The sequence below is a fragment of the Herbaspirillum sp. alder98 genome (genome assembly GCF_020179755.1).
Taxonomy (GTDB): domain Bacteria; phylum Pseudomonadota; class Gammaproteobacteria; order Burkholderiales; family Burkholderiaceae_D; genus Herbaspirillum.
Map to the genome: position 1 here is coordinate 57,672 of NZ_JAIUCY010000002.1, position 57,671 is coordinate 115,342.

General features: G+C 61.1%; 45 protein-coding genes and 2 pseudogenes (2 of these 47 cut by a window edge). 35 read left to right on the forward strand and 12 right to left on the reverse strand.

What is annotated here, in order from left to right; genetic code table 11:
- Window positions 1-606 carry the 5' portion of a cyanophycin synthetase gene (gene cphA, locus LBW87_RS05190; RefSeq protein ID WP_225200386.1) on the reverse strand. It extends 1,593 nt beyond the left edge of the window, so the window shows 606 of its 2,199 coding nt (coding positions 1-606); the start codon lies at window positions 604-606; its stop codon lies beyond the left edge, outside the window.
- A gap of 458 nt (window positions 607-1,064) precedes the next feature.
- Between cphA and LBW87_RS05195 the strand changes: the two genes are divergently transcribed.
- Together LBW87_RS05195 and LBW87_RS05200 are read left to right on the forward strand one after the other, a co-directional pair.
- A complete protein-coding gene (locus LBW87_RS05195; protein ID WP_225200387.1) occupies window positions 1,065-3,353 on the forward strand; it encodes an ABC transporter ATP-binding protein in 2,289 nt (762 codons plus the stop codon).
- A gap of 2 nt (window positions 3,354-3,355) precedes the next feature.
- Window positions 3,356-3,844, forward strand: coding sequence for a DUF1854 domain-containing protein (locus LBW87_RS05200; protein WP_225200388.1), 489 nt, complete (start codon window positions 3,356-3,358; stop codon window positions 3,842-3,844).
- Between the two features lie 122 nt (window positions 3,845-3,966).
- On the opposite strand, the gene LBW87_RS05205 is transcribed toward LBW87_RS05200, so the two are convergent.
- The 3 genes from LBW87_RS05205 to map form a co-directional block, all read right to left on the reverse strand.
- Window positions 3,967-4,713, reverse strand: coding sequence for a pseudouridine synthase (locus LBW87_RS05205; RefSeq protein WP_225200389.1), 747 nt, complete (start codon window positions 4,711-4,713; stop codon window positions 3,967-3,969).
- Between the two features lie 87 nt (window positions 4,714-4,800).
- Window positions 4,801-7,353 (reverse strand): [protein-PII] uridylyltransferase, encoded by a 2,553-nt coding sequence (locus LBW87_RS05210; RefSeq protein WP_225200390.1) that lies wholly within the window; start codon window positions 7,351-7,353, stop codon window positions 4,801-4,803.
- Between the two features lie 106 nt (window positions 7,354-7,459).
- Window positions 7,460-8,284, reverse strand: a complete 825-nt coding sequence (gene map / locus LBW87_RS05215) for a type I methionyl aminopeptidase (protein WP_225200391.1) — start codon at window positions 8,282-8,284, stop codon at window positions 7,460-7,462.
- 391 nt (window positions 8,285-8,675) lie between these two features.
- Here map and rpsB point away from each other — a divergent pair, with 391 nt between their 5' ends.
- The 17 genes from rpsB (at window position 8,676) to LBW87_RS05300 (ending at window position 25,468) form a co-directional block, all read left to right on the forward strand.
- The gene (gene rpsB / locus LBW87_RS05220; protein WP_008117655.1) at window positions 8,676-9,419 is read left to right on the forward strand and encodes a 30S ribosomal protein S2; all 744 of its coding nucleotides are present in this window, start codon (window positions 8,676-8,678) and stop codon (window positions 9,417-9,419) included.
- A 129-nt stretch (window positions 9,420-9,548) separates the two neighbouring features.
- A complete protein-coding gene (tsf, locus tag LBW87_RS05225; protein WP_225200392.1) occupies window positions 9,549-10,436 on the forward strand; it encodes a translation elongation factor Ts in 888 nt (295 codons plus the stop codon).
- A gap of 262 nt (window positions 10,437-10,698) precedes the next feature.
- Window positions 10,699-11,415: a UMP kinase gene (gene pyrH / locus LBW87_RS05230; protein WP_225200393.1), complete on the forward strand. Its 717-nt coding sequence runs from the start codon at window positions 10,699-10,701 to the stop codon at window positions 11,413-11,415.
- 152 nt (window positions 11,416-11,567) lie between these two features.
- Window positions 11,568-12,128 carry a ribosome recycling factor gene (gene frr / locus LBW87_RS05235; RefSeq protein ID WP_225200394.1) on the forward strand — a complete coding sequence of 187 codons (561 nt, stop codon included), beginning with the start codon at window positions 11,568-11,570 and terminating at the stop codon, window positions 12,126-12,128.
- Between the two features lie 208 nt (window positions 12,129-12,336).
- Window positions 12,337-13,095 carry a polyprenyl diphosphate synthase gene (gene uppS, locus LBW87_RS05240; RefSeq protein WP_225200395.1) on the forward strand — a complete coding sequence of 253 codons (759 nt, stop codon included), beginning with the start codon at window positions 12,337-12,339 and terminating at the stop codon, window positions 13,093-13,095.
- A complete protein-coding gene (locus LBW87_RS05245; RefSeq protein WP_225200396.1) occupies window positions 13,095-13,922 on the forward strand; it encodes a phosphatidate cytidylyltransferase in 828 nt (275 codons plus the stop codon). Before uppS ends, LBW87_RS05245 begins: the two co-directional genes overlap by 1 nt.
- A 29-nt stretch (window positions 13,923-13,951) precedes the next feature.
- Window positions 13,952-15,124, forward strand: a complete 1,173-nt coding sequence (gene ispC, locus LBW87_RS05250; RefSeq protein WP_225200397.1) for a 1-deoxy-D-xylulose-5-phosphate reductoisomerase — start codon at window positions 13,952-13,954, stop codon at window positions 15,122-15,124.
- The gene (rseP, locus tag LBW87_RS05255; RefSeq protein WP_225200398.1) at window positions 15,121-16,503 is read left to right on the forward strand and encodes an RIP metalloprotease RseP; all 1,383 of its coding nucleotides are present in this window, start codon (window positions 15,121-15,123) and stop codon (window positions 16,501-16,503) included. Before ispC ends, rseP begins: the two co-directional genes overlap by 4 nt.
- A 243-nt stretch (window positions 16,504-16,746) precedes the next feature.
- Entirely contained in the window at window positions 16,747-19,122 is a 2,376-nt protein-coding gene (gene bamA, locus LBW87_RS05260; RefSeq protein WP_225200399.1) for an outer membrane protein assembly factor BamA, read from the forward strand.
- 135 nt (window positions 19,123-19,257) lie between these two features.
- Window positions 19,258-19,731, forward strand: coding sequence for an OmpH family outer membrane protein (locus LBW87_RS05265; protein ID WP_225200872.1), 474 nt, complete (start codon window positions 19,258-19,260; stop codon window positions 19,729-19,731).
- A 156-nt stretch (window positions 19,732-19,887) separates the two neighbouring features.
- Entirely contained in the window at window positions 19,888-20,988 is a 1,101-nt protein-coding gene (gene lpxD / locus LBW87_RS05270; RefSeq protein ID WP_225200400.1) for a UDP-3-O-(3-hydroxymyristoyl)glucosamine N-acyltransferase, read from the forward strand.
- Window positions 20,985-21,449 carry a 3-hydroxyacyl-ACP dehydratase FabZ gene (gene fabZ, locus LBW87_RS05275; RefSeq protein ID WP_225200401.1) on the forward strand — a complete coding sequence of 155 codons (465 nt, stop codon included), beginning with the start codon at window positions 20,985-20,987 and terminating at the stop codon, window positions 21,447-21,449. Before lpxD ends, fabZ begins: the two co-directional genes overlap by 4 nt.
- A 111-nt stretch (window positions 21,450-21,560) precedes the next feature.
- Window positions 21,561-22,349, forward strand: a complete 789-nt coding sequence (gene lpxA, locus LBW87_RS05280) for an acyl-ACP--UDP-N-acetylglucosamine O-acyltransferase (protein WP_225200402.1) — start codon at window positions 21,561-21,563, stop codon at window positions 22,347-22,349.
- Window positions 22,333-23,508: a lipid-A-disaccharide synthase gene (lpxB, locus tag LBW87_RS05285; protein ID WP_225200403.1), complete on the forward strand. Its 1,176-nt coding sequence runs from the start codon at window positions 22,333-22,335 to the stop codon at window positions 23,506-23,508. The genes lpxA and lpxB overlap by 17 nt, the downstream gene beginning before the upstream one ends.
- Before the next feature lie 37 nt (window positions 23,509-23,545).
- Entirely contained in the window at window positions 23,546-24,190 is a 645-nt protein-coding gene (rnhB, locus tag LBW87_RS05290; protein WP_225200404.1) for a ribonuclease HII, read from the forward strand.
- Window positions 24,187-24,996 (forward strand): TrmH family RNA methyltransferase, encoded by an 810-nt coding sequence (locus LBW87_RS05295; protein ID WP_225200405.1) that lies wholly within the window; start codon window positions 24,187-24,189, stop codon window positions 24,994-24,996. The genes rnhB and LBW87_RS05295 overlap by 4 nt, the downstream gene beginning before the upstream one ends.
- 1 nt (window position 24,997) lies before the next feature.
- Window positions 24,998-25,468: a DUF6314 family protein gene (locus tag LBW87_RS05300; RefSeq protein WP_225200406.1), complete on the forward strand. Its 471-nt coding sequence runs from the start codon at window positions 24,998-25,000 to the stop codon at window positions 25,466-25,468.
- On the opposite strand, the gene LBW87_RS05305 is transcribed toward LBW87_RS05300, so the two are convergent.
- Complete coding sequence (locus LBW87_RS05305) at window positions 25,449-26,303, reverse strand: pyruvate, water dikinase regulatory protein (RefSeq protein ID WP_225200407.1); 855 nt, start codon at window positions 26,301-26,303, stop codon at window positions 25,449-25,451. The two genes, LBW87_RS05300 and LBW87_RS05305, sit on opposite strands and share 20 nt — an antisense overlap.
- A gap of 360 nt (window positions 26,304-26,663) precedes the next feature.
- On the opposite strand from LBW87_RS05305, the gene ppsA reads away from it, so the two are divergent.
- From ppsA to LBW87_RS05320, 3 genes are all read left to right on the forward strand, one after another.
- Window positions 26,664-29,021: a phosphoenolpyruvate synthase gene (gene ppsA / locus LBW87_RS05310; RefSeq protein ID WP_265112872.1), complete on the forward strand. Its 2,358-nt coding sequence runs from the start codon at window positions 26,664-26,666 to the stop codon at window positions 29,019-29,021.
- A gap of 198 nt (window positions 29,022-29,219) precedes the next feature.
- Window positions 29,220-29,654, forward strand: coding sequence for an NfeD family protein (locus LBW87_RS05315; RefSeq protein ID WP_225200409.1), 435 nt, complete (start codon window positions 29,220-29,222; stop codon window positions 29,652-29,654).
- A gap of 62 nt (window positions 29,655-29,716) precedes the next feature.
- Window positions 29,717-30,631 (forward strand): SPFH domain-containing protein, encoded by a 915-nt coding sequence (locus tag LBW87_RS05320; RefSeq protein WP_225200410.1) that lies wholly within the window; start codon window positions 29,717-29,719, stop codon window positions 30,629-30,631.
- A gap of 6 nt (window positions 30,632-30,637) precedes the next feature.
- Here the strand turns inward: LBW87_RS05320 and LBW87_RS05325 are convergent, their stop codons facing one another.
- Both LBW87_RS05325 and LBW87_RS05330 read right to left on the reverse strand, forming a co-directional pair.
- Window positions 30,638-32,047: an ATP-binding protein gene (locus LBW87_RS05325; protein ID WP_225200411.1), complete on the reverse strand. Its 1,410-nt coding sequence runs from the start codon at window positions 32,045-32,047 to the stop codon at window positions 30,638-30,640.
- A 1-nt stretch (window position 32,048) separates the two neighbouring features.
- Window positions 32,049-32,738 (reverse strand): response regulator transcription factor, encoded by a 690-nt coding sequence (locus LBW87_RS05330; protein WP_225200412.1) that lies wholly within the window; start codon window positions 32,736-32,738, stop codon window positions 32,049-32,051.
- A 376-nt stretch (window positions 32,739-33,114) separates the two neighbouring features.
- Here LBW87_RS05330 and LBW87_RS05335 point away from each other — a divergent pair, with 376 nt between their 5' ends.
- Together LBW87_RS05335 and LBW87_RS05340 are read left to right on the forward strand one after the other, a co-directional pair.
- Entirely contained in the window at window positions 33,115-33,819 is a 705-nt protein-coding gene (locus tag LBW87_RS05335) for a hypothetical protein (RefSeq protein ID WP_225200413.1), read from the forward strand.
- A 72-nt stretch (window positions 33,820-33,891) separates the two neighbouring features.
- Window positions 33,892-35,454 (forward strand): tetratricopeptide repeat protein, encoded by a 1,563-nt coding sequence (locus LBW87_RS05340; RefSeq protein ID WP_225200414.1) that lies wholly within the window; start codon window positions 33,892-33,894, stop codon window positions 35,452-35,454.
- 65 nt (window positions 35,455-35,519) lie between these two features.
- Here LBW87_RS05340 and smpB read toward each other — a convergent pair whose 3' ends face one another.
- Window positions 35,520-35,969, reverse strand: a complete 450-nt coding sequence (smpB, locus tag LBW87_RS05345) for an SsrA-binding protein SmpB (RefSeq protein ID WP_225200415.1) — start codon at window positions 35,967-35,969, stop codon at window positions 35,520-35,522.
- Window positions 35,970-36,036: 67 nt separating this feature from the next.
- Here smpB and LBW87_RS05350 point away from each other — a divergent pair, with 67 nt between their 5' ends.
- The 11 genes and pseudogenes from LBW87_RS05350 to LBW87_RS05405 all read left to right on the forward strand — a co-directional run bounded on the left by LBW87_RS05350 (window position 36,037) and on the right by LBW87_RS05405 (window position 55,348).
- Window positions 36,037-36,468 carry a type II toxin-antitoxin system RatA family toxin gene (locus LBW87_RS05350; protein WP_225200416.1) on the forward strand — a complete coding sequence of 144 codons (432 nt, stop codon included), beginning with the start codon at window positions 36,037-36,039 and terminating at the stop codon, window positions 36,466-36,468.
- Window positions 36,461-36,766, forward strand: a complete 306-nt coding sequence (locus LBW87_RS05355) for an RnfH family protein (RefSeq protein ID WP_225200417.1) — start codon at window positions 36,461-36,463, stop codon at window positions 36,764-36,766. Before LBW87_RS05350 ends, LBW87_RS05355 begins: the two co-directional genes overlap by 8 nt.
- Window positions 36,767-36,861: 95 nt before the next feature.
- A complete protein-coding gene (gene guaB / locus LBW87_RS05360; protein ID WP_225200418.1) occupies window positions 36,862-38,322 on the forward strand; it encodes an IMP dehydrogenase in 1,461 nt (486 codons plus the stop codon).
- A 114-nt stretch (window positions 38,323-38,436) separates the two neighbouring features.
- Window positions 38,437-40,029, forward strand: coding sequence for a glutamine-hydrolyzing GMP synthase (guaA, locus tag LBW87_RS05365; RefSeq protein WP_225200419.1), 1,593 nt, complete (start codon window positions 38,437-38,439; stop codon window positions 40,027-40,029).
- 300 nt (window positions 40,030-40,329) lie between these two features.
- Complete coding sequence (locus LBW87_RS23975; RefSeq protein WP_320442711.1) at window positions 40,330-41,094, forward strand: integrase arm-type DNA-binding domain-containing protein; 765 nt, start codon at window positions 40,330-40,332, stop codon at window positions 41,092-41,094.
- A 578-nt stretch (window positions 41,095-41,672) separates the two neighbouring features.
- A pseudogene (locus LBW87_RS05380) lies at window positions 41,673-43,364 on the forward strand (ShlB/FhaC/HecB family hemolysin secretion/activation protein).
- A 39-nt stretch (window positions 43,365-43,403) separates the two neighbouring features.
- Complete coding sequence (locus LBW87_RS05385) at window positions 43,404-53,264, forward strand: hemagglutinin repeat-containing protein (RefSeq protein ID WP_225200420.1); 9,861 nt, start codon at window positions 43,404-43,406, stop codon at window positions 53,262-53,264.
- Window positions 53,261-53,776, forward strand: coding sequence for a hypothetical protein (locus LBW87_RS05390; RefSeq protein ID WP_225200421.1), 516 nt, complete (start codon window positions 53,261-53,263; stop codon window positions 53,774-53,776). Before LBW87_RS05385 ends, LBW87_RS05390 begins: the two co-directional genes overlap by 4 nt.
- 42 nt (window positions 53,777-53,818) lie before the next feature.
- A pseudogene (locus LBW87_RS05395) lies at window positions 53,819-54,157 on the forward strand (colicin E5-related ribonuclease); the annotation flags it as partial.
- A complete protein-coding gene (locus LBW87_RS05400) occupies window positions 54,150-55,001 on the forward strand; it encodes a VENN motif pre-toxin domain-containing protein (RefSeq protein ID WP_265112873.1) in 852 nt (283 codons plus the stop codon). The pseudogene LBW87_RS05395 and the gene LBW87_RS05400, both read left to right, overlap by 8 nt.
- Window positions 55,001-55,348, forward strand: a complete 348-nt coding sequence (locus LBW87_RS05405; protein ID WP_225200423.1) for a hypothetical protein — start codon at window positions 55,001-55,003, stop codon at window positions 55,346-55,348. Before LBW87_RS05400 ends, LBW87_RS05405 begins: the two co-directional genes overlap by 1 nt.
- 135 nt (window positions 55,349-55,483) lie before the next feature.
- On the opposite strand, the gene LBW87_RS05410 is transcribed toward LBW87_RS05405, so the two are convergent.
- The 4 genes in view from LBW87_RS05410 to LBW87_RS05425 are tightly spaced (at most 19 nt apart) and all read right to left on the reverse strand, a layout consistent with a single transcriptional unit that may run on beyond the window.
- Window positions 55,484-55,954 carry a DoxX family protein gene (locus LBW87_RS05410; protein WP_225200424.1) on the reverse strand — a complete coding sequence of 157 codons (471 nt, stop codon included), beginning with the start codon at window positions 55,952-55,954 and terminating at the stop codon, window positions 55,484-55,486.
- Window positions 55,955-55,966: 12 nt separating this feature from the next.
- Window positions 55,967-56,722, reverse strand: a complete 756-nt coding sequence (locus tag LBW87_RS05415; protein ID WP_225200425.1) for a DNA-binding domain-containing protein — start codon at window positions 56,720-56,722, stop codon at window positions 55,967-55,969.
- Window positions 56,719-57,570 (reverse strand): DUF692 domain-containing protein, encoded by an 852-nt coding sequence (locus LBW87_RS05420; RefSeq protein WP_225200426.1) that lies wholly within the window; start codon window positions 57,568-57,570, stop codon window positions 56,719-56,721. Before LBW87_RS05420 ends, LBW87_RS05415 begins: the two co-directional genes overlap by 4 nt.
- Before the next feature lie 19 nt (window positions 57,571-57,589).
- Window positions 57,590-57,671, reverse strand: the end of a protein-coding gene (locus tag LBW87_RS05425) for a DUF2282 domain-containing protein (RefSeq protein ID WP_225200427.1). It continues 197 nt past the right edge of the window; only the last 82 of its 279 coding nucleotides appear in the window; its start codon lies off the right edge, out of view; the stop codon is at window positions 57,590-57,592.

The window sequence follows — 57,671 nt, forward strand, 5'->3', positions numbered from 1 at the left end:
TGCCGTCCAGATGCGGCGCTGGCGGCAGCCATGGCCGAGCTGCACCAGGTTGCCTTCGGACAGGCGGATGGTCGGAATGCGGCGTTCTTCGGCGGCGTCGACGATGCAGGCGGTGCTGGGTCCCAGGCACAGCTTGTCGACCATGCCGCGCAGTTTCTCGAGTGCGGCATCGACGCTGAAGGGGCGGTTCTCGATGGCGGCCATGACCAGGTCGCGGGCGGCGTATAGCGCGGCGCGGGTCACCGTTTCGTGGCGTGCGCGCACCACCACCTTGTAGACGCCGCGCACATTGGTTTCACGGGCCTTGCCGAAGCCGCCCGGCAGGCCGGCCAGGTTCTGCAGCTCCAGCGTGACGTGTTCCAGGATATGGCCGGGCCAGGTGCCTTCGTGCAGGCGCTGCACGAAGCCGCCACGCACTTCATAGCTGCAGCGATGCTCGATCAGCGTGGGCAGCCAGGTAGTCAGGCGGTCGGTGAAGCCGGGAATGGTATTGGACGGGAAATCTTCCAGTTCGCCGATGTCGATCCACACCTCGAGCGCCGAACGATAGGTCCAGATATTGGGACCTTGCAGGGGCAGGAAACGGAGGAATTCTATGTTTTTCATATCTGGACGTGGGCCGATTGTTGCGTGTCGATGGGTCTTGTTACCGCTCAGCTGGGTTTTCTATTATTAGGTCGGACAGAATTATTCGGTCAGGATTCCGTCAGAATAACGCATGCTCCTGTAACGTGCCGGGACACATTTGGTTTACTGCCGTGATCAAAAAGCCAAGTCAGCAGCACGCTTTGGTGAAAAACGGCAACATTGTGGCAGAGCCCCGGCCCGGCGTGCGAGGCTGGCCGCAAAAAAAGTCGCGGTGCACCGATCAGGTGTCTGTCGCGTTATGTCCTCTGCGCCGCTTCGACCGACTGCCCCGCAGGGGGGCCGTTCGAATGGCGTCGGCGCTGCGCTATAATCGCGCGCTGCTCGCAGTCGGTTGTCGGGGGGACGCCAGACAGACCTGGCGCATTGACCATCTGTAGAAGTAATACCGCTCACATCGGGCGCAACTCTGCCTTTAAATGACTACTGACACTATTTATTCCGCCCATGCCAGCCTGCCCGAACGCTGGAAGACGGAAACCCAGGCCCGCCTGGCCGCCGGCGAAAGCATCGTCGCCTGGCTTGAGCTGGACCTTGATACGCACCTGCAATTCAAGCCGTCGCTGCTGGTGGCGACCGAAACGCGCCTGCTGGCCAATAGCCCCGGTGGGCGCGATGGCCAACTGTGGCAGGAGTGGGATTACCGCGCCGATCTGTCGCTCAAGCATATCGACCACGCCGGCGTGGGCACGCTCGAGCTGTGCGACACCCACGGCCGCCTGGCCGTCTGGCGCTATACGCTGGCGCACAACCCGCAATCGCTGCGGTTGATCAAGCTGTTCGAGCAACAGCGCGACCTGGCCGCGTCCGGCATCACGCCAGCCGATGAGGGCGGCGATCTCTGCCCGCAATGCAAGGCACCCATTCCCGAGGGGCAGGAAAGCTGCGCCATCTGCCCGGAAGCCAAGGAAGCGCCGCCGTCGACCTGGGCGCTGTTTCGCCTGTCGCGCTTTGCCAAGCCCTACAAGGGCTCGCTGCTGCTGGGCTTCCTGCTGACGCTGGCGTCGACCGCCGCCACGCTGGTGCCGCCCTACATGACCATGCCGCTGATGGACAACGTGCTGATCCCGTTCCAGAACGGGGCGCCGATCAATGTCGAGCTGGCCACCAAGTACCTGAGCGGCCTGCTGGCGGCGGCGCTGCTGGCCTGGGGGCTGGGCTGGGCCCGCACTTATATCCTGGCGCTGGTGTCGGAGCGCATCGGCGCCGATCTGCGTACCAGCACCTATGAACATCTGTTGCGGTTGTCGCAGGAGTATTTCGGCGGCAAGCGCACCGGCGACCTGATGGCCCGCATCGGCTCCGAGACCGATCGCATCTGCGTGTTCCTGTCGCTGCACCTGCTCGACTTCGCCATCGATGTGCTGATGATCATCATGACGGCGGCGATCCTGATCTCGATCAATCCCTGGCTGGCGCTGGTCACGTTGCTGCCGTTGCCGTTCATCGCCTGGATGATCCACGTGGTGCGCGATCGCCTGCGGCACGGCTTTGAAAAGATCGACCGCATCTGGTCCGAGGTGACCAACGTGCTGGCCGACACCATCCCCGGCATTCGCGTGGTCAAGGCCTTTGCCCAGGAAAAGCGCGAGGTGGATCGCTTCCGCGAGGCCAACCGCCACAACCTGCTGGTCAATGACCGGGTCAACAAGATCTGGTCGTTATTTACGCCCACCGTCACGCTGCTGACCGAGATCGGGCTGCTGGTGGTGTGGGTGTTCGGTATCTGGCAGGTGTCGGGCAACCAGATCACGGTCGGTGTGCTGACCGCTTTCCTGGCCTATATCAGCCGTTTCTACACGCGCCTGGATTCGATGAGCCGTATCGTGTCGGTCACGCAGAAGGCGGCCGCCGGCGCCAAGCGCATCTTCGACATCCTGGACCACGTCTCGAGCGTGCCGGAGCCAGCCAACCCGGTGCATATCGAGAAGGTGCAGGGCGCCATCGAAGTGCGCAACATCGGCTTCCGCTACGGTAACCGGGCGGTGATCCGCGACATGAGCCTGACGATTGCGCCGGGCGAGATGATCGGCCTGGTCGGTCATAGCGGCTCCGGCAAGAGCACCATGGTCAACCTGATCTGCCGCTTCTATGACGTGTCGGAGGGTGCGATCCGGGTCGATGGTGTCGATATCCGTTCGCTGCCGATCTCGGAATATCGCCGCAACATCGGGCTGGTGCTGCAGGAGCCTTTCCTGTTCTTCGGCACGATTGCCGAGAATATCGCCTACGGCAAGCCGGACGCGACCCGTGAAGAAATCGTCGCCGCCGCCCGTGCCGCGCATGCCCACGAATTCATCCTGCGTCTGCCGCAGGGCTACGATTCGCTGGTGGGCGAGCGCGGCCAGGCGCTGTCGGGCGGCGAGCGCCAGCGCATCTCGATTGCGCGGGCGCTGCTGATCGACCCGCGTATCCTGATTCTCGATGAAGCGACTTCATCGGTCGATACCACCACCGAGAAAGAAATCCAGAAGGCGCTCGACAACCTGGTCAAGGGCCGCACCACGATCGCCATCGCCCACCGCCTGTCGACCCTGCGCAAGGCCGATCGTCTGGTGGTGCTGGATCGCGGCCAGGTGGTGGAAGTGGGCAACCACGAAGAACTGATGGCGCGCGAAGGGCATTACTACAAGTTGTATCAGGCGCAGGCGCGCAATCCGGATGGCGAAGCCGACGTATCGGTGAGCCAGGCCGAGGGAGGGGTTTGAGCATGACTACCAACGTTGAACAGGCGCTGCTGGCGCTACAGTTGCGGCGCAACAACTTCGGGCGCCTGGTATTGGTCGACGCCGATGGCGTGACCCATGAGAACGTGATTCCGGTGCGGGCGTTTCCGATTGGCGCACCTGATCACGGTATTTCCATCGTCAGCAGCGATGGCCATGAACTGGCCTGGATCGACCGCCTGCAGCAGGTCACGCCGGAAGTGCGGGGGCTGGTCGAGGAAGAGCTGGCGAGTCGCGAATTCATGCCGGAGATCGTGCGCATCGATAGCGTTTCGACCTACGCGACACCGAGCGAGTGGACGGTGCAGACCAGTCGGGGCGCCACCACGTTCACGTTGCGCGGCGAGGAGGATATCCGTCGCCTGCCGCAGTCGGCCTTGCTGGTGGCGGACAGTCACGGTATCCAGTTCCTGGTGCGTGACCTGAAGGCGCTGGACAAGCACAGCCGGAAGATCCTGGACCGCTTCCTTTGATGCCGTCGTCCTGACGAAAGTCAGGACCCAGCGTCTTTCGGGCGTCCGCGTGATGCTACCGAAGCCACTGGGTCCCGGCCTTCGCCGGGACGACAGGTTGCTTATATTTCCACCACCGTCGCCTAGAACGTCTCGTCAGGCCGCAGATACCGCCATTGCCCGGTGGGCAGTTCGCCCAGCTTGACGCCGCCGATCCGCACCCGTTTCAGGCCAATCACTTTCAAGCCCACCATGTCGCACATGCGGCGGATCTGGCGCTTCTTGCCTTCGCGCAGGGTAAAGCTCAACTGATCTTCGTTCTGCCACACCACCTTGGCGTGGCGCAGCGGCTTGCCGTCCATGATCAGGCCGTGGTTGAGGCGCTTCAGGTCGTGCTCCGGCAGGCGGCCCGGGCGGGTGTATTGCACCCGGACCAGGTATTCCTTGTCGACCGACGAATCCTCGCCGATCAGGTGCTTGGCGATGCGGCCATCCTGGGTCAGCACCAAGAGGCCCACCGAATCGATATCCAGGCGTCCCGCCGGCACCAGGCTGCGCAGCTGGCGCGGGTGATATTGCATGTCGCAATCGTCTTCGGCCCAGCGCGACTCGCCATTGACCAGCGTCACGGCCGGCTTGTAGCCGTCCTCGGCCTGGCCGCTGACGAAGCCCATCGGCTTGTTGATCAGGATCGTCACGCGCTGCGCCTGTTCGGCGCTGGCCTGGCGTTCGACCGTCACCTTCTGGTGCGGCAGCACCTTGCTGCCCAATACCGACACCACCGCGCCATCGACGCGCACCCAGCCTTTTTCTATCCACTCGTCGGCTTCGCGGCGCGAGCACAGGCCGAGTTCGGACATGCGTTTGGAGAGACGGACGGGTTCGGTCATGGCTTGCCTTGCTTGAAACGGGTGTGAATGGGGGTGAAAACGCCGGCAACAACGCCGGCGCCCGAGATTGTAAATCCTTTGAGTCGATCAAATGCGCAGCGTCTTGAGCAGATCGGTTTCGAGCATGATCTGGATCCGCGCCTGGGACAGGCCCGGGCCATCGATCAGGAACACGTCCTCGACCCGCTCGCCCAGCGTCATCACCTTGGCGGTATGCAGGTTGATGCGGTACTTGGCCAGCACATTGGAAATCGAATACAGCAGCCCGGCGCGGTCGTTGGCCGAGACCGACAGCAGGTAGTATTGCCCGCGCTCGTCGGGCCGCAGGTCGACCGCCGGATTGACCGGGAAGGTGCGCGACAGTCGCGACAGGCGCGCCTTGGACGGCGGCGGCAATTCGGTGGTCGATTGCAGCAGCTGCGCCAGTTCGTGCTCGATCAGGTTGATGATGTCGCGGTAGTTCTTGGCAAACACGGGCGCATTGATCAGGAACGCATCGAGGGCATAGTTCTTCTGCGTGGTGTGGATCTTGGCGTCGAAGATGCTGAAGTTCTTCTGGTCGAAATAACTGCAGATGCGGGCAAACAGGTCGGGCTGGTCGGGCGTGTAGACCGCCACCTGCACGCCTTCGCCGATCGGCGCCAGGCGACAGCGCACCAGCGGCACGGCGCTGTCGATCTTGTCGTGGAAGCAGCGCGTCTGCCAGGCGATGTCGGAGGCGTCGTGGCGCAGGAAGTAAGCCACGTCGAGCTGCTTCCAGAACTGGACATGGGCGTCCGCCGGCAAGCCGTACAGGCGCAGCGTCTTGATCGCTTCCTGCTGGGTATTCTTGAGTTCGCGGTCGGCCGACGGCGCCTCGCCGCCCAGTGCCCGCAGCGTCATGCGATAGAGGTCTTCCAGCAGCTTGCCCTTCCAGGCATTCCATACCTTGGGGCTGGTGCCACGGATGTCGGCCACCGTCAGCAGGTAGAGCGCCGTCAGGTGCCGCTCGTCGCCGACCAGGCGCGCAAACTGGGCGATCACCTCGGGGTCCGACAGATCCTGCTTTTGCGCCACGTGCGACATGGCCAGGTGGCGTTCGACCAGGAACACGATCAGTTCGGTGTTTTCTTCCGAGATGCCATGCTGCTGGCAGAACTGGCGCGCATCCACCATGCCCAGCGTGGAATGGTCGCCGCCCCGGCCCTTGGCGATGTCGTGGAACAGTGCCGCCACGTACAGCACCCAGGGCTGGCCGAAGTTGGCCATCAGCTGGCTGCAAAACGGATATTCGTGGGCGTGCTCGCTCATGGTGAAGCGGCGCACGTTGCGCACCACCATCAGGATGTGCTGGTCGACCGTATAGACGTGGAACAGGTCGTGCTGCATCTGGCCCACGATATGGCGGAAGTTCGGCAGGTAGCGGCCCAGCACGCTGGAGGCATTCATCCCGCGCAAGGCATGGATGATGCCGCGCTTGCCCTGCATGATCTGCATGAACAGCCGATGGTTCTCGGGGTCGTTGCGAAACGCGTTGTCGATCTTGAAGCGCGCATGCCACAGCGCGCGCATGGTGCGCGCCGACAGGTCCTTGAGTTCGGGGTGCTGGGAGCGCACCAGGAACACCTCGAGCATGGCCGACGGCGTCTGTTCGAACACGTCGTCATGGGCGATATCGACGAAGCCGTTGACTTCGTTGAAGCGGTCGTTGATGCGCTTGGGCACGATCTGCTGCGGAAACAGATGGGCCTCGATGTTCTGCAGCAGGATGGTGTTGAGCTGCACCACCGCCTTGGCCGCCCAGTAGTAGCGCTGCATCAGGTATTCGCTGGCGCGGCGGGTGTCGGTGGTCTTGAAGCCGAAGGTCTCGGCGATCTGGGTCTGGATGTCAAATACCAGCCGGTCTTCGCGGCGGCCGGTATAGATATGCAGGCGGATCCGGATATCCTTGAAGGCGCGCTCCTTCTGGCGCAACTGGCGCGCCTCGGTGGCGGTGAGCATGCCGTGCTCGGCCAGCTTGGTCCATGAATCGCCCAGTCCGGCCGCCTTGGCCACCCACAGGATCACCTGCAGGTCGCGCATGCCGCCCGGGCTTTCCTTGCAGTTCGGCTCCAGGCTGTAGGGAGTGTCTTCGTACTTGATGTGGCGCTGGCGCATTTCGAGCGTCTTGGCCTGGAAGAAAGCCAGCGGGTCGAGCGCTGCCTGATAGCGTTCCTGCAGTTGCTTGAACAGGCCGCGGTTGCCACTGACCAGGCGCGCCTCCAGCAGGCTGGTCTGGACCGTGATGTCGGCCGCCGATTCGTTCATGCACTCATCGATGGTGCGAATGCTGTGGCCGATCTCGAGGCCGATGTCCCAGAACAGCTGCACCAGGGTTTCGAGCTTTTCCTTTTCGTCCGCGGTCGGCGCGTGTGCCAGCAGCACCAGCACATCGACATCCGAATGCGGAAACAGCTCGCCGCGCCCATAGCCGCCCACCGCCACCAGCGCCGCCTCGGCCGGCATGGCCAGCGCGCGCCAGGCTTCGGTGAGCGCTTCGTCGACGCTGCGTCGCAACTGGATGAGCAGTTGCTCCGGCTTGTGGTTGGACTGGAATGTGTCGATGACTTGCTGGCGAGCCAGCTTCAGTTGCTTCTTGAGCGTGACGGCGAGGTTCGGCATCGGCTTTGAGATGAGTGAATGCGGCAGGGAGGGGGCATGAATCGTTTTAGCAGGTTTCATGCCCAGGCGCCTGTCGCGTGCCCCCGCACGGCGACTGGCGCCAGGTTCAGGCGGTGACAGCGGCCGGCTGCGTGATGAAGGCCGGCGGCGCCGGCATGTTGGGCGAGACGGTCAGTATCTCGTAGCCGGTTTCGGTGACCAGCACGGTATGTTCCCATTGGGCCGACAGGCTGCGATCCTTGGTCTTGATGGTCCAGCCGTCGGGCATTTCCTTGATTTCACGGCGACCGGCGTTGATCATCGGTTCGACCGTGAAGATCATGCCGGCCTGCAACACATCCAGGGTGCCGGGGCGCCCGTAGTGCAGCACCTGCGGCTCTTCGTGGAATACCTGGCCGATACCGTGGCCGCAGAATTCGCGGACCACGCTGTAGCCGGCCTTTTCGGCATGCTGCTGGATCACGTGGCCGATGTCGCCCAGATGGGCGCCGGGCTTGATCTTGCTGATGCCCAGCCACATGCATTCGTAGGTGATCTCGGTGAGGCGGCGTGCCAGGATCGACGGCGGGCCGACAAAGAACATGCGGCTGGTGTCGCCGTGGTAACCATCCTTGATGATGGTGACGTCGATGTTGAGGGCGTCGCCGCTCTTGAGGGCCTTGTCGCCCGGGATGCCGTGGCAGATCACGTCATTGAGCGAGGTGCAGATGGCCTTGGGGTAGGGCGTGTAGCCCGGCGGGCAGTAGTTCAGCGGGGCCGGGACGCTGCCTTGCACATTGGTCATGTACTCGTGGCAGAGGCGGTCGAGTTCGCCCGTGGTGACGCCGGGTTTGACAAAGGGCGTGATGTAATCGAGTACTTCGGCGGCCAGGCGACCGGCTACGCGCATGCCTTCGATGTCGGCGGCGGTCTTGATGATGATGTTGCTCATGGTCAGTCGCTATTTCGTTGTAAATCGTCAAAGTCGAATTATAGTCGAGACCACCTGTGCTTGTCGGGCGCTACGGCACGCGCCGGCTGCGGATGAGACGATGCGAGCACATTGCGGCCAGTTTTTCAGGTGCGCATACCCCTTGAACAAAATGGTGCACTTGAGTACAATGCCGGGCTAACCTGAAATCGGGTTGGCGAGGCCCCGGCCGGATGCGAAGTTGTTGTCGAAGCAATGCGGACAGCAGCACGTGCAGGCAGGGCCCGCGAAGCAGTAGTAATTGGTAGTATCCATAGAGCAATATCACTTGAAACGCGAATCCGTTCGCCAAAGGGTGTCCGGCATATGTCGGATGACCGAGCGGATTCCAGACCAAACCCTGGAGAAATTCATGTCTGTCACAATGCGCGAAATGCTGGAAGCCGGTGTCCACTTCGGTCACCAAACCCGTTTCTGGAACCCAAAGATGGCGCCGTTCATCTTCGGTCACCGCAACAAGATTCACATCGTCAACCTGGAAAAGACCCTGGGTCTGTTCCAAGAGGCGACCAAGTACGTTCGTCAACTGTCGTCCAACCGCGGCACCATCCTGTTCGTTGGCACCAAGCGTCAAGCACGTGAAATCCTGGCTGGCGAAGCCCAGCGCGCAGGCGTGCCTTTCGTTGACCAGCGCTGGCTGGGCGGCATGCTGACCAACTTCAAGACCATCAAGACCTCGATCAAGCGCCTGAAGGACATGGAAGCGTCGATCGAAGACGGTTCGGTCGAGAAGCTGTCGAAGAAGGAAGGCCTGCTGTTCCGTCGCGAACTGGAAAAGCTGCAAAAGTCCATCGGCGGCATCAAGGACATGGGCGGCATTCCTGACGCAATCTTCGTCATCGACGTCGGCTACCACAAGGGCGCCATCACCGAAGCCGCCAAGCTGGGTATCCCGGTCATCGGCGTGGTCGATACCAACCACTCGCCAGAAGGCGTGAACTACATCATCCCTGGTAACGATGACTCGGCCAAGGCAATCGCACTGTACGCACGCGGTATCGCCGACGCAGTCCTGGAAGGCCGTGCCAACGCCGTCAACGACGTGGTTGAAGCAGTCAAGGGCGACGAATTCGTCGAGGTCAGCGAACAGGCCTAATCCGCTTTTCGCTGAAGGCAACAAAAAGGGGTGACAGCGGAACACGCGGTGGCCCCTTTTTTTTGAGTCAATTTTCTAGTTTCAAGCGTGTCGCCAACGGCGGCGCGCCCCCCAGTCAGGAGAATGAATATGGCGGCAATTACCGCAGCAATGGTAGGCGAACTGCGCGCAAAGACCGATGCGCCGATGATGGAATGCAAGAAGGCCCTGACCGAAGCCGATGGCGACATGGTCAAGGCTGAAGAACTGCTGCGCGTCAAGCTGGGCAGCAAGGCCTCCAAGGCATCTTCGCGCATCACCGCCGAAGGCGTGGTGGCAACCTACATCGCCGGCAACGTCGGCGCGCTGGTCGAAGTCAACTGTGAAACCGACTTCGTGACCAAGAACGATGAATTCATCGCCCTGGTCGACGCTGCCGCCAAGCTGGTGGTCGAAGCCAATCCGGCTGACCTGGCTGCACTGGCTGCTGCCAAGCTGCCTGACGGTCGTACCCTGGAAGAAGTGCGCACCGAACTGATCGGTCGTATCGGCGAGAACATGGCGATCCGTCGCTTCCAGCGTTTCGAAACCTCGGCCAAGCTGGCGTCGTACCTGCACGGTACCCGCATCGGCGTGGTCGTCGAATTCGACGGCGCCGACGAGCAGGTGGGCAAGGATGTCGCCATGCACATCGCCGCCATGAAGCCGGTTGCATTGTCGTCCGAGCAAGTGCCGGCCGACCTGATCGCCAAGGAACGCTCGGTGGCAACACTGAAGGCGGCCGAATCGGGCAAGCCTGCCGATATCGCCACCAAGATGGTCGAGGGTTCGGTCCAGAAGTACCTGAAGGAAGTCTCGCTGTTCAACCAGGCCTTCGTGAAGAACGACAAGCAAACCGTCGAGCAGATGCTCAAGGCGGCCAACTCGAGCGTGAAGGCATTCGTCATGTACGTGGTGGGTGAAGGCATCGAGAAGAAGCAGGACGACTTTGCTGCCGAAGTGGCAGCGCAAGTGGCTGCAGCAAAGCAGGCACAGTAAGCGTTACAAGAAAGCGGGCCGAGAGGCCCGTTTTTTTAAGCCCGTCCGGAACTTTCGGGCTGGGCCGTATCTATTGTCAGGGTTTGTCTGATCCACTCGGTCAGGCCGTGGCAAGTGATGTGAACGAGTACCATTGGCGCAGCAGTACAATCAAGCAAGTGTCCGCTGACTTTTCGCGGCGAACCGCGCCGTTCGCCATCGCGATCAAAGCCAAGTGGACCATTCAAAGCATTTCAAATCGGATAGAACACGGAGCCCTGCAATGACAACACCTGCCTATAAGCGCGTACTCCTCAAACTCTCCGGCGAAGCACTGATGGGCGACGACGCCTACGGTATCAATCGCGCGACCATCGAACGCATGGTCGCGGATGTGGCAGAAATCAGCAATCTGGGTATCGAACTGGCCATCGTGATCGGCGGCGGCAACATCTTCCGTGGCGTCGCGCCTGGCGCCCAGGGCATGGATCGCGCCACGGCCGACTACATGGGCATGCTGGCCACCGTCATGAATTCGCTGGCACTGGCCGATGCCATGCGCCAGGCCGGCCTGACCGCACGCGTGATGTCGGCCATCGGCATCGAACAGGTGGTCGAGCCTTACGTCCGCCCCAAGGCCCTGCAATACCTCGAAGAAGGCAAGGTCGTGGTGTTCGCCGCCGGTACCGGCAACCCGTTCTTCACCACCGATACCGCAGCGGCACTGCGCGGTTCGGAGATCGGCGCCCAGATCGTGCTCAAGGCCACCAAGGTCGATGGCGTCTACACGGCCGACCCCAAGAAAGACCCGACCGCGACCCGCTACACATCGATTTCGTTCGACGAAGCCATTTCCAAGCACCTGCAGGTGATGGATGCGACCGCCTTTGCGCTGTGTCGTGACCAGAAGCTGCCGATCAAGGTATTCTCGATCATCAAGCCGGGCGCCCTGAAGCGCGTGGTGATGGGCGAGGACGAAGGCACCCTGGTCCACGTCTGAGCATGATGGAATGATGACGCCGCTCCCCCCGTGGTAGCGGCGGCGTCTAGCGTTTACAATGCGCCGGCCATGTCGGCATTTTCGTTTGCATCTGCGTTCCGGCTGGCCGGAATCGAAGATGAGTATCTACCGTATCAAGTTAGGAGAGCAGCATGAGTGTCGCTGACGTCAAGAAGAATAGTGAACAGAAAATGAGCAAGTCGATCGAGCAGCTCAAGGCCAATCTGGCCAAGGTGCGCACCGGTCGTGCCCATACCGGTCTGCTGGATCAGGTCACGGTGGACTACTACGGTAGCAGCACCGGGCTGTCGCAGGTCGCCAACCTGACCCTGATCGACGCTCGCACCATCGGCGTTCAACCGTACGAGAAGAAAATGGTGGCGGTGATCGAGAAGGCCATCCGCGAAGCCGATCTGGGCCTGAATCCGGCCACCCACGGCGAGCTGATCCGCGTGCCGATGCCGGCGCTGACCGAAGAGCGTCGCAAGGAAATGGTCAAGCTGGTCAAGAACGAAGCCGAAGACGCCAAGATCGCGGTGCGCAACATCCGCCGCGACGGCAACGAAGCCCTGAAGAAGCTGGTCAAGGACAAGGTCGCCTCGGAAGATGACGAGCGCCGTGGCCAGGACGACATCCAGAAGCTGACCGACAAGTTCGTCGCCGAGATCGACAAGCTGGTCGGCGACAAGGAAAAAGAAGTCATGACGGTGTGACGTCGTCGCAGGTTCCGGGCCGGAAAGAGGGCAGGGCATGCGTGCCGGCCTTCCTGGCCGGGGTCCTGGCTGGCCCGGTTCGAGTCCAGGCTCGGGGCCGGGCTTTTCTCCTGCTGATGCAGATGGTTTGTCAAAGCGCCCGCAGCCCGCTACCATGGTGCGATAAACCCATCCTGGCACCAGGGCAACAAGGCACTAAATAATATTCATGAAGCATCAAAGCTCAACTCTTGCGGTTCCGGATATATCCGCGGTTCCGCGTCATGTTGCCATCATCATGGACGGTAACGGACGTTGGGCAACCAAGCGTTTCCTGCCGCGTGTGGCAGGCCATGCCAAGGGCGTGGATGCCGTGCGCGACATCGTCGAAGCCTGCGCCGTGCGCGGCATCGAATTCCTGACCCTGTTTGCCTTCAGTTCCGAGAACTGGCGCCGTCCGGCCGATGAGGTGTCGGTGCTGATGCGCTTGTTCATGACGGTGCTCGAGCGCGAAGTCGGCAAGATGGCCCAGAACGGCATTCGTCTCCGGATCGTCGGCGACATGAGCCGTTTCGATCCCAAGCTGCAGGAGATGGCGGCCCGCGCCGAGGCGCAGACGGCCGGCAATTCGCGCCTGACCCTGACGGTGTGCGCCAACTACGGCGGTCGCTGGGACGTGATGCAGGCCGTCGGCAAGATGCTCCGGGCCAATCCCGGTGCGACCGACTTTGCCGAAGAGCAACTGGCGCCTTACCTGGCGATGGCCTACGCGCCCGAGCCTGACCTGTTCATCCGCACCGGCGGCGAGCAGCGTGTTTCCAACTTCCTGTTGTGGCAACTGGCGTATAGCGAACTGTACTTCACCGAGACCTTCTGGCCCGACTTCGACGGCCGGGCGCTGGATCTGGCGATTGCCTCCTATCAACAACGCGAGCGCCGCTTCGGGCGCACCAGTGCCCAGGTGCTGGACCAGAAAAAGGCTTCCTGATGCTCAAGACGCGTGTCATCACGGCGTTGATCCTGCTGGCAATCCTGTTGCCTATCCTGTATTTCGATTTCTTCCCGGCGTTTGCCATGGCGGTCTTGGTGTTCTTTGCCGCCAGCGCATGGGAATGCTTCCGCCTGTTCAAGAGCCCCCGGCCCGCCGTATGGGCAGTGCTGTGGACGCTGGCCTTTGCGGTCATCCTGTTCTACAGCGGCATGCCCAGCGTGCGCTCGCTCTACATGCTGTGCGTGGCGTTGTGGGTGATCCGCTTCGTGCCCGGCCTGCGGGTCGGGCTGCCTCCCTTCGAGGCGTTCGCCAACCGGCTGCTCAACGGCAGCTACATGGTGGCGATCCTGGGTTGCTTCGTGGCCATCGTCGATCTGTTCCACCGTGCGCCGCTGTACCTGCTGTCGGTGATGGCGGTGGTGTGGGTGGCCGATATCGGCGCCTACTTTGCGGGCAAGGGTTTTGGTCGCCACAAGCTGGCGCCAGGCATTTCGCCGGGCAAGTCGTGGGAAGGCGCCGTTGGCGGCTGGCTGGCGGTGCTGGTGATCTCGGCCGCGGTGGCGATGTCGGTTGGGCTCGGTGAAACCTTCCAGTATCGGCTGTTCGAGCGCTGGGGCTGGCTCGGCTTCGTGGCGGTTCTGACCGTGATGGCGGCGGCCAGCGTGGTGGGCGACCTGTTCGAGTCGCAACTCAAGCGTCGCGCCGGCATGAAGGACAGCAGCAACCTGCTGCCGGGCCATGGTGGCGTGCTCGACCGCATCGATGCGCTTATCCCGGTGCTGCCGCTGGCGGCGCTGATCGATCTGTGGCTGGCGGCGCCTTGAGCGACGCTGGCCGGCCAACCGGAATTTCCATGCAGTCCATCAGTATTCTCGGATCCACCGGCTCCATCGGTGTGTCCACGCTGGACGTGATTTCACGTCATCCCGAGCGCTATCGGGTCTATGCGCTCAGCGCCCATTCGCGCGTGGCCGAGCTGGCCGCGCAGTGCGAACGTTTCAATCCAGAAGTGGCAGTCGTCGGCACTGCTGCGGCAGCGTCCGCGTTGTCGGCGCAACTGGCGGCCAGGGGCTTGCGCACCGAGGTCGCGCATGGCCCCGAGGCGCTGTGCGCGATTGCCGCAGCCGATGGCTGCGACATGGTGATGGCCGCCATCGTCGGCGCCGCCGGTCTGGCTTCGACCCTGGCGGCGGCCCGCGCCGGCAAGAAGATCCTGCTGGCCAACAAGGAAGCGCTGGTCATCTCGGGGCAGCTCCTGATGGATGCGGTCGCGGCGCACAACGCCACGCTGCTGCCGATCGACAGCGAACACAACGCCATCTTCCAATGCCTGCCGCCCGGTTATTCGCGCGCGCTGGCGCCGCACGGCGTCGAAAAGATCATGCTGACTGCCTCGGGCGGTCCCTTCTTGCTGCGCGATGTCGACACGCTGCACCAGGTCACGGTAGAAGAGGCGGTGGCTCATCCCAAGTGGGTCATGGGCCGCAAGATCTCGGTCGATTCCGCCACCATGATGAACAAGGGCCTGGAAGTGATCGAGGCGCACTGGCTGTTCGGCGCCCCGGCCGACCGCATCGAGGTGGTGATCCACCCGCAGAGCGTGATCCACTCGATGGTGTCGTATGTCGACGGCTCGGTACTGGCGCAGTTGGGCAACCCCGACATGCGCACGCCGATTGCCCACGCGCTGGCCTGGCCCGAGCGGATCGCCTCGGGCGTGGCGCCGCTGGACCTGGCGCAGGTCGCGCAACTGTCTTTCTCGCCGCCTGATATGCGGCGCTTTCCGTGCCTGGAACTGGCGTATGATGCCTTGCGCGCCGGCGGTACCCAGGCGGCGGTGCTCAACGCCGCCAACGAAGTGGCGGTGCAAGCCTTCCTTGACCGCAGGATCGGGTTCAGGATGATCGATCAATTGAATCATCGGGTCATGGATGCGCTGCCCAACCAGGCGGCGACCGACATCGGCACGCTGCTTGAGCAGGATGCGGCAGCGCGCGCCCGGGCCGAAGCTTTCATCACGCAATGACTCTGCTGCATACCCTGTTGGCTTTCTTCGTCGCGCTCGGCACGCTGGTGGTGGTGCACGAGCTGGGACATTACCTGGTGGCCCGCTGGTGTGGCGTCAAGGTGCTGCGCTTTTCGGTGGGCATGGGGCGGGTCGTGTGGTCGCGCCGTTTCGGTCGCGACCAGACCGAATGGGCACTGTCGATCCTGCCGCTGGGTGGCTACGTCAAGATGCTCGATGCGCGCGAGCAGGACATCGCCGATCTGCCCGAGGCCGATCTCAAGCGTGAATTCACCCGGCAATCGGTCTGGCGTCGTATCGCCATCGTCGCCGCGGGTCCGATTGCCAACTTCCTGCTCGCCATCCTCCTGTTTGCCGGCCTCTACATGCATGGCGTGCCCGAGCCGGTGCCGACGCTGCGCGCGGCGGCCAGCCAGAGCGTGGCGGCCCAGGCCGGGCTGCGGGCGGGCGACCGCATCACCGCCATCAATGGCGAAGCGGTACAGGTCTGGTCCGAGGTGCGCTGGAAGCTGATGCAGCTGGTGCTGGAAAACAGTCATGGCGGCCAGGCCGTGGCCCGCCTCGACATCGAACGCGCCAACCCCAACGGTACTGGCAAGCTGCTCGATACGGTGCGCTTGCCGTTGTCGTCGGTGTCGAGCAACGAGCTGGAGGGCGACTTCCTGGCGCAGCTTGGGCTGGCGCTGGCGCGTCCGCCGGCGATCCTGGGCAAGATCATGGAGGGCCCGGCCAAGCTGGCCGGCCTGCGCACGGGCGACCAGGTACTGCGCATCGATGGCGTGCCGGTGCAGGATGGCCTGGCCTTCGTCGAGAAGGTGCGCGAATCGGCCGGCAAGTCGCTGGCGCTGCAGGGCGTGCGCGACGGCCAACCGTTCAGCCTGGTGGTGGTGCCCGACAGCGTGGCCGATAGCGCCAGCGGCAAGCAGATCGGACGCATCAAGGTCGAGGTGCCGCTGGCGCCCGAGATGGCGGTGGTGGGTGACGGCCCCGTGGGGGCACTGGCCAAGGGCGCCCAGCGCACCTGGGACACCAGCGTCATGACCATCAAGATGATCGGCAAGATGATCGTCGGCCAGGTCTCGTTGAAGAACATCACCGGCCCCATTACCATTGCCGATTACGCCGGCCAGACCGCGCGCGTGGGACTGGTGAGCTACCTGAGCTTCCTGGCCTTCATCAGCATCAGCCTGGGTGTGATGAATCTCTTGCCGATCCCGGTTTTAGATGGCGGTCATTTGCTGTATTATGCGCTGGAGATTTTGACAGGGCGGCCCGTTTCCGAGCGGTTTGGGGAAATCGCACAGCGTGCCGGCCTGGGAATACTGATGGCGTTGATGTTGGTAGCAGCTTTCAACGACATCGTGCGCTTGATGTTTTAAAAGCGGCTTTAAAAGCGCTTTGAAACCCCGTTTTTGGGTTGAAACAGGTTTTTCAGGATAGATCCGGCCTGATGTCGCGATGTACCCACCCCTGGTGGATCGCGCCAACCCGGATTTTTTACATTTGCCGGCCAACCCCGATGGCAGTTGTTAAGCAATTGGCAATGGATTGCGATCCGTTTTCAATTGCTTACCAGCATCTTGTCAGGCAGTGCCAGCGAACACACTGTTGATGAACGATAGATGAAATTACACCCTGCGCAATACCCCATCCCGACCATCTCGCGTCGCCTCATCGCGGCAGCCGCCTTTGCCCTGTGCTCCAGCCAGGCCATGGCGGTTCAGCCGTTTGTGGTCAAGGACATCCGCGTGGAAGGCATTCAGCGTACCGAGGCCGGCACCGTGTTCAGCTACCTGCCGGTGCGCGTGGGCGACACCTTCACGGATGAAAAGGGTACCGCCGCCATCAAGGCGCTGTACGCCACCGGTTTCTTCCGTGACGTGCGCATCGAATCCGAAGGTGACGTGCTGGTGGTGCAGGTGGTCGAACGCCCGGCCATCGCCAGCGTCGACTTTTCCGGCATCAAGGAATTCGATAAGGAACAACTGGGCAAGGCCCTGAAGGAAATCGGCGTCGCCGAGTCGCGCATCTTCGACCGCTCGCAGGTCGATCGCGCCGAGCAGGAACTGAAGCGTCAGTACCTGTCGCGCGGCCTGTATGGCGCCAAGGTGGCTACCACCGTCACGCCGATCGAGCGCAACCGCGTGGCGATCACCTTCAATGTTGACGAAGGCGAAGTCTCGCGCATCAAGCAGATCAACTTCGTGGGCAACAAGGTGTTCTCGGACGGCACGCTGCGCGACCAGATCAAGCTGACCACGCCGGGCTGGTTCACCTGGTACACCAAGGCCGACCAGTATTCGAAGGAAAAGCTGCAGGGTGACATCGAGACCTTGCGCTCGTACTACCTGGACCGCGGCTACCTCGAGATGCAGGTCGAGTCGACCCAGGTGTCGATCACGCCCGACAAGAAAGACATCTACATCACGGTCAACATCAAGGAAGGCGAGAAGTACACTGTCTCCGGCGTGAAGCTCGAAGGCGAGATGTTCGGCCTCGACCAGGAACTGGCCGGCCTGGTGCAGTTGAAGCAGGGCGAGACCTATTCGGGCTCCAAGCTGACCGACAGCACCAAGAAGATCGGTGAGCGCCTGGGCAACTTCGGCTACGCCTTCGCCAACGTCAATGCCAACCCCAATGTCGATCGCGAGAAGAAGGAAGTCGCCTTCACCATCATGATCGACCCGGGCAAGCGGGTCTACGTGCGTCACGTCAACATCGCCGGCAACACCAAGACCCGCGACGAAGTGATCCGCCGCGAATTCCGCCAGTTCGAGGATTCGTGGTACGACGGCGAGAAGATCAAGCTCTCGCGCGACCGCGTCGACCGCCTGGGTTACTTCAAGGAAGTCGCCATCGACACGCCTGAAGTGGCTGGCTCGACCGACCAGGTCGATGTCAACATGCGCGTCGAAGAAAAGCCGACCGGCAACATCATGCTGGGCGCCGGTTTCTCGCAATCCGACAAGTTGAGCCTGACCGGCTCGATCTCGCAGGAAAACGCCTTCGGCAGCGGCAACACCGTCGGTATCGATGTCAACACCAGCTCGCGCTATCGCACGGTGTCGGTGTCGACCACCAATCCGTATTTCACCGACGACGGCATCAGCCGCACCTACGAAGTCTACCTGCGCACGATCCGTCCTTCGACGTACGCCACCGGTGACTATCGCGTCAAGACCCTGGGCGGCAGCGTCAAGTTCGGCGTGCCGTTCTCGGAACTGGATCGGGTGTTCTTCGGTATCGGCATCGAAAGCACCGACGTCAGCACCGACTACACCAGCCCGTCGCTGTATCGCCAGTATGTGCGTGACTTCGGCGGCGCCGGCACCGCCGGCTGCGATATCACCTCGACCACCAACGGTTGCGGCGTCGGCAGCGCCCGCACCACCAGCATCCCGCTGACGGTGGCATGGCAGCGTGACGGCCGCGACAGCGCCCTGGTGCCGACCAGCGGCCAGTACATGCGCGCCAACCTCGAAGTGTCGACGCTGGGTACGCTGAAGTACTATCGCGCCAGCTACCAGCACCAGTACTTCAAGCCGATGTTCGGCAAGGCAGTCACGCTGGCGTTGAACGGCGAGCTGGATTATGGTCGCGGCTTCGGCGGCAAGCCATATCCGGTCTTCAAGAACTACTATGCGGGCGGTATCGGCACGGTGCGCGGCTACGAAGCCTCGTCGCTGGGTAACCTGAAAGACCAGTACGGCGACTCCATGGGCGGCGCCTCGCGTCTGTATGCCAACGCCGAGTTACAATTCCCGTTCCCGGGTTCGGGCCAGGACCGTACCTTGCGCTGGTTCACCTTCTTCGACGGCGGTAACGTCTTCGCCGATCGTGAGAACATCAAGGTCAATGACTTGCGCTATTCGACCGGTATCGGTATCAGCTGGGTGTCGCCAATCGGCCCGCTCAAGCTGAGCTACGGCAAGCCGTTGAACCTGAAGACCGGCGACAAGTCACAGACATTCCAGTTCCAGCTGGGCACCGGTTTCTGATCGTGTCCTGAAGGGTCCGGCGCCATCGCGCCGGACTTGATGCATTACCCGCTGTTGGCGGGCAACATTGAATTTTGTTCGGAGACTACCTTGAAGTTCATTTCCAAATCGTTCCTGTCCCTGCAGACCGTTGTCATGGCAGCCTGCCTGTTGAGTTTTTCGCCTGCGCAAGCGCAGCAGTCGACCAAGATCGCTTTTGTCAGCACCGAGCGCATCTTCCGTGAAGCCACGCCAGCCAAGGCAGCCCAGACCAAGCTCGAGCAAGAATTCGCCAAGCGCGACCGCGACCTGCAAGACCTGGCGGCACGCCTGAAGGCCCAGTCCGACAAGCTCGACAAGGATTCGGCTGTGTTGTCGGACTCCGACCGTGCCAAGCGTCAGCGTGACCTGTCCGACCTGGACAAGGAATTCCAACGTAAGCAGCGCGAGTTCCGTGAAGACCTGAACCAGCGTCGCAACGAAGAGCTGGCCGTGGTGCTGGAACGCACCAACAAGGTCATCCGCCAGATCGCTGAAGCCGAAAAGTACGACATCGTGTTCCAGGAAGCGGTGTACGCCAGCAAGAATATCGACATCACCGACAAGGTGCTGAAGGAACTGGCGAAGTAATCGCAGCTGACGATGCGGGCGCGAGGACTTTATCGTCCCGCGCCCGCATCGTCGCTTTCAGGGCCGCCATTGCAGGGTATGCCTGACATGGCGGCCTCCGTATATCCGGCGCCTGCCATGGCGCAGCGCCGGGCATTTGAAGATGGAAAGGCCGACATGAGTATTCGACTGGCACAATTGGTCGAGCGCCTGGGCGGGCAACTGAAGGGTGACGGGCAGACCGAAGTGCGCGGCATCGCGCCACTGGATGTCGCCGGCAGCGCCGAGATCACTTTTCTGTCCAACCCCAAGTTCCGGGCGCAGGCCGAGCAGACCCAGGCCGCGGCGTTGATCCTGTCCGAGGCCGACGATGCACAGGTGCAGGGCTATGCCGGCGCCCGCATCGTGACCAAGAACCCGTACGCCTATTTTGCCCGTGCTGCCCAGTGGTTCCAGCAGCTCGCGGCGCCTGAACTCACGCCGGGTATTCATCCCGGCGCCTGGGTCGATCCTTCCGCGCAGGTCGCGGCCAGTGCCGTGATCGGGCCGCACGTGGTGGTCGAGGCGGGCGCGGTGATCGGCGAGCGTGCACGGATCGACGCCGGCAGTTTCGTGGGACGCGGCGCCCGCATCGGCGACGACACCCATTTTCATGCCCGCGTCACGTTGCACCACGGCTGCGAGATCGGCGAACGCGGCATCGTCCATTCGGGCGCCGTGATCGGTGCCGATGGTTTCGGTTTTGCCAACGAAGCGGGCCAGTGGATCAAGATTCCCCAGGTTGGACGGGTGATGATCGGGGCCGACGTCGAGATCGGCGCCAACACCACCATCGACCGCGGGGCGCTGGCCGACACCGTGATCGAAGAGGGCGTCAAGCTCGATAACCAGATCCAGATCGCCCACAATTGCCATATCGGCGCGCATACCGCCATTGCCGCCTGTGCCGGCATTGCCGGCAGTGCAAAGATCGGCAAATACTGCTCGATCGGCGGCGCGGCCATGATCCATGGTCACATCACCATTGCCGACCGGGTACATGTCTCGGCGGGCACGCTGGCGCTGCGTTCGATCCTCGAACCTGGCCAGTACACCGGCTTCTACCCCATCGCCGAGCACCGCGAATGGGAAAAATCTGCCGCGCTCGTGCGCAATCTGGGCTCGATGCGTGAGAAAATCCGGGCGTTGGAAAAAACGCTCAAAACGTTAAACAAGGCAGACCAGGCCGCCCCGCATGACGCGGCGTCGCCTGCGCCACAGAATCAAGAAGAGAAATGAACACCCTCGACATCAATCAAATCAAAGAGTACCTGCCACATCGCTACCCACTGTTGCTGGTGGATCGCGTGCTGGACTGGGAAAGCGGCAAATCGATCACCGCGCTCAAGAACGTGACCGTCAACGAAGAATTCTTCAACGGCCACTTCCCGCACAAGCCAGTGATGCCAGGCGTGCTGATGATCGAGGCGCTGGCCCAGACGGCCGCGCTGCTGTCGTTCCTCACCGAAGGCCGCAAGCCGGACGAAAACACCGTGGTCTACTTCCTGGGCATCGACAATGCACGCTTCAAGCGTCCGGTCGAACCGGGCGACCAGCTGAAGATGAAGGTCGAGATCACCCGTTGCAAGCGCGGCATCTGGCAGTATCACGCCGAAGCCAGCGTGGATGGTCAACTGGCGGTCGAAGGCGACCTGATGTGCACCATGCGCAGTGCCGCCGACGCCAGCCAGAAGGCCTGAGCGCGGGTTGCCTGCAGCGCCAATCATCGGGCCCGGCCAGAGATCGACAGCGATCCGGCCGGGCCTTGTTCCTTGAACACACACACTCGAACACCAAGCCAGGCCAAGGATATGTCCAGGATACATCCCACCGCAGTGATCGCCCCCGGCGCGCAGCTCGATTCGTCGGTCGAGGTCGGTCCCTTCACCGTGATCGGTCCCGATGTGCGCATCGATGCCGGCACCCGCATCGGCCCGCATGTGGTCATCGAAGGCCACACCACCATCGGTCGCGACAACCAGATCTTCCAGTTCGGCTCCATTGGCGCTGCGCCACAGGACAAGAAGTACGCCGATGAGCCCACCCGGCTCGAGATCGGTGACCGCAACAGCATCCGCGAATTCGTCACCTTCAACCGTGGCACCGTGCAGGATGGCGGCGTCACCCGCATCGGCAACGATAACTGGATCATGGCCTATGTCCACGTGGCGCACGACTGCCAGCTGGGCAATGACATCATCCTGGCCAACAATGCGACATTGGCCGGTCATGTTCACCTGGGCGACCACGTCTTCCTGGGCGGCTTCACCACGGTGCACCAGTTCTGCCGCATCGGCGCGCATGCGATGACCGCCTTCACCGCCGCCGTCAGCCAGGACGTGCCGCCTTTCGTGACCGCAGCGGGCAATCGTGCAGTGCCGGCCGGCATCAATAGCGAAGGCCTCAAGCGGCGCGGTTTCAGCAGCGAGCAGATCATGGAGATCAAGCGCGCCTACAAGGTGATCTACCGCTCCAGCCTGCCGCTGGACCAGGCGCGCCAGGAGCTCGAACGGATGGAGCAGCAGTCCGCCACTGCGGCGGCGCATCTGCGCACGCTGCGCGAATTCGTTAGCGACTCGCCCCGTGGCATCATCCGCTGACGACGCCCGCCAGCTGGCCATCGCCCTGGTGGCCGGCGAGAGCTCGGGCGACGTGCTCGGCGCGCGCTTGCTGGCCGGATTGCGCCAGCGGGTTCCGGACGCCAGGCTGTACGGCATCGGCGGCCAGCAAATGATGCAACACGGCTTCGTCAGCGACGAGCCGATGGACCGGCTCACCGTGCGTGGACTGTTCGAGGTGATACCGAAGTACCGCGAGCTCAAGGGCATCCAGAATGCGCTGCGCGACAAACTGCTGCGCGAGCGTCCGGACGTCTTTGTCGGGATCGACTACCCGGGCTTCAACCTGGGCCTGGAGGAGCAGTTGCGGCGCGCCGGCATACCCACGGTGCATTACATCGGGCCCCAGATCTGGGCCTGGCGCGGTGGCCGCATCAAGAAGATCAAGCGCGCCGTGTCGCACATGCTGGTGATCTTTCCGTTCGAGGAAGCCATCTATCGCCAGGCCGGCGTGCCCGTCACCTATGTCGGACATCCCCTGGCCGAAGTGATCCCGATGACGCCCGACGTCCCGGCTGCGCGCGCGCGCCTGGGCCTGGTCGGGCCGGGGCGGGTGGTGGCGATCCTGCCCGGCAGCCGGATGAGCGAACTCAAGCTCAACGGCGACGGTTTCCTGGCCGCCGCCCGGCTGCTGCGCCAGCGCGACCCGCAACTGCAGTTCGTCGCACCCATGGCCGGCGAGCGTCAGTTGCAGGCATTCGCACAGCAGATTGCCCAGGGCCGCTACGACGATCTCGACATCAAGCTGGTTCCCGGCCAGTCGCACAGTGCCATGGAAGCGGCCGATGCGGTGCTGGTGGCGTCCGGCACGGCCTCGCTGGAAGTGGCGCTGTACAAGAAGCCGATGGTGATCTCGTACAAGGTCATGTGGGCCTCGTACCAGATCATGCGGCATATGGCCTACCAGCCGTGGGTCGGCCTGCCCAATATCCTGGCGCGTGAGTTCCTGGTGCCGGAACTGCTGCAGCACGATGCCACGCCGCAGGCGCTGGCCGACGCCATGTGGCATCAGCTCGAAGACCATGGCCATCAGCAGTTGCTGGTGCGCCGTTTTACCGAAATGCATCATGCGCTGCTGCGCGACAGCAGCCGTGAGGCCGCCGCCGCAGTGGCGGAAGTCATCGGCCGCCGCGCGCGCTAGGCCGCTACTGCGCTACCGCATCAACCAAGGAATATCAATGCCCCGCACCAAGACCGGCAATGCGCCGCCGCCCGAGACCTTGTCGCTGTTCGATTACGCCGGCGAAATCATCTGCGGCGTGGACGAGGCCGGGCGCGGCCCGCTGGCCGGCCCCGTGTTTGCGGCGGCGGTGATTCTCGATCCGCAGCGGCCCATTGAAGGCCTGCGCGACTCCAAGAAATTGTCCGAGGCGGCGCGCGACAACCTGGCAGTACACATCAAGAACAATGCGCTGGCCTGGGCGATTGCCTCCTGCAGCGAGCAGGAGATCGACCAGCTCAACATTCTGCAGGCCAGCATGCTGGCCATGCGGCGCGCGGTCGAAAGCCTGGCGACCGTGCCCACGCTGGCCCTGATCGACGGCAATCGCTGTCCTGTGATGGCCATTCGCTCGGAGGCGATCGTCAAGGGTGACGACAAGGTGCCGGCCATCTCGGCCGCCTCGATCCTGGCCAAGACCGCGCGCGATGCAGCGTTGATGGTATTGCATGACAGCTATCCGCAGTATGGCTTCGACCGTCACAAGGGGTATCCGACCGCGTTCCACCTGGAACGACTGAAACTGCATGGCGTGTCGCCCGTGCATCGCCGTTCGTATGCGCCGGTCAAGGCGCTGCTGGGGCTGGGCGAGGTGGTGCGATGAGCGACACTGCCGGCGCGAAGCTGCTGACCTCGAAGGACAACCCGCGCTTCAAGGAGCTGCGGCAACTGGCTGACAGCGCCCAGGCGCGTCGCCGCGCCGGACTGGCATTGCTCGATGGCGTGCACCTGGCGCAGGCCTGGTTGCAGCACCGTGGCGCGGCCCAGCTGTGCGTGGTGGACCAGGCCGCCGAGACGCATCCCGAGGTGGCGCCTATCCTGGCCCGCTGCGAGGCGCTGCGCACCCCGTGCCTGGTGCTGGCGAGTTCCCTGTATCGGGCGTTGAGCCAGGTCGAGAACGGTGTCGGTGTGCTGCTGGTGGTGCCGACGCCGGTATTGTCGGCGCCGGCCGTGCTGGAGGCCTCGGCCGTGCTGCTCGATGGCGTGCAGGACCCGGGCAATTTCGGCTCGGTCCTGCGCAGCGCCGCCGCCGCCGGCATTACCCAGGTGTTTTGCGCTGCCGGCACCACGGCGGCCTGGTCGCCCAAGGTCTTGCGGGCCGGCATGGGCGCCCACTTCGTGCTCGATATTCACGAGAACGCCGATCTCGCGGCGCTCTGCGCGAGCAGTCGGGTGCCGGTGCTGGCCACCAGTTCGCATGCGGCCCAGACGATCTACCAATGCGACCTGTCGCAACCGGTGGCGTGGCTGTTCGGGCATGAAGGGCAGGGCGTCTCGCCAGCGCTGATGGAATTGGCGACCCAGGAAGTGGTGATCCCGCATCTCGGCGAGATCGAGTCGCTCAATGTGGCCGCCGCTGCCGCCGTCTGCTTCTTCGAGCAGGTGCGCCAGCGCTCGGGCGAGCACTGACATGGGTATCCCGGGCGACACCGCAGGCTTGCAGCGTTTCTTTGACGGCGCCTGGGTCTTCAGTCGGTCGATCTGGGGCGCCGACGCGCAATTGCAGGCGCAGGCGTCGGGCGAATGCGATTTCACCCAGGTCGCGCCTGACCTGCTGCGCTATTGCGAGCAGGGGACGCTGCAGATGATGCAGGGGCGACCGATCGCCTTCACGCGCCAGTTCGACTATCGCTTCGATGCCGATGGCGTGATGGTGTCGTTTGCCGATGGCGAGCGCATCGGCCAGCCTTACCAGCGATACGCGCTGGACGGCAACCAGCTGGCGCCGGTGGCTGAGCACCTGTGCGGCGCCGATTGCTACACCGCCAGCTATCTGTTCGAAAGCGCCCGCCAGTTCCAGCTGCAAACCTGGATCCGCGGGCCGCACAAACAGTCCCGTTTGCTGACCACCTACCAGCGGCCTAGCGCGTCTCGGGCTTGAGTTCCTGCAGGATGGTGGCGGCGATCTCCTCGATCGACTTGGCGGTCGACGACATCCAGCGAATGCCTTCGCGGCGCATCATGTTCTCGGCTTCATTGATCTCGTAGCGGCAGTTTTCCAGCGCGGCATACTTGCTGCCCGGACGCCGTTCGTTGCGCACCTCGGCCAGCCGCTCGGGCGCAATCGTCAAGCCGAAGATCTTCTTCTTGAACATCGCCAGGCCGCCCGGCAACTTGTCGCGTTCGAAGTCTTCCGGGATCAGCGGGTAGTTGGCCGCCTTGATGCCGAACTGCATCGCCAGGTACAGGCTGGTCGGGGTCTTGCCCGAGCGCGACACGCCCACCAGGATCACATCGGCTTCGGACAGGTTCTTGTTGGACTGGCCGTCGTCATGCGCCAGCGAAAAATTGATCGCCTCGATGCGGTTGCGGTATTCCTCCGAATCGGCCGTGTTGTGGCTGCGGCCGATGGTATGGGTCGATTTGATGTCGAGTTCCTGCTCCAGCGGCTCGACGAAGGTCTGGAACAGGTCCATGTGCATCGCCTTGGCCTGGCGGATCACCGACGACAGCTCGGACTTGACCAGCGTCGAGAACACGATCGGCAGCTTGCCGTCGACCTGGAACGCATCGTTGATCTTGCGGGTGGCTTCATGCGCCTTGTCGACGGTGTCGATGAACGGCAGGCGCACTTGCTTGAAACGCAACTCGAACTGGCTCAACACCGAATGCCCGAAGGTCTCGGCGGTGATGCCGGTGCCGTCGGAGACGAAGAAGACCGTGCGGTTGGCCGCCAGCATCGGGGCTGTGCGCGGGAGAGGCATGGGGTCGAGCATGATGTTGTCGCCAGTCAATAGAAAAAAAGGTGGGTGCAATAAACAAAAATGATTTCACGCGGTACAATGCCCAGCAACTAACGAGCAGCCCAACCACGATGACTCTGAACCGCTTGCGCAATCCGGCCGACCTTGTAGTGATGTTTGCATTGGCAAACGTCCTCGGCGGCTGTGCGCGTTTTGCGGATCTCGTGATGTCCCTGGGTTCGTCTCTGATGCCGGCACCGTCGCAGAATAACAAAAATCAACTGACGCATGCTGCGCCCGCAAAGATTTCTTATCATCAAGTTAGGGGTAGTCATGTCCAACGCAGTCAATACCCAGGGGGCAGTATACGTAGCTCCCTTTGAATCTCTTCGCATGACGGACGTCGAGTCCGTCGGTGGCAAAAACGCTTCGCTGGGTGAGATGATCAGCCAGCTGGCCAGCGCCGGTGTTCGTGTGCCGGGCGGTTTTGCCACGACTGCGCAAGCTTTCCGTGATTTCCTGGAGCACAGCGCCGACGGTGGCCCGACATTGGCCCAGCGTATCGCCACGCGCCTGGAAAACCTGGATATCGATGATGTTCGTTCACTGGCACAGGCTGGCGCCGAGATCCGTCAATGGATCGTCGAGACGCCGTTCCAGCCGCGCCTGAACGACGAGATTCACGCCTTCTACGAAAAACTGGTCGCTGACTCCACCAGCGAGATGTCGTTCGCCGTGCGCTCGTCGGCCACCGCCGAAGACTTGCCCGATGCGTCCTTCGCCGGCCAGCAGGAAACCTTCCTCAACGTGGTCGGCATCGACAACGTGCTCGAAGCGATGAAGCACGTCTTCGCCTCGCTCTACAACGACCGCGCGATCTCGTATCGCGTGCACAAGGGCTTCACGCACGCCGAAGTGGCCTTGTCGGCCGGCGTGCAGCGCATGGTGCGTTCCGACGTGGGCGCGGCCGGCGTGATGTTTACGATCGACACCGAATCCGGCTTCAAGGATGTGGTCTTCATCACCGCCAGCTATGGCCTGGGTGAGACCGTGGTGCAGGGTGCCGTCAATCCGGACGAATACTACGTGCACAAGCCCATGCTGGAGCTGGGCAAGCAGCCGGTGATCCGCCGCAACCTGGGTTCCAAGCTGATCAAGATGGAGTTCACCGGCGAAGCCAAGGCTGGCCGTTCGGTCAAGACCGTGGACGTGCCGGTTGAGCTGCGCAACCGCTATTCGCTGGACGACGCCGAAGTGGTCGAGCTGGCCAAGTACGCCACCATCATCGAAAAGCACTACGGTCGTCCGATGGACATCGAGTGGGGCAAGGACGGTCGCGACGGCAAGCTGTACATCCTGCAGGCGCGTCCTGAAACGGTGAAGTCGCAGCAGAAGGCGACCGATGCCCAGCAGCGCTTCAAGCTCAAGGGTTCGGGCACAGTGCTGGCCACCGGCCGCGCCATCGGCCAGAAGATCGGCGCCGGTCCGGTGCGCGTCATCAGCGACCCGGCCGAGATGGAACGCGTGCAACCGGGCGACGTCCTGGTGGCCGACATGACCGATCCCAACTGGGAGCCGGTGATGAAGCGCGCTTCAGCCATCGTCACCAACCGCGGCGGTCGTACCTGCCACGCGGCCATCATCGCGCGTGAACTGGGCGTGCCGGCCGTCGTTGGCTGTGGCGATGCCACCGACATCCTCAAGGATGGCACCCTGGTGACGGTGTCGTGCGCCGAAGGCGACGAAGGCAAGATCTATGATGGCCTGCTCGAAACCGAGGTGACCGAAGTGGCGCGCGGCGAATTGCCGCCGATCCCGCTGAAGGTGATGATGAACGTGGGTAACCCGCAGCTGGCATTCGACTTCCAGTCGATTCCCAATGGCGGCGTCGGTCTGGCGCGCCTGGAATTCATCATCAACAACAACATCGGCGTGCACCCGCGTGCCATCCTGGAATACCCGAACATCGACAACGACCTGAAGAAGGCGGTCGAGTCGGTGGCCCGCGGCCATGCCTCGCCCAAGGCGTTCTACGTCGACAAGCTGGCCGAAGGGATCGCCACCATCGCGGCGGCCTTCTGGCCCAAGCCGGTCATCGTGCGCCTGTCCGACTTCAAGTCGAACGAGTACAAGAAGCTGATCGGTGGTTCGCGCTACGAGCCGGACGAAGAAAACCCGATGCTGGGCTTCCGTGGCGCGGCCCGTTACCTGGCCGATGATTTTGCCGAAGCGTTCCAGATGGAATGCCTGGCCTTGAAGCGCGTGCGCGAAGAAATGGGCCTGACCAACGTCGAGATCATGGTGCCGTTCGTGCGCACCCTGGGCCAGGCCGAGAAGGTCATCGGCCTGTTGGGCAAGTACGGCCTGAAGCGTGGCGAGAACGGCCTGCGCGTGATCATGATGTGCGAAGTGCCGTCCAATGCCATCCTGGCCGAGCAGTTCCTGGAGCACTTCGATGGTTTCTCGATCGGTTCCAACGACCTCACCCAGCTGACGCTGGGCCTGGACCGCGATTCCGGCATGGAACTGCTGGCAGCCGACTTCGACGAACGCGACCCGGCGGTTCAGGCGTTGTTGACCAAGGTGATCAATACCTGCCGCGAAAAGGGCAAGTACGTCGGCATCTGCGGTCAGGGCCCATCGGATCACCCGGACTTCGCCGTGTGGCTCATGGAGCAGGGTATCGAGTCGATCTCGCTCAACCCTGACACCGTGATCGACACCTGGCAGAACCTGGCCAAGCAGAAGTAATGCGTTGAGTGACGACCGGTGCTGCGGCGTGCCCTGGTGGCCGTGGCGAGAAGTTAAAAAGAGCGCGGACAGAAATGTCCGCGCTTTTTTTTCTTATATCGGCGTGTTGTGGGTTAGACTGTGCACACAATTACCGTAAGAAAGGCACTTTTTCGATGCTGTTCACTACTTTTTCTAGGAATATGAACGGATTTTTCTATGAGTGACTGGGCTATCTGGTTCGTGATCGCTGGCGGCCTGATCGCTGCCGAGCTTTTTACGGGCACCTTCTACTTGTTGATGATCGCTGTCGGTTTGACTGCGGGCGGTTTGCTGGCACTGGGTGGGGCCTTGCTCGAGTGGCAATTGCTGGCCGCATCGGCGGTGGGGATCGTCGCCGTCTTGTTGTTGCGTCGCAGCCGATTTGGCCGTGTGCGCCGTGGTCGCATCAACGACGACCCCAACCAATCGCTCGACATCGGGCGCACGGTCGAGGTGCCTGCCTGGCAGGAGAAGGGTGGCAGTCATGTCGCCCGCGTGCCGTATCGGGGGGCGCTGTGGGACGTCGAACTCGAAGCAGGGCACCCGCCGGAGACCGGCCCCTGCATCATCCGTGAAATACGCGGTAGTCGCCTGATCGTCGCGCCGCGCTGAATCAACCTGGCCGCCTGCATCTGCAGGCACCATCGTCCATCATTTCACCCAAGGAGGTCCCCATGCTGGGAAGCGTAACCCTGGTCATTTTCGTCATCGCCATCCTGTTTGTCGTCAAGACAGTCAAGGTCGTCCCGCAGCAGCACGCCTGGGTGGTCGAACGCCTTGGCAAATACCATGCGACGCTGGGCCCCGGTCTCAGCATCGTGGTGCCGTTCATCGATCGGGTGGCCTACAAGCACATCCTCAAGGAAATCCCGCTCGACGTGCCGCCCCAGGTCTGTATTACCCGCGACAACACGCAGTTGCAGGTCGACGGCATCCTTTACTTCCAGATTACCGATCCGATGCGCGCATCCTACGGTTCGTCCAACTACATTGCCGCCATCACGCAACTGGCGCAGACCACCTTGCGTTCGGTGATCGGCAAGATGGAGCTGGACAAGACCTTCGAGGAGCGCGACCACATCAATACCACCATCGTCAACGCCATCGATGAGTCGGCCGAGAACTGGGGCGTGAAAGTGTTGCGTTACGAGATCAAGGATCTGACGCCGCCCAAGGAGATCCTGCATGCGATGCAGGCGCAGATCACCGCCGAACGCGAGAAGCGGGCGCTGATTGCGGCCTCCGAAGGCCGCAAGCAAGAGCAGATCAACATCGCCACCGGTCAGCGTGAGGCGGCCATCGCCAAATCCGAAGGTGAAAAGCAGGCCTCGATCAACCGGGCCGAGGGCGAGGCGGCAGCGATCCTGTCGATTGCCGAAGCCAGTGCCGAGGCGATCCGCAAGACCGCCGCCGCGATCCAGGCGCCGGGCGGTGCCGATGCGGCCAACCTCAAGGTGGCCGAGCAATACGTCAACGCCTTCGGCGAACTGGCCAAGACCAGCAATACCCTGATCGTGCCGGCCAATCTGTCCGACATGAGCGGGCTGATCGCCACGGCCATGCAGGTGGTCAAGACGCAGTCGAAATAACGCCGATCAACTGTCCAGCGTCTGTCCCGGCGCTGGCTGGTCGGGCATGAAGGGCAGCGTGATATCTACCTGCAGGCCGCCGTCCTGGCGGTTGGCGGCCCGGATCACGCCGTGGTGCGCCTCGATGATGCGGCGCGCAATCGACAGGCCCAGGCCGTGGCCCGCACTGTTGCTCTTGGTGCGGCTGCTGCGGAAGAACAGTTCGAAGATCTGGTCCAGCTCATCCTCGGGCACCCCCGGGCCGCGATCGAGGATCGACAGGTGCAACAGATGGTTGGCCTCGTCGACCTGGGTGGTGACCTGCACGGTGGTGTCGGCTGCGGTGTGCTTGATGGCGTTGCGCAGCACGTTTTCAATGGCCCGGTACAGCAACTCGGGATTGCCCTTGATCTCCACCGGGCAATCGACCTCGCCGGCGATATGGCGGGCATTGGCTTCGGCCTCGAATTCGGCGTCGGCGATCATGTCGGCCAGCAGGCCCTCGATGGCGATGTCTTCTTCCATCGAGCCGGGCACATTGGCTTCCAGGCGCGACAGCGTCAGCAACTCACCCACCAGGCTATCCATGCGCATGCTTTCGCGTTCGATGCGCTCCAGCGTCAGCTCGAGCTTGTCGCGGTCCTGCACGCGCGCCAGGCCGATGGCGACCTGCAGGCGCGCGATCGGTGAGCGCAACTCGTGCGAGACGTCGTGCAACAGGCGTCGCTGGCTTTCCATCAAGACCCGCAGCTTGGCGGTCATGGCGTCGAAGTCACGGCCGAGGTCGGCCAGTTCGTCGCTGCGCGAGCTCATGACCGGTTCCAGCTCAAGGTCGAGATTGCCCGACGCCGCCTGGGCAAAGGCGTTCTTGAGGTGGCGGATGGGGTGCGAGAAATACCACGCCAGCAGCAGCGCAAACACCAGGCTGGCGACCAGCGCCACGGCAATCGGCATACTCGGGAAGAACATCGGTGGCGGCTCGCCGCGTTCGCGCATGCGCGGATCGCGCCCGGCGCGATTGCCGAACTCGTCGGTCGGTGCCGGAATGAATAGCAGGTAGCTATGACCGTTGGCTGCCTTGACCAATTCCACCACATGCCGCTCCCGCTTCGATGACAGCAGGGCGCGTGCTTCTTCGACCAGCTTGGGCGAGACTTCGCGGCCCATCAGGTCGACCATGTTTTCATCGACCGCATACAGCTTCGGGCGATGTTCATGGCCTTCGTTGATCAGGCCGCGCAGCGCTTCGGTGCCGCCGAACTGCAGCGTGGCGGCCGCCGAGCGGATCATGAAACTGGCCGGTGGGCTGAGATCGATCTCGGACGAGCGGTTGTTGCGTTCCAGGTTCTCGACCCAGAACAGCACGCCGACGCCGAAGGTCGCGGTGATCTGGGCGATGGCGATGAAGAAGAAGAACTTCCAGAACAGCCGACCCACGTCACTCCTTGATGAACTGGTAGCCCAGGCGGTACACGGTCTGGATGCAGCTCTTGTCGCTGCCCAGCGCGGCGATCTTCTGGCGAATGCTCGACAGGTGGACGTCGATATTGCGGTCGAAGCGCGCCAGCGGACGGCCCAGTCCCTGTTCGGACAGATGCTGCTTGCTGACCGGTTTGCCGGCATTGCGGGCCAATACTTCAAGCAGGTTGAATTCGCTGCTGGTCAGTTCCAGCGGACGGCCGCCCCAGGTGGCGCGACGTTGTTCGGGCCACATCGACAGCGCGCCCACGGCCAGCGGCGAATAAGGCGATTGTTCGGTGTTTTCGGCAGAGGCGCGGCGCAGGATGGCGCGGATGCGGGCGGCGATTTCGCGCGGCGTGCATGGCTTGGGCACGTAGTCGTCGGCGCCCAGTTCAAGACCGATGATGCGGTCGGTGTCGTCGCCCTTGGCGGTCAGCATCACCACCGGCATGTTGCTCTTGGCGCGGATCCGGCGCAGGGTGTCGACGCCGTTGAGGCGCGGCATCATGACGTCCAGCACGGCGATGGCGTATTGCCCGGTCAGCGCTTCGGCTGCGCCGGCTTCGCCGTCGTAGGCAACGTTGACTTCAAATTTTTCCTGCTCAAGATATTCCTTGAGCATGTCGACCAGTTCGACATCGTCGTCGATCAATAATACTTTTGACATTGCTGCATTCCATTTGGGGTTGCCCTGCATTAACGCCGCAGGACCAGGCAGCCGCTAATATGCCGTAAAAGGTTTTGCAGAGGTGTTTCAGAGCGTCTTTACAATTACATCTTTACATTCATTTACCCCGGTCCGGCGAACAATTTCAAGTGCGATCACTCGCTTCTTTCTGCCTTGTCCTAAGGTAATTATGTGGCCGGATCCCGGCTGCCGAATCATTTATCCAGTCGCTTTTCATTGCCTAACAAAACTTTACCCGGTTTTGCGCGTGCGGGGCGATCTGCGAGCCTGGCCTTGAACCATACTGCGTTTCGGGAGCGCGCGCATTGCCTGCAATGGCGCCTGTAGGGATCAAGAAAAAAGGGAGAACCACATCATGTCCATCGGTAGCCTGTCGGGCAGCACCAGCAATGTCACCCTGGCCAGTCTGATGAGCCTGGGCAGTGCATCCAGCGCCACCAGCGCCAGTTTGCGCACGGATGCGCCGCCACCGCCGCCGCCGCATGGTGGCGGTGGATTGCTCGGGGCGCTAAAGGACCTGCTCGGCTCGCTGGGCATCGATCTCGGTGACGACAGCATCAGTGCCGTCGATTCGTCCATCGCGTCCAGTGCCAGCAGCGCATCGACATCGACTTCGGCATCGTCGGTTTCCACCAGCAGCAACGATTCCAAGCTCGATAGCTTTCTGCAGCAACTGATGGCCGCGCTGCATGCGCAGGGTAGCGAGGCAGGCAGCGTCAGTGTTAGTGATAGCAGTGACAATGATGACGACGGTGCTGAAATCAGCGCCGCTACCGCTACCGCTACCGCCTATGCGCCTTCCGGTCTGCCGCCACCGCGAGGCGGGCTGGGGGCTGATCTCGACAGCCTGATCGCTTCCTTGTCGAGCAGTGATGATGGTGACGGCGACACTGGTGATAGTAGCAGTAGTGCCACGCTGGATTCGCTCAAGAGCAGCTTCGCCAGCCTGACCGGCGGTGGTGCTGGCAGCAGTGCGTCCCTGAGCAGCTTCCTGGAAGCGTTGAAGAGCAAGTTGGCCGATGGTCGGCCCAGTGGCAACCTGATCGACACCACCGCCTGAGCGGTGCTGGCAGGCGACACAGGGCAGGGGAGCTATGTTAGCCTGCGCGCCATGATTGATCACGACCCCGCCATGCTTGGCCAATTGATGACGCTGATGTGCAACGCGATCGCCTTGAACGGTGCCGGCCAGACCGCGCAGGCCATCGCGGAACTCGACCAGGCACTGGCGCTTGACGCCGGTTTCCTGCCGGTGCACATGCAACGCGCGGCCCTGTTATTGCAGGCGGGCGACGCGGTCGCTGCGGTGCAGGCTTACCAGGCATGCCTGGACATTGCGCCTTGCTTTGACGACGCCCGGCAGGCGCACCACACGGCATTGCTTGCGTTGACGCAGCAGTGCGAGGCGGCGCTGGCCAATGGCGTGGCGACGGCGCAAACTTACAGGCAGTTAGCCTGCGCCAGGCTGGCGCTGGATCAGCCACTGCCGGCGCTGGCCAGCATCGAACAATTGCTGGCGTCGAACCCCACCGATTTTTCGGGCTGCGCCCTGCGCGCCGATATCCTGCTGCGCCTGAACCGGCATGAAGATGCGCTGGCGTCATATCAAGGTTTAGTCGACGGTGATATCGATGCTGAGCAGCAGGCATTGATTGCCTATAACCGCGCCACCATCCTGCGTCAGATGGCCCGTTACGACGACGCCCTGGCGCAATTCAACACGGCGCTTGCGTGGCGGCCGTCATTGACCCAGGCGCGGGTGGGGCGGGCGCACATGCAACTGTTGCGGGGCGACTTTGCTGCGGGCTGGCATGAGCATGAAGCCCGCCATGACATCGTCGAGCTGGCGCGCACCCGGCCCCGCAGCGAACAGCCGCAGTGGCTGCCCGGCCAGGATGTGAGCCGCCTTCACGTGCTGCTGTGGGCCGAGCAAGGTCAAGGCGATGCCTTGCAGTTTGCGCGTTACATCGGGCTGGTGGCCACGCGCGCGGCGCGCACCACCGTGTGTTGCGTTCCTGCAATGGCGTCATTGCTGGCCATGGCCTTTCCATCCTGCGACTTCGTGAGCGACGACAAGCATCTGCCGCCGCATGATGTGATCGCGTCGCTGCTCTCGCTGCCATTATTGTTAGGCTTGCCCGACCCGCAGGCCGCGCCCATGCCGCCGTATCTGCATGCCGATCCCGCGCGCAGCAGCCATTGGCGCGTGCCGCCCGCGCGCCGACCGCGCATCGGCATCGCCTGGGCGGGCCGTCAATACGCCACCATTCACCACACGCGTGATATCCCACTGGCCGAGTTGTTGCCGTTGTTCGAGTTGCCGGTCGATTTCGTCGCCCTGCAGCCAGTTATTCCCGCCACGGATGCCGAGGCGCTGGCCGCCATCGACAGCGGCCAGCAAGCGGGGCGATTGCAGCGGGTGCCATTGGCGGACTGGGCCGACACTGCCGCGCTGGTCGCCGAGCTCGATGCCGTCATCAGTGTCGACAGCGCGGTGGCGCATCTGGCTGGCGCCATGGCGCGCCCGGTGTGGGTATTGTTGCGTTTCGAGGGCGAATGGCGCTGGGGGCAGGATCCGCAAGCCAGTGCGTGGTATCCCGGCATGCAATTGGTGCGTCAGCAGGTGCGCGGGCGGTGGGACGAACCGGTGCGCAGGGTGCGCCAGGCTTGCGCGGCGATGCTGGCGACACAATAAAAACGGCTGCCGGTGCCGGCAGCCGTCCTGGTCCTGCTTTGCGCTATTTTATTTAGCTTGTTTAATCAGCGGCGGTGCTGCTTCATCGCCGACTGGATCTCGCGCTGGCCGTCGCGCGCCTTTTCCGTTTCGCGCTTGTCGTGCTGCTTCTTGCCCTTGGCCAGGCCGATGTCGCACTTCACGCGTCCCTTCGAATAGTGCAGGTTGAGCGGCACCAGCGTATAGCCGGAGCGTTCCACCTTGCCGATCAGCTTGCTGATCTCGCCGGCATTGAGCAGCAGCTTGCGAGTGCGGGTGGTCTCGGGATGGACATGGGTCGAGGTGCTGGTGAGGGCGCTGATGTGCGCCCCGAACAGAAACACCTCGCCACTGCGCACGATCACGTAGGCTTCCTTGAGTTGGACGCGCCCGGCGCGGATCGACTTGACCTCCCAACCTTGCAAGACGATGCCTGCTTCGAATCGCTCCTCGATGAAGTAATCGAAAAAGGCTTTTTTGTTGTCAACTATGCTCATCTAAGTAAAACTCGTCTCGTCGGTTTAAAATTGCTGCTTTGCGATTTTATCAAACGGACCACCCTCGATGGCAGTCGTACATAAAACCGTCCTCATCGGCTACAGCGCAGAACAGATGTTCAACCTGGTAGACCGGGTCGAGGATTATCCCGAATTCCTGCCCTGGTGTGGTGGGATTGAAGTCAGCGAGCGCAGCGAAAACACGTTGACCGCCAAACTCAAGATCAACTATCACGGCCTCAAGCAGTCGTTCAGCACCCAGAATACCAACGAACGGCCAAGCCGCATGACCATGCGCCTGGTAGAAGGGCCTTTCAAGCATTTCGAAGGGCGCTGGCATTTCAAAGAACTGCGCGCCGACGCCTGCAAGATCGAGTTCGACATGGAATATGAATTCTCCAATCGTCTGCTCGAAGGCGTCATCGGCCCGGTCTTCAGCATGATCGCCAACAGTTTCGTCGATTCGTTCTGCAAGCGTGCCGAGCAGATATATGGCTGACTTGGCACTTTTGCAAGTGCAACTCTGCTATGCCGCGCCCGACCTGCAATTGCTGCAGCCGTTGCAGGTGGCGGCGGGCTGCACCATCGGTCAGGCGATCGTCGATAGCGGCCTGCTGCGTCAATATCCGGGCATCGACCTGACGGTGTGCAAGGTCGGCATCTACGGCAAGCTCAAGTCGCTCGACACGGTGTTGCGCGCGCATGACCGCATCGAGATCTACCGGCCGTTGATCGCCGATCCGATGGAATCGCGCCGGCGGCGCGTGGTGCACAAGGAACGCAGTCAGCCGTCCTGACGTGTTTGCGACAATCCGCAAATGAAACTCGACGGTGTGCGAGACGCACGCACAAGTTTTCTGTATAATTCGCTTTTGCGCCTATAGGAAACACTATGCGTCTTCTCCAAAAAGCACTCACATTCGATGACGTGCTGCTCGTCCCGGCCTTTTCGGACATCCTTCCCAAAGACACCACCCTGACTACGCGCCTGACGCGCAAGATCACGTTGAACATTCCGCTCGTCTCGGCGGCGATGGATACCGTGACCGAAGGTCGCCTCGCCATTGCCATGGCGCAAGAGGGTGGTATCGGCATCATCCACAAGAACCTGACACCGCGGGAACAGGCGCGCGAAGTGGCCAAGGTCAAGCGTTTCGAATCCGGTGTGGTGCGTGACCCGATCACGATTCCTCCCACCATGAAGATCCGTGATGTCATCGCGCTGTCCAAGCAGCACGGCATCAGCGGCTTCCCGGTGGTCGAGGGCAAGAGCCTGGTCGGCATCATCACCAACCGCGACCTGCGCTTTGAAGAAGAGCTCGACGCCGAAGTGCGCGCCAAGATGACCCCGCGCGACAAGCTGGTGTATGTGAAAGAAGGCGCCGACCCTGAAGAAGCCAAGCGCCTGATGAACAAGCACCGCCTGGAGCGGGTGATGGTGGTCGACGATGCCTTCGAGCTGCGCGGCCTGATCACGGTCAAGGATATCCAGAAGTCGACCGAACACCCGTTCGCCTGCAAGGACGAACACGGCAAGCTGCGCGTAGGCGCCGCCGTCGGCGTCGGTCCGGACAATGATGAACGCATCGAGCTGCTGGTCGCCGCCGGCGTCGACGTCATCGTGGTCGATACCGCCCACGGCCATTCGTCGGGCGTGCTCAATCGCGTCAAGTGGGTCAAGACCCGTTACCCGCACGTCGAAGTGATCGGCGGCAACATCGCTACTGCAGCCGCTGCCAAGGCGCTGGTCGAGCATGGCGCCGATGCGGTCAAGGTCGGTATCGGCCCTGGCTCGATCTGTACCACCCGTATCGTCGCCGGTGTCGGCGTGCCGCAGATTTCGGCCATCGCCAACGTGGCTGAGGCCTTGAAGGGCAGCGGCGTGCCGGTGATCGCCGATGGCGGCATCCGTTTCTCGGGCGATGTCGCCAAGGCGCTGGCCGCGGGCGCATCGAGCGTCATGATGGGCAGCATGTTCGCCGGCACCGAAGAAGCGCCGGGCGAAGTCATCCTGTACCAGGGTCGCAGCTACAAGTCGTACCGCGGCATGGGTTCGCTGGGTGCGATGGCGGACGGCTCCGCCGACCGTTATTTCCAGGACGGCGAGAACACCACCGACAAGTTCGTGCCGGAAGGCATCGAAGGCCGTGTTGCCTACAAGGGCAGCGTGGTGGCGATCCTGTATCAACTGGTGGGTGGCGTGCGCTCCTCGATGGGCTACTGCGGTTGCGGTTCCATCGACGACTTCCGCGATCGTGCCGAGTTTGTCGAGATCACCTCGGCCGGCATGCGCGAGTCGCACGTGCATGACGTGCAGATCACCAAGGAAGCACCGAACTACCGCGCCGAGTAACATCGTGCCCGGCGACAGCCCGACCCGCCGCAGGTGTTGCACGCGGTGGTCGGGCTGTTGATTTTTTTGCAGCTTAGCAACCCCTTCTTCATCAACGCAGCCACCCAGATCGCCATGTCCACGCATACGCACTCGAAAATTCTGATCCTCGACTTCGGTTCCCAGGTCACCCAGCTCATCGCCCGTCGCGTGCGCGACGCCGGCGTGTTTTCCGAGGTTTTCCCGTACGACGTGAACGACGACTTCGTGCGCAACTACGGCGCCGCCGGCATCATCCTCTCGGGCGGGCCCAACAGCGTCACCGAAGGCGACACCCCGCGCGTACCGCAAGCGGTGTTCGAACTGGGCGTGCCGGTGCTGGGCATCTGCTACGGCATGCAGGCGATGGCGCTGCAACTGGGCGGCAAGGTCGAGATCGGCCACCTGCGCGAGTTCGGCTACGCCGAAGTGCGCGCCCACGGCCACACCCCGCTGCTGGAAAACATCAGCGACTTCACCAATGCCCAGGGTCACGGCATGTTGAAGGTCTGGATGAGCCATGGCGACAAGGTTGACGAAATGCCGGCCGGCTTCAAGCTGATGGCCTCGACCGGCAACTGTCCGATCGCCGGCATGGCCGACGAAGACCGTCGTTTCTACGGTGTGCAGTTCCACCCCGAGGTGACGCACACGGTGCAGGGCAAGGCCTTGCTGTCGCGCTTCGTGCATGAAATCTGCGGCTGCAAGTCGGACTGGAACATGCCTGACTACATCACCGAAGCGGTCGAATCGATCCGCCAGCAGGTGGGTAGCGACGAAGTCATCCTCGGTCTGTCGGGCGGTGTCGACAGCAGCGTGGCGGCGGCCTTGATCCATCGCGCCATTGGCGACCAGCTGACGTGCGTCTTCGTCGACCACGGCCTGTTGCGCCTGGACGAAGGCAAGATGGTCATGGAGATGTTCGGCAAGAACCTCGGCGTGAAGGTGATCCATGTGGACGCCACGGCGCAGTTCATGGGCCACCTGGCCGGCGTCACCGATCCGGAAGCCAAGCGCAAGATCATCGGCCGCGAGTTTGTCGAAGTATTCCAGGTCGAGGCAGGCAAGTTGAAGGGCGCCAAGTGGCTGGCCCAGGGCACAATTTACCCGGACGTGATCGAAAGCGCCGGCAAGGGCAAGAAGGGCGCCCACACCATCAAGAGCCACCACAACGTCGGCGGCTTGCCCGAGACCCTCAACCTGAAGTTGCTGGAGCCGCTGCGCGAACTGTTCAAGGACGAAGTGCGCGAATTGGGCGTGGCCCTGGGCCTGCCACCGGAGATGGTGTATCGCCATCCGTTCCCGGGCCCTGGCCTGGGCGTGCGCATCCTGGGTGAAGTCAAGAAGGAATACGCCGACCTGCTGCGTCGTGCCGACGCCATCTTCATCGAAGAGCTGCGCAACACCAAGGACGACGATGGCCAGAACTGGTACGAAAAGACCAGCCAGGCGTTTGCCGTGTTCCTGCCGGTGAAATCGGTCGGCGTGATGGGCGACGGCCGCACCTACGAATACGTGGTGGCGTTGCGTGCGGTGCAGACGCAAGACTTCATGACCGCGCACTGGGCGCATCTGCCGCATGAGTTGCTGGGCCGGGTATCGAACCGCATCATCAACGAAGTGCGCGGCCTGAACCGGGTGGTCTATGACATCTCGGGCAAGCCGCCTGCGACGATCGAGTGGGAGTGAATCCAGGTCCTTCGAAGACTATCGCCTGCTATCGAAAATGCGACGTAACGTATTGATTTAAAAGAAAATACGTCACACCAGCTATCGGTAGCTATCGCCGGCCAGCGAAACGGATTGGCGGTAAAACGGACGGTAAAATTCGAGGCCTGATTCAGACACTCTCATTCACTATTGAGACTTTTACCGTCTTTGACGGTAAAAGTCTTCTCTGGAAAGCTTGCTCCATGCGGCTTTCCAGGCATCAGTAGGTCCCCTGCTCCCTGACGGTAAAAGCCGTCAAGAAACTGGAGAAATACCTCGATGCTGACCGATACTGCACTACGCAATTTAAAGCCGAAGTCCAGGGTTTATAAGGCTACCGACCGTGACGGGATGTACGTGACGGTGTCGCCCGTCGGTACCGTCACCTTCCGCTTCGACTACCGCCTTCACGGCCGCCGTGAAACACTCACTCTCGGGCGCTACGGCCAGGGTGGTATTTCGCTGTCCATGGCGCGCGAGCTGCTACTGGATGCGCGGAAATCCCTTCTCAAGGGCATATCGCCCGCTCTAGAAAAACAACGAGAGAAACGCCGTGTAATCGCCATCAAAACTTTTGATACAGCGATGGACGCGTGGTTTGTAAATGCAAAATTGGCCGACAGTACCCGAGCCATGCGCAAGCACATCATCGATCGGGACATCCTGCCCGTGTTCCGCAATCGCCTGCTCGGCTTTGATGAACTGCAACAGGCTCGGGAAGCCATGCAAGCCACCAACTTGGACGAGGGCGAAGCCTCGGTGTTCGCGCGCGTTGCGCTGGCGTTGAAATATGACGATCCACTCAAGCCGGCGCCGGTGACCGAATCGCAAATCCTGATGCCGCGCCGGTTCGACGACCGCCGGCTGGACCTGTGGAGCGTATTCAACCGTACACAAGAAAACCTGACGCAAGGCGGCCTGCGCGCACGCAGCGCCAACGGACGCCGCCTGCAGACGCGTGCGGTGCAGGGGATTGACCAAAACATCCGACTGAACCGTGCACTTTGGTTGCTGGCCGACGGTATGCGTCAACTCAAAGGCTGAGGCCATGGTCGGCGAGGGCAGGTAAGCGCCCTCGCCGCCAAATGAATGAGATTGAGCCTGTCGGATGTGAAACCTAGCTGACGCATTCGCGGTACGACTTCGACTGGGGCGCATGGTTATCTAAGTGCACCTCTGTACCCAATACAAACCATTCGTTTTTGACACAGCAAAACATCAGATATTTGAGGCGAGACGCAGCGCTCATAGTTATTGATCAGTCACATAAACGGCAGTTAGTTCCTGTTTAATTTCATTTTTTGCATGCAATAAAAGCAATTTAGTGATTTTTTCGCGGCCATTAGACGATATATCGATCTTTCTCGCATTGAAAGAATAATGCATATAAGTAATAATGCCGGCGGGTAAAAATTCGAAAATATTGGGGTCGTGGGGGCCGTTTTGTGCTGTAAATATTTCAATATTCACTGTGGGGACAATCGCGCCGCTTGTAGTAAGCCGATTTTCTCGGCGGCAATGTTTCTGCCGCAATCCAGTCTGATGCGCAGATGCTAAAGAGAAGATGCTGTTCGGGCCATCAAAGCTACATTTCGCTACGCAGGGCAGTCAGCGCAACGCTGATGGTTCTCTTTGCTGCTCATCTCACAAGTGGGCACGCGCAGACCGACCCTTCCGCACAAGAATTCCAGCGCCAGCAGGAGCGCGAGCGGCAATTGCGACAGCAGCAGGAGGCGAAGCCCGATGTTCGCCTGCCCGATCCGTTGATGCAAGCTGATGCGGCAGGGCGAATTCCAAGTGGCGAGTTACCGTGCTTTACGGTGAAAAAAAATCGTGCTGTCGGGTGAGATGTCGCAGCGTTTTCAATTCGCATTGAACAGCGTCGTGACGGGCGACGATCCTACGCTAGGTCGCTGCCTTGGAGCGCGGGGAATCAACGTGGTCATGGCGCGAATGCAGAATGAAATCGTTGCCGTCGGCTACATCACCACGCGGATATTCGCCGAGCCGCAGGATATTGCAAGCGGCGAGCTGCGGCTGACTGTGGTGCCTGGACGAATTCGCAATATCCGATTTGCTGCAGATGCAGATCCTCGTGCTAGCCAATGGAATGCGATTCCGGCGTCGGCGGGCGATGTACTCAATTTGCGCGACATCGAACAAGGGCTGGAAAACTTCAAGCGCGTGCCGACAGCCGAGACCGATATCAAGGTCGCTCCCAGCGAGGGGGATGACGTCAGGGCGGGAGACAGCGATCTCGTCATCAGTTACCGCCAGACTCTTCCCATACGTCTGACTCTGGCCGTGGATGACAGCGGCACGAAGTCGACCGGCAAGTACCAAGGGAGTGCGACGGTATCGTTGGATAACTGGCTGACGTTGAATGACTTGTTCTACATCAGCTATAACCACGATCTCGGAGGTGGCGACGCCGGGGTGCGCGGTAGCCAGAGCCACGTAGCACACTATTCGCTTCCTTTCGGCTATTGGGCCATCGCATTCACCAACAGTGCCAGTAGCTACCATCAGGCTGTTGCCGGCTTCAATCAGACCTACATGTATAGCGGCAAGAGCGAAAGCAGCGAGCTCAAGCTTTCTCGACTTGTGTATCGCGATGCGGTCCGGAAGACCACGTTATCGATCAAGGGCTTCGTGAAAGCCTCCAGCAACTATGTAGACGATACCGAAGTGGAGGTCCAGCGTCGCCGTACGGCCGGATGGGAATTCGGTATCGCACACCGTGAATTCATCGGCGACGCTACGCTCGATCTGTCGCTCGCGCACAAGCGCGGCACTGGCGCTTTCGATTCGCTGCCTGCTCCGGAAGAGGCTTTCGGGGAAGGGACTTCTCGCTTTCGTATAAGCACCGCTGATCTCTCGTTGAACCTTCCGTTCGCTTGGCAAGCGCCTTGGGGGAAGCAGGCGCTGCGCTACTCAATGGCCGCGCGCGCGCAATGGAACGGCACGCCCTTGACACCTCAGGACAGGTTTTCCATCGGAGGCCGATACACCGTACGGGGCTTCGACGGCGAAGTGACCCTGCTGGCCGAGAACGGCTGGTTCGTCCGTAATGAACTCTCTACCGTGCTTGGACAAAGTGGACAGGAATTCTATGCAGAGCGGATTACGGCCAAGTGGGAGGTCCTTCCACGGCCTTATTGACAGGTCGCCGCCTGGCTGGCGCCGTGGCGGGAATGCGCGGTGGGTTTGGTCGCGTGTCGTACGACGTTTTCGCCGCGTCACCGCTTTCCAAACCAGACCGATTCCAGACTGCCCGCCTGACCGCCGGATTCAATCTGATGTGGTCGTTCTGATAGCGGCATTGCCGCACTCCGTCAAGAAGAAAGAAAAAGATGAATCAGCTTTGCTATCGCGTCGTCTTCAATATAACCCGTGGCATGCTCATGGCTGTTGCAGGAACTTCCCGCAGCCGCGGCGCAGGGGCTGCGTCTGGACCGGCCTGCGAGCGTCATGCGGCATTTTCTATGGCCCGTCTCAGCTGGATAGGGCTGGCGGTATTGACGCTGGTCGGCGCTGGGATGACGATGATGCCACGCGCGCAGGCACAAATCATCGCCGACCCGAATGCCCACCGCAACCAGCAGCCGGTGGTGGTCAACACGGCCAATGGCATTCCCCAGGTCAACATCCAGACGCCCAGCGCTGCGGGCGTGTCACGCAATACCTACAGCCAGTTTGACGTACAGCGTAACGGCGCCGTACTGAATAACTCACGATCCGATGTGCAGAGTCAACTGGGCGGTTGGATCCAGCGTAATCCGAACCTGGCCAACGGGACAGCACGGGTGATTCTCAACGAGGTCAACTCCAGCAACCCCAGCTATCTGCGCGGATTCGTGGAAGTCGCCGGCGATCGCGCCCAGGTCATCATCGCCAATCCTTCAGGCGTGACCTGCGATGGGTGCGGCTTCATCAATTCCGCTCGCACCACGCTGACCACCGGTGAAGTCATCATGAACGGCGGCAATCTCGATCGTTATGTGGTTCGCGGTGGGCTGGTGCGGATCGAGGGCGCAGGTTTCAACGATGCACAGTCGGACTTTACCGAAATCATTGCCCGCGCCGTCGAAGTCAATGCAGGCATCTGGGCCAAAGAGCTGCATGTGACCGCTGGCGCCAATCAGGTCAATGCGGAACATACCCAGGTAACTCCCATTGCTGCCCAGGATGCAAAGCCGGCTTTCGGTGTGGACGTGGCCGAGTTGGGCGGGATGTACGCCAACAAGATTTTTCTGGTTGGAACCGAGTCCGGAGTGGGCATGCGCAATGCAGGCACGATTGCTGCCGCAGTCGGCCAGGTCATGCTGTCGGCCGATGGCCGTATCGAAAACAGTGGCACGCTGAACGCTCAGCAGAATATACGAATCCAATCGGCTGGCGCTGCAGCGGGCCTGGTGCATGAAATTGCCAATAGCGGCAACATCGGCTCGGCCACTTCCGACGTGAGTTTGAGTACTGACGGACGTATCTCCAACACTGGTACCGTCACAGCGCAAGTCTCGATGGACATCAACGCAAACGAAGTTCGTAACGGCGGAACGCTCAGCGCGGCCACGGGCGGCGTTGAGATCGCAGCCGCTGCCACCGTGGAGAACAGCGGTGCCATCCTTGCGCAACAAAGTGTCAGCATCGTCAGCGCCGATGCGGCCAATACGGGCACGATCTCTGCTGCGAGCGGTGATGTGAATGTCGTTGCAAGCGGTTCGGTAGTCAATGGCGGTTCGGTGATCGCGCAGCGTGACGTCACGATCACCGCCCAGGGTCTCACAGGCAGTGGCGGATCGGCCGTGTCCAATACTGGCGCGTTGAGCGCTGTCGGCGGTACGGTCTCGGTGAATGCCAAGGGTAAGGTCAACAACGCCGGGACCATCGTTGCGCGCGACGACGTAAATTTGAAGTTGTCTGGCGCGAGCGCGTTGGCCGCTGACTTGACCAATGGCGGCAATATCACTGCAACGCAGGGGCAAGTCAGCATCGATGCCGACGGCAGTATCGACAATGCAGGTGCGGTCATCGGCCAGACGTCGGTGAACATGGTTGCCCGTCACGCCGTGGCAGAACCCGGCCAGGCCGGACTGAACAACAGTGGCACCATCAGTGTGGCAGGGGGAACAGCCGTATTGAACATCACGGGTGCCGTCGATAATGCAGGCAAGCTGATCGCTCGAGACGGCGTGGAACTTCGTGTCTCGGCCGCTTCAGGAAGTAATGGCATTGGCGGACGCTATGGCCTGAAAAACTCCGGCGTGATTGCTGCAAGCGCCGGCAGCATTCAGGTGGGCATCGACGGTGGACTGCTCAATACAGGAGCGCTCATTGGTCAAGACAGCGTGAGCGTTACTGCACGTGATGCGTCATCGACGATACCGCGGGGCAATCAATTTGGTATCGACAACGACGGCAGTGTGCAGGCGGTCAATGGCGAGGTGCAGCTCAACTCCGATGGTCAAATTGGCAATAACGGCACCGTCATGGCATCGAGGTCGGTGGTGATGGACGCAAAAAATGCGGGGCGCGGCAGTTTTGCTGGCAGTGAGGTCGGTATCGCCAATGCAGGAACGGTCAGCGCTACTGCTGGCGCAGTCACCCTGGGCGCTGACGGTAACATTCAGAACAGCGGCACTGTAGCTGCGCAAAGCGATGTGACCCTGCACGCACGCAGTGTCGGCGCGGCACTGAACAACGCGGGGAAACTGCAAGCCGGCACCGGCACGGCCTCATTGACGGTGGACGGACAGCTCAGTAATGCTGCGTCGGGCATCATTACCGCCAACAACCTCAGCTTGTCCGCAAGAGAAATTGAAAACGATGGCAGCATTGGCGCACAGGTGAATGCTGCCGTGGCGTCGCGCAGCAGCTTCAGGCAGGCATCCGCTGCTGCGCTGGCAGCCAATGGCAACCTGGCGATCAACCTGGCCGGAAACTATAGCAACGCTGGCCAGCTTCGGGCTGGCGCGCTGTCGCTCTCGGCAGCCGGGATAAGCAATTTCGTGACGGCGGCGATCCAGGCCGACAGCATCACTATCACTGGCAATGGTACGCTCGCTAATGCTGGCGAAATCAGTGCGCGCAACCTGCTGGATATCACCGCACCGCAGGTCGACAATACGGGGATCATCCTCGGCGGGGATCTGGTGGTGCGTGCGCAGACAGTGACCAACACGGGTAACAACGCGTTGCTGGGAGCGGGAAATAGCGGTTCGCTGTGGGTGAGCAGTCTTCTGTCCAATCGCAACAATGCAGTGATCTACAGCGCCGGTAATTTATCCATTGCGGCCGATGCTCAGAGAGATGCAGCTGGTCTGGTCAATGGAACGGCGCAGATTACCAACGAAGATTCGATCATCGAAGCCGCGGCCAATCTGGACGTGGCTGCGGTCAATGTGCGCAATACACGCAGCGGCGTCGCCGTGGCGAGTGTCCGGACGCTAGATGAAACCTACACGATGCGTATCCCTTCCTGGTGGCGCAACGGCAGCAACCAGATGTACTACAAGCCGGACTCCTCCAATTTCACCGCTTACGAAATCCTGTATGTCAATCCGGCAGACGTGCTGGAACTCACTAACATCATTACACCTGACGGGCTTGTCGTCTCGCGGGCAGTGATCAGGACACACGCCAACGATACTGTTTTTTATAAAGGGGTGTCTTCCAACTGGGCGATTTTTGGCCAGGTCAGCCGGGCAAGCGCCACTGACGGCACGCGCGTGGTGTATGCGAGGTCACAGAGCGCCAATGTCAGCAATCCCGACCAGGTTGCCGGTGGCGACGACCCCCGCGACGGGCGCAACGATATCAACTGGGAGCCCATGCCCGGTTACTCGAACCAGTATGGAAATTGCACGACAAACTGCATCCGGTTTGTGACGGAGCAGGACTATACCGACCCTTACAGCATCTTCTTCCGTGATACGCAGCATGCGTTGGCACCTCAGCACGATTCGCTAGAGATTTCCCGTAATGCTCACCATACGGCGACTGAAGACCGACTGGCTGCTGGCGCAGGATCAGTCGCCGAAATCCGAGCTGGCGGCAATGCCAGTATCCGTATCGGCCAATCGTTGAGCAACGAATACAGCAATATCGTGGTGAACGGTTCGTTATGGTTGGGCGGAGCGACTGCCAACATTACCAATCTGGGGCAAACCTTATATCGCCGACACAGTTTTGACGGCACGTTCACGACGACTAGGGGAACGGTCACGCCATATAGCATGCCGGATATCTCTGAAGTGATCGGCACGACCCAGGGAGCGATCGTGGGTAATGGCGGGGTGACCATCATCGCCAATAATTTCAGTAACACCGATCTTTCCGCCGGTAGCGCGGCAAATATCCGGAGCGATATTACGCCCTCTACGGGCGGCGGCCAGTCGATTGGCGGTATTCTGGGCAGCGTTTCCACTCGCCCGGGGAATACCGCGCCTACGGGCGGAGCGGTTCCATCCGGCGCGGGCCTCCCGACGATGAGCGGCTTCCCCGCCGGAGCGCTCTTTCCTCAAAACGGCAATGTGCCGGTTCCGATTCGCCCGGGAGTGCTGTTCCAGCCCTCCGCCAGCGGCAGCTACTTGCTCGAAACACGGTCGCAATTCACCGATCATCGTATCTGGCTGAGCAGCGACTACCTACTGACCGCGCTTAACGTCGATCCCAGCACGGTGCAGAAGCGGCTGGGCGACGGCTATTACGAGCAGCGGCTGGTGCGCGAACAGATCGCGCAGCTGACGGGCAAGGTCGCTGGCGCCGCCAGCGACGATAGCCAATACCAGAAGCTGCTCAGCAATGGCATCAGTACGGCGCAGGCATGGGGATTGCGTCCCGGAGTGGAGCTCACTGCCGATCAGGTGAGCCATCTGACCAGCGATATTGTCTGGCTGGTCAGCCAGACCGTGACTATGCCGGATGGGAGCACGCAGGAGGTACTGGTTCCCCGTGTCTACCTGGCACATATCGACGATAGCGCACTGCAAGACACGGGTGCGCTGGTCAGCGGCGCCAATGTCACGATACAGGCGGCCAACATCACGAACAAAGGCGGCATGATCGACGGGCGCGCGGATGGGACCGGTCGTACGGTACTGGTGGCATCCAACGACCTGGTCAACCTGGGGGGCGGTATCAAGGGCGACGACATTGTCATCAGCGCAGGTGCTAGCGTGCGCAACGAGACCCTGACAATGACTCAAACCTACGATAACGGCCAGACCAGAGGCAGCTTCACTTCACTGTCTAACCAGGCCGGCATCAGCGCTGGCAAGAGCCTGGCCATCACTGCCGGTGCCAATATCGATAACATCGGTGCTACGCTGTCCAGCGGTAGCCTGGGCAATGCCAGCGCCGGATCGATGGCGTTGAGTGCTGGGCAGGATGTCAATTTCGGCACCGTCAAGACGGGCAGCACCTATGACGCATATTTTGGCGGGTACACAGGCTATTCGCAAAGCGTTGGCCATACTGGCGCCACTGTAACCGCAGGAGGAGAGCTCTCGGTGATGGCACAGCGGGATATTGCCATGACCGCCGCACAGGTCAATATCGGGACCAATGGCCAAGGCAGTGGCACATTGCTGGCTGGACGAGCAGTCAACATCGGTGCCGCACTTGACGAGTCCGTGGTGGAAACCACTCAGACCAAGTCACGCTCGTTCACGCAATATGAGCATCAAAGCACTAACGTGGTGGGCTCTAATATAGACGCCAAGGACGGCCTGTCGATCAGCGCTGGGGCATTGGAGAAAGCCTCGCTCAATATTGTCGGTAGCAATATCGCAGCCGGAAAAGCGCTCGATATGTCGGCCAGCGACAATGTGAATATCCTGACCATGCAGGAAACCGATGCTACCCGCATCTACAACCATAGCTCGTCCCGCAGCCTGTTTTCGAGCCGCAGTTCCACCGATGACGAAAGCAGAGCCTATAGCACCTCTATCGGGAGTTCTGTAGCCGGTGACAGCGTTTCTGTTCAGGCAGGCAATAACATCGCGGTCGCTGGAAGCGCCGTGCTCGGCGTGAACAATGTGCTGCTGAAGGCGACCGGAAATGTCGATATTACGTCCACGCAAAATATCGATCAGTTCAATAGCAGCCGTGAGAGCAAGAAATCCGGCTTCTCCGCTAGTTTCGGCGCCGGAGTCGCCAGTGTCGGTTACGGCAGTTCCAGCGCCGCTGGAAAGAGCAGTGTGGCAACCGTTACCCAGCAGGCGTCAACGCTGGCATCGCTGAATGGAAACCTGCAGGTTCAGGCGGGCCAGAATCTGAGCATCACAGCCTCCGACCTTGGCGCCGGCAAGGACCTGATGTTGATCGGTAGGAACATCGACCTCAGCGCCGCGCAAAACACCAGCGAGCAACACAACCAGCAGCAGAGCAGCAGCAGTGGATTCTCGGTCGGCTTTACCTATAATCCGCTGGCCGCCTTCAAGAGCGCTTACCAGCAGAGCGCCAACAATAATCCCGCCGCCAGCTTCATCGGCAAGAACAACAAGTACGCGGAGGCCGCCGGCGATGGCGCCTCGGCCGCGACCACGCCCGTGGTGGTGCAAGCAGGTGCGCGCAGCAGCAACAGCACGCAGGACCATTCCATCAGCACCGCGCAGGTCAGTACGCTCACGGCTGGCAGTAACCTGACACTGCTTGCCACGGACGGCAGCATCACCAGCCAGGGGGCAGCGATGAGCGCCGAAGGTGATGCCCTGCTGCTGGCCAAGAAGAACATCCTGCTTGATGTGGCCCGCAACTTCGAAAGCCAGGACCAGACTAGCGTCGCCAAGGGCTGGAGCCTCGATAACCGGGGCACTTTGCCGGTCGGGATGTTCAACACCAACGGCACTGGTGACGGCACATCCACCACTATTACCGGCACGACGCTCTCGGCCGGTCGCACGGCATCTTTGTCGAGCACGGAGGGCGATATTGCGCTGACGGCCACCAATCTGGTGGCCAATGGCGATCTCAGCATCAGCGCAGCCCGTAATCTCACGGTGCAAAGCGGGCAGGACATGTTGGCCAATACCAATCGCAGCGATAACCAGGCAATCGGCAAGGTAGTTATTTCCGATACCGAACGATTTGCGGGTTATCACACAGAAAAGAGCCAGGGCGACAACAGTGCCATTACCCAGGTCGCAAGCAACCTGGGGAGCCTGCAAGGCAACATCAGCCTGAGTGCGGGTGATACCTATACCCAGAAGGCAAGTAATGTCCTGGCGGCGAACAATGTTGACATCAGTGCCAAATCGATCGACATCATCACCGCCGACAACACCGGCAGCAGCGATCAAAGCAGTTCCAGCCTCAAGATCGGCGCCTTTGCCCGCGTCAGTTCGCCGCTGATCGACCTGGCCAACAACATCGAGAACGCCAAGAAATCGGACGGACGTCTGCAGGCGATGCAAGGACTTGCAGCGGTAGCCAATGGCTATCAGGCATTAAGTGGGGCGACCAAAACCAGCGGCTACATCATCAAGGGGGAGGTTGGTATCGGTTTCGCCAGTGCTAACAGCCAGGACAATAATCGTTTCACCCAGGCTCAGGGCAGCACCATCCAGGGCGGCAACAACGTCAACCTGACTTCCACGCAGGGCGACATCCATGCCACCGGTGCCAGCATTGCCGCCGGCAAGACGTTGACGCTGGATTCGGCGCGCAACATCCTGCTGGATGCCGGACAGCGCACCGTCACCGGTAGCGGTGACAGCCACAGTGCTGGTGCGGAAATCGGCGTCGGCTATTCCGTCGGCGCGCAAACCGGGGTTTATGCCTACCTCAGCGCGAGCATCGGCAACGGCCGTTATGACTATAACGCGCTGACCAACAGCAACACACACTTGAGCGGCGACGCCGTTGTCCTGAAATCAGTGGGTGATACAACCCTCAGGGGCGCTGACGTCAACGCCGGTACCATCGATGCCGCTGTCGGTGGAAAACTCACGATCGAGTCGGTGCAGGACAAGGTCACTCAGCATAGCGAGCAGAACACTATCGGCGGGCGTGCACAAATTTCCATCGGTACGGCCTGGGAGGCTTCGGGAAGCGCCTCTCGTTCAACCGCCAGCGGCAGCAGCAGCTTTGTGAATCAACAATCTGGCCTGTTTGCCCGGGAAGGCGGGTACCACGTTACTGCCGACTCGGTTGCGCTCAAAGGTGCAGTCATTGGCAGCACCAATGCCAGCAAGTCGGAGTTGACGACCAATTCGATCAGTTTCGAGAACCTCGAAAACAAGATGGAGTATTCGGCCAGCACGATGAGCTTGTCTGGCGGCATCAGCGGTGGTGGCAAGGCAGAGAGCAAACCGGGTGAAAACGGCAACGGGACACAGCAGACCGGTAGTAAAGATCGCTTGAGCAGTGGCGCCCCGACTCCCAATTTGACTCCGGGGATAGCGCTGCAGGACAGCGGTAGTGCCAGCTCGACCGCTTATGCCACGCTGACTGATGGCAACATCGCTATCGGTGGCCAGAAATTGAACAGCGCTGCGGATCTTGGTGCTCATACTGACCTGGCCACGGCCAATAGTGCCATCGCAGCATTGCCGGACTTGCGCAATGTGATGAAAGAGCAGCAAGCCATGGCTGCTGCGGCTAATACCATTATTTCGACCGCTGTGCAGTATGCTAGTGACAGGGAGTTGCTGGCAAAGAAGGCGGCAGCACAAGCGCAAGAAAACATTAGCAATGCAAGTAGCATCATTGCCGACGCGCAGGCGATCCTCGACAACAATGACAGTACCCCGGAGCAGAAAAATGCCGCACAAGCTGCACTGAACTCGGCAACACAGAGTCTGGATAGTGCGCTACAAGACCTCAGCTCGGCCCGGGCGACCATTACAAACTGGGGGCCGATCGGAGACTACACGCGTATTTTGAAGGCCGTCACCGGCGTGCTGGTCGGTGGCATTGCTGGTCAAAGTGCGGGGCAGTTGGCCGTCAACACCAGTGCACCCTATATGGCACAGGCAATCGGGGATTACTTCACTCAACCGGGCAACGAAAACAAGACCGCACAAGTGCTGAGCCACGCGTTGTTGGGTGGTCTGTTGGCGGCGGCCAATGGTGGCAACGTGGCGGGTGGTGGGGTCGCAGGTGCGGTGGGAGAATTGGCAGCGGAAGCGATCACAAAGGAGTTGTACCCGAACGCGTATGACCCTGATGGTAGCTTCCACCCCGAGCGGCTCAGTAAAAGCCAGGTCAATACGGTGGTTGCCTTGGCGTCTGCAGTAGGCGCGACTTTGGGGGGATTGACTGGAGGCGCTGCGCAAGACGCGCTTGTCGGCGCGACTGTGGCAGGCAATGCGGCGGCGAACAACTTCCTGAAGCATCAACAGTTCAACGAATTCAAGTCTCGCTATGCTCAGTGTGCTACCGATAAGTGCAAGAGCGATGTGCTGGCGGACATGAAGACACTCTCTGACGCACAGGACGTTTTGCTTACCAAGTGCACCACGGTAGCGGCATGTAAGGAGTTGATCCGCGACATTGTTTATCCGACGCAGCAGAACGGTTTCCTCGGTTTCTTCATCACCCAAACCACGGATACCTATAACTTCTGCGCCGCCGGTGACGGTGCATGCATGGATACGTTGAAATACATTTCAGCGCATACCAATCGCGCAGCGCTGACGAGTATTGCTCCTGAATTCTTCGCAGCAGTTAATTGGAAAACTGCGACAATCGAAAGTGGTGCTGCGGAGTTGGAGGCTAGATTTGGGTTGTCCGCTCAAGCGGCAGTGATGCTGGCTGCCACTTTGTCGGAAATGGGCCAGGGCGGCGCATCATTCGGGCAGAAGGCCGGGACTGGAAGTAGTGCAGGAGTAGTTCCTGGACGTGTTCAATCTCGTATAAACATCGCAAATGATCGCACTGATACAACGCCCTTGCGTGAAAACGGCAATCCAGTATCTGCGGGATTCAATCATGTTCTTGACGGACATTTTGATGTGCCAGTATCCAACTCGCGCTCCGTTTTTAGCATTACACCTGATGAATTAAAAGGCATCTTGCAAAGTAATAAAGTGGTCAGTTCTCCGGTGACAGCGATCGAAGGAGGGCAATTTGTTAGAACAGTTGATGTTGGACGCGTGATTGGCACAACTGCCCTTAAAGATGGAGGGAGCGCGACCTCTGTTCTAAGAATATTCACAGACAGGGCTGGTAATCTTATTACTACGTTTCCTGTAAAAGGAGGGGGATGATGAAGAAACTTATGCGGAATCAGTGGGATGAGTTTCAAAGAGCCATCGCTGCTATGTATGACAATGCGTTACCGAGAGACATTGCTAATGCGATATTGACTTGGTTGAGGCGATACCCTGAGACCTTTTCAAATGGGCCATTTTCTGATTATTCGTTTGATCGATTCCTGTCGTTACAGGAAGAAGATTATCCAATTGAAGTGTCAAGGATGCGCGATGCCGAATTTATAAATTTTAAAAAAATCATAAAAAAGTACTCGGCTGAAGATGCTGAAAGCATCGCAAGATTTCTCCGCGATACATTGGAAACCTTAGTTGTTCTGATGGTGGATAAGCAATGTCCAATATGTGAGGCTTGGGAGATGGGTATATACAAGAATAGTGAAGATCAACGCATCGCCTTTGAATGTCGGCAATGCGGCTTCGCCAATTATTTAGATGGAGCTAAGGTCGGTACCAAGAAGCTCACATTCGCTCTAACTGAGGATCTGCATGAAGCAGGTTTCATCTAGTAAGAGCATTCCGTAGTGACTGCCTTCAGCAGCCAATGGAAGATGGGGCACTTGGAAGAAGGCGGCACTGATGCTCGCCGCTACTTTGTCAGAAATGGGGCAGGGGCCGCTTCACTAGGAACAAAGGTTGGCAAGAATGGTGCCGGTACACAAAAAAATGCTGTTAACATTGTCATTGATAGAAAGATTGCCTCTCAAATTTTTGAACGAGGCTGGACTCAACAGGAAGTCCAGAAGGTTGTTAATCAGGGAGCAGTAGGTACTACTACCGATAATCGGTCTCCATCAAAAACATCCGACGGCTTGGCAAGAAATGATCCTGCATCGGTGTACGGTTCAAAAAGTGGATACGTCGTTGTGAATGTGACCTGCCTTGGCGTCTGCAGTAGGAGCGACTTTGGGGGGATTGACTGGAGGTGCTGCGCAAGATGCGCTTGTCGGCGCGACCGTGGCAGGCAATGCGGCGGCGAACAACTTCCTGAAGCATCAACAGTTCAACGAATTCAAGTCTCGCTATGCTCAGTGTGCTACCGATAAGTACAAGAGCGATGTGCTGGCGGACATGAGGACACTCTCTGACGCACAGGACGTTTTGCTTACCAAGTGCACCACGGTAGCGGCATGTAAGGAGTTGACCCGCGACATTGTTTATCCGACGCAGCAGAACGGTTTCCTCGGTTTCTTCATCACCCAAACCACGGATACCTATAACTTCTGCGCCGCCGGTGACGGTGCATGCATGGATACGTTGAAATACATTTCAGCGCATACCAATCGCGCAGCGCTGACGAGTATTGCTCCTGAATTCTTCGCAGCAGTTAATTGGAAAACTGCGACAATCGAAAGTGGTGCTGCGGAGTTGGAGGCTAGATTTGGGTTGTCCGCTCAAGCGGCAGTGATGCTGGCTGCCACTTTGTCGGAAATGGGCCAGGGCGGCGCATCATTCGGGCAGAAGGCCGGGACTGGAAGTAGTGCAGGAGTAGTTCCTGGACGCGTTCAGTCGCGTATCAATCTTGAGTCCGAAGGGCTGAATCATATTGATAAGCGCCATTTCGACGCCAACGTTAACGCCAGCCAGTTTTCCATTAGCAAAAGTGAGTTAGTAGACGTTGGAAAGATAATTGGAACGGATAAATTCAACGGTTTTCAATCTACTTCGACGCTAACAATCATGACTGATAAATTTGGGAGTCTCGTTACAGCCTTCTTAGGGAAAGGGCTTTAATGCCGGTATTTACGAAGAGTCTCCAGGAAAAGCTCAAAACTCAATTGTTAGATCAGTCTCGCGAAATTATGGACAGCACCAATGCATGTGGTCTGGGAGAGATTCTGATAAAAAATTTCCCGTCACTTTCTCGCCCTATGCTTATTGACTGCATACCAGAGCAAGGCGAGGACATCTATTGGGTTCTTGTAAGCTCAAGGGAGATTGCTGTCGTTGAAATCCCTCGCCGTAAGTGTGGTGCGCCTGGTGATATCCTTGAAATTGTTGAAGTAGAGACTTACCGCTCTAAACGGCTGGGAAGAGATTCAAGGCAGAGGCTCGCGATGGCATTGGAATTGATCGACTAGAACCGGGCCTGTCAGGATTTCCGTCTTCGAGGCGGGTTAATAATTAAACAGCCGGCCGGACGAAATGATCAGCGTAGAGGATAGCAAACTGGTTCAACGCTGTCTTCTAGTCATGTGCAGATCACCCCCGGCGGCTCAACGCAGACCCAGGCGCCGGTCGAGCGACCAGGCGCCGCCGCCACGCGCCACCAGGAGCAACAGCAGGCCCGCCCACGAAAAATGGGTCGGCCAGGCATCGGGATAGACGAAGATCTCGATGACGGCTGTCATCCCCAGCAGGGCCAGCGCGGCGCCACGGGTGAACAGGCCGAGCAGGAGCAGCAGCGGGAAGAAGTGTTCGGCATAGGTGGCCAGGTGGGCGGCCAGATCGGGCGGCACCAGCGGCAGACGGTATTCCTCCTGGAACAGGACGTAGGTGCTGTCCTTGATGTCCAGGAAACCGCTGACCTTGGTACGGCCGGAGAGGAAGAAGATCGCGGCGATCGCCACGCGCGCCACCAGGCTCAGCAGGCTATCGCTGATCAGGCGGGTGGCGAGGTCGGCGGCGCGCGACCACAGGGAGGGGCGCGGCGGCACGCGCGCGGGCAGGGTGGCAGGCTGTTTCATGGAGTTCTCCCATCAATAAAACGAAGTGAAGGCATCGGCCTGGATCAACTGGCCCAGCATGGCGCCGATCTCCAGGTCGGGTTCAATGGCCAGCGCCTGGCCGGCGGCACGGGCGATACTGCAGCCGTCGCGGCAGGCATCGAGAAAGCGACAGGCGCCAGCGCCCAGCAACTGCCATTGCACGTGGTCATGGGCACGGGTGAGCAGGGCCGCTTCGCCTTGCCAGTGCGGGGCCAGGCCGGTATCGCCAGCCTCGCTGCGGTTGGCGTCCCAGATGGTGTAGACCGGGTGCTGCGCATCGAGATGCCAGCGCGTGGCCGCATGCGGCACCAGGGTCACGTCCTGGCCGGCGGCCAGGGCGACGTGCAGGGCCGAGACCTCCAGCAGGGGCTGGTCGGCCGCCAGGTGGGATTCGGTCCAGCAGCGGTCCAGTGCGGCCACCCCCGGCAGGTACGGCAGGTCCTGTGCCGCATCGAGCGAGGCGAGGAAATCGGCAAAGCCCTCGCCATAGGCGATCAGGCTGGCCTGGCGCGGCAAGTGGCCGCGTGCGAAGGCCAGCGCCGCCGATTCCATCCATGCGCTGCCCACCAGACGGTGGACCGCAGGATAGTTAGCCAGCAGCGCATCGACGCAGCCCTTGAAGACGGTATTGCGGTAGATCGCGAAGGCCGGCTGGGCCAGCAGGGCAAGCACCTGCGGATCATCGCTGCGGCCGTGCAGCAGGGCCTCGGCGAACGCGTCGTAATAGTCGCGGTCGGGGGCGTTCATGCGGCCTGCTCCTCGTGTGCAATGCGCGGCGGGGGCAACCGGGAATGGGCCTGATCGCGCTCGGCCAGCAGGGCATCGAAACCGGGCACATTGCCATCGCGTTCGATCAGCGTGGGGCGGGCGCCGGTACGCGCCAGCAGATACTCGTACAGTGCCCAGACGGGCGCGGCGACCGGTGCGTCATGCGAATCGACCAGCAGGCCGGGCAGGCTGGCGTCGGCGCTGTGGCCGGCCAGGTGGATTTCGAGGATGTCGTCGGCCGGCAATTGGTCCAGGTAGTGGCGCGCATCGATGCCGAGGTTGCAGGCGCTGACGTGAACATTGTTGACATCGACCAGCAGGCCACAGCCGGTACGGCGCACCAGTTCCCGCAGGAATTCCGGTTCGCTCCAGCTGTGCTGGTCCATGCGCAGGTAGTGGGAAGGATTCTCCAGGGCGATGCGCCGCTTGAGGACATCCTGGGTCTGCTGGATATTGGCCGCCAGGCGCGCCAGTGTGTCGGCGTTGCGCGGCACCGGCAACAGGTCGGGCAGGTAGTGCCCCCCGATACGCGACCAGGCCAGGTGTTCGGACACCAGTACCGGTTCGATGCGGGACACCAGCTGCGCCAGCCGGCGCAGATGCGCCGGATCGGGTGCGTCAGGCCCGGCCAATGACATCGACACGCCGTGCAAGGCCACCGGATGGTGCTCCCGGATCGCCTGCAGCCAGCGCAGGCGCGGGCCGCCGTCCATCAGGAAGTTCTCCGGATGGACCTCGAACCACAGGCCCGGGGCCCTGCAGTCCAGCGCCGCATCGAAATGCTGCGGTTTGAGGCCCAGTCCGGCAGTGAGCGTGTGCGTTGTCATGGCCGAAGGCTCCGCGCGATCAGACCGGCTTGAGCGAGCCCATGCCGCGCGGGGTCTTGATGGAGGTGCAGGTGCCGGCCGGGACGTTCTTCCAGGCGTTG

Excerpts from the sequence above, each read along its gene's own strand:
- LBW87_RS05195 (WP_225200387.1), top strand. The coding sequence starts at position 1,065 with ATGACTACTGACACTATTTATTCCGCCCATGCCAGCCTGCCCGAACGC.
- LBW87_RS05200 (WP_225200388.1), top strand. The coding sequence starts at position 3,356 with ATGACTACCAACGTTGAACAGGCGCTGCTGGCGCTACAGTTGCGGCGC.
- LBW87_RS05205 (WP_225200389.1), bottom strand. The coding sequence starts at position 4,713 with ATGACCGAACCCGTCCGTCTCTCCAAACGCATGTCCGAACTCGGCCTG.
- LBW87_RS05210 (WP_225200390.1), bottom strand. The coding sequence starts at position 7,353 with ATGCCGAACCTCGCCGTCACGCTCAAGAAGCAACTGAAGCTGGCTCGC.
- map (WP_225200391.1), bottom strand. The coding sequence starts at position 8,284 with ATGAGCAACATCATCATCAAGACCGCCGCCGACATCGAAGGCATGCGC.
- rpsB (WP_008117655.1), top strand. The coding sequence starts at position 8,676 with ATGTCTGTCACAATGCGCGAAATGCTGGAAGCCGGTGTCCACTTCGGT.
- tsf (WP_225200392.1), top strand. The coding sequence starts at position 9,549 with ATGGCGGCAATTACCGCAGCAATGGTAGGCGAACTGCGCGCAAAGACC.
- pyrH (WP_225200393.1), top strand. The coding sequence starts at position 10,699 with ATGACAACACCTGCCTATAAGCGCGTACTCCTCAAACTCTCCGGCGAA.
- frr (WP_225200394.1), top strand. The coding sequence starts at position 11,568 with ATGAGTGTCGCTGACGTCAAGAAGAATAGTGAACAGAAAATGAGCAAG.
- uppS (WP_225200395.1), top strand. The coding sequence starts at position 12,337 with ATGAAGCATCAAAGCTCAACTCTTGCGGTTCCGGATATATCCGCGGTT.
- LBW87_RS05245 (WP_225200396.1), top strand. The coding sequence starts at position 13,095 with ATGCTCAAGACGCGTGTCATCACGGCGTTGATCCTGCTGGCAATCCTG.
- ispC (WP_225200397.1), top strand. The coding sequence starts at position 13,952 with ATGCAGTCCATCAGTATTCTCGGATCCACCGGCTCCATCGGTGTGTCC.
- rseP (WP_225200398.1), top strand. The coding sequence starts at position 15,121 with ATGACTCTGCTGCATACCCTGTTGGCTTTCTTCGTCGCGCTCGGCACG.
- bamA (WP_225200399.1), top strand. The coding sequence starts at position 16,747 with ATGAAATTACACCCTGCGCAATACCCCATCCCGACCATCTCGCGTCGC.
- LBW87_RS05265 (WP_225200872.1), top strand. The coding sequence starts at position 19,258 with ATGGCAGCCTGCCTGTTGAGTTTTTCGCCTGCGCAAGCGCAGCAGTCG.
- lpxD (WP_225200400.1), top strand. The coding sequence starts at position 19,888 with ATGAGTATTCGACTGGCACAATTGGTCGAGCGCCTGGGCGGGCAACTG.
- fabZ (WP_225200401.1), top strand. The coding sequence starts at position 20,985 with ATGAACACCCTCGACATCAATCAAATCAAAGAGTACCTGCCACATCGC.
- lpxA (WP_225200402.1), top strand. The coding sequence starts at position 21,561 with ATGTCCAGGATACATCCCACCGCAGTGATCGCCCCCGGCGCGCAGCTC.
- rnhB (WP_225200404.1), top strand. The coding sequence starts at position 23,546 with ATGCCCCGCACCAAGACCGGCAATGCGCCGCCGCCCGAGACCTTGTCG.
- LBW87_RS05295 (WP_225200405.1), top strand. The coding sequence starts at position 24,187 with ATGAGCGACACTGCCGGCGCGAAGCTGCTGACCTCGAAGGACAACCCG.
- LBW87_RS05300 (WP_225200406.1), top strand. The coding sequence starts at position 24,998 with ATGGGTATCCCGGGCGACACCGCAGGCTTGCAGCGTTTCTTTGACGGC.
- LBW87_RS05305 (WP_225200407.1), bottom strand. The coding sequence starts at position 26,303 with ATGCTCGACCCCATGCCTCTCCCGCGCACAGCCCCGATGCTGGCGGCC.
- ppsA (WP_265112872.1), top strand. The coding sequence starts at position 26,664 with ATGACGGACGTCGAGTCCGTCGGTGGCAAAAACGCTTCGCTGGGTGAG.
- LBW87_RS05315 (WP_225200409.1), top strand. The coding sequence starts at position 29,220 with ATGAGTGACTGGGCTATCTGGTTCGTGATCGCTGGCGGCCTGATCGCT.
- LBW87_RS05320 (WP_225200410.1), top strand. The coding sequence starts at position 29,717 with ATGCTGGGAAGCGTAACCCTGGTCATTTTCGTCATCGCCATCCTGTTT.
- LBW87_RS05330 (WP_225200412.1), bottom strand. The coding sequence starts at position 32,738 with ATGTCAAAAGTATTATTGATCGACGACGATGTCGAACTGGTCGACATG.
- LBW87_RS05335 (WP_225200413.1), top strand. The coding sequence starts at position 33,115 with ATGTCCATCGGTAGCCTGTCGGGCAGCACCAGCAATGTCACCCTGGCC.
- LBW87_RS05340 (WP_225200414.1), top strand. The coding sequence starts at position 33,892 with ATGCTTGGCCAATTGATGACGCTGATGTGCAACGCGATCGCCTTGAAC.
- smpB (WP_225200415.1), bottom strand. The coding sequence starts at position 35,969 with ATGAGCATAGTTGACAACAAAAAAGCCTTTTTCGATTACTTCATCGAG.
- LBW87_RS05350 (WP_225200416.1), top strand. The coding sequence starts at position 36,037 with ATGGCAGTCGTACATAAAACCGTCCTCATCGGCTACAGCGCAGAACAG.
- LBW87_RS05355 (WP_225200417.1), top strand. The coding sequence starts at position 36,461 with ATGGCTGACTTGGCACTTTTGCAAGTGCAACTCTGCTATGCCGCGCCC.
- guaB (WP_225200418.1), top strand. The coding sequence starts at position 36,862 with ATGCGTCTTCTCCAAAAAGCACTCACATTCGATGACGTGCTGCTCGTC.
- guaA (WP_225200419.1), top strand. The coding sequence starts at position 38,437 with ATGTCCACGCATACGCACTCGAAAATTCTGATCCTCGACTTCGGTTCC.
- LBW87_RS23975 (WP_320442711.1), top strand. The coding sequence starts at position 40,330 with ATGCTGACCGATACTGCACTACGCAATTTAAAGCCGAAGTCCAGGGTT.
- LBW87_RS05385 (WP_225200420.1), top strand. The coding sequence starts at position 43,404 with ATGAATCAGCTTTGCTATCGCGTCGTCTTCAATATAACCCGTGGCATG.
- LBW87_RS05390 (WP_225200421.1), top strand. The coding sequence starts at position 53,261 with ATGATGAAGAAACTTATGCGGAATCAGTGGGATGAGTTTCAAAGAGCC.
- LBW87_RS05405 (WP_225200423.1), top strand. The coding sequence starts at position 55,001 with ATGCCGGTATTTACGAAGAGTCTCCAGGAAAAGCTCAAAACTCAATTG.
- LBW87_RS05410 (WP_225200424.1), bottom strand. The coding sequence starts at position 55,954 with ATGAAACAGCCTGCCACCCTGCCCGCGCGCGTGCCGCCGCGCCCCTCC.
- LBW87_RS05415 (WP_225200425.1), bottom strand. The coding sequence starts at position 56,722 with ATGAACGCCCCCGACCGCGACTATTACGACGCGTTCGCCGAGGCCCTG.
- LBW87_RS05420 (WP_225200426.1), bottom strand. The coding sequence starts at position 57,570 with ATGACAACGCACACGCTCACTGCCGGACTGGGCCTCAAACCGCAGCAT.